This is a genomic window from Pseudomonas campi (assembly GCF_013200955.2).
Lineage (GTDB): Bacteria > Pseudomonadota > Gammaproteobacteria > Pseudomonadales > Pseudomonadaceae > Aquipseudomonas > Aquipseudomonas campi.
This window is the reverse complement of the sequence record NZ_CP053697.2, coordinates 569,943-625,047: the sequence shown is the minus strand read 5'-3', so window position 1 is coordinate 625,047 and position 55,105 is coordinate 569,943. Positions and strand designations below refer to the sequence as shown.

Here is a 55,105-nt window from a genome sequence, read left to right as displayed (position 1 = left end):
TAGAAAGGGAGTGCGGATGAAATACGACTATCTAATTGTTTCATAAGGATTTTCCCCAAAAAATAGCTATTTCTGTAAAGGAGCCGAAACCAAGGATTTCTTAATCCACAGAGCCTCGCTCTTAGATTTCGTCCACCCTTAAACCGGTGCGCACCATATCTTATCTTTGCAGACGAATCAGCTCACGGAAAACGTAGCTAAGGGCAAGCCTGGCACTTTAGCGCACGCCCCACTACTTGGGGAGTGTCGAGCACCAGTATCAGATTCGCCACCTGGGGTTAGGCTGGAGGCTTTCCCTCTATGTCAAATCTGCCATACCCCAGCTCTAGAAGCTCCTCTCTAACTTGCAGTAACAGCTCTTGCGGGGCGGCGCTGGGGGCAGCGCTCAGGTAGCAGACAGCCAATAGCGTCACCGGGTGCACCCCTAAGACCGAAGCAATAGCATCAAGCTTATCGATTGTAGGGCTATAGACACCGCGCTCCAGAGCGCTCATATACGTCCTGCCGCTGACCTCCGAGAAATCCTCCTGGCTCAGCTCCTTCTGCTTTCGAATTGCTCGTAGGGCCGTACCAAACCCCCATTTAAGATCCATAGCTCATTTTCAATTGGTGAAAATTGAGCTTTATCCACTTTTGAACCGTATACGGCTACACAGTATACTGTTCATTTTAAGTGAGATGAGGTGACACAATGGGATCCCAGAAGGGCAAGGCTGACTTCGCATTCAGTTCCGACGCTCCAGGCACATGGTGCCTCAGCAAGAAAGGAAGTGAGCCCTGGATTCATATCACTCTCGCGTGCTCAACCGAGAAAACGGTAGTGAGCACCATTTCAACCAACGACTGCGAGCTCGTTAAGCGGGCACTCTCCGCTCCAGGTGAAGGGCTTTATGTGAGGAGTCTTCAGGCGGTGTTCTCTTGCACCTTTCCTGACAACGTAGGTGTCGGTGTCGCGGACGTTTACCAGCTCAACGAAGGCCAAACAAAGCGCGGAGAAGCATTCCATAGCTTTTATACAAAGTTCGGCACTTTCAGAATCGGCGGCCCTACCGAGCTAATGGCAAGCCAAGTGAAATTCGGGTCTGACGTGGTTCTCTACACCGCCAAACGCCCTCAACAACGCTACTTCGGGAACTGACGGAATGGACGAGCTAAAAGAAGTAGCCGACCTTCTTTACAGCGCTGGCATCCCTATGCCGGGCTCGGAGATCAACCAAGAGGAAGCAGTCAGGATCGTCCGCGAACGCTTTCCGTACTCGGAATACTGCCTCGTCCGGGATTGGATTTGGATTGACCTACATTTGACGCCTGCACAGCACGCTGAGCTAGTAAGGACTCAGCGTCAGCCCGTACTCGCTTACGCACACACTGTGATTTACGACAGCTCGCGAAGGTGGGACGTAGGCGACTTCGTGCGCACGTCTCCCCTGCATGCTTTCCACGAAGGTTTTATCTTCCAGACCTTGAACAGCATCTACATCTTGCTGGGAGATGGCGTGCGCAAGCGAGCGACGCTTGAAACCGTTGGCCGCCTTTTTTGACCACAAGCTGGGCCCCGTGCGCTCCACTGCCAACGTCAAAATAACGAGGTAGTCACGATGGAAGATCAAAGCCGAACAGCCGATAACATCCGCTGCTCTGTATGTTGCGATCCATGCTTTCAAGGGCATGGCGGCACATTGCATGGGGATTGTCCGAATGATGCCGGAGGAAGTGCCCGCTACCTGGCTCACCTATGCCAAGGCTGCTTTTGTGGAGCGCTGTCTTACTTGCGGCAGGAGCGTCAGATCTTGAGCCTCTTCGATGACCAGCTGCCGGCCCCTGATGATTCATTGGGTTTGATCATCGATGCCGACCATGAGGTGAAGCCCTGATGCGCCAGTCGATCCACGATGAAGTGATGAAGCTGACATCTAGGCTCGCACAGAGATGTCATCCGCGCGTGGCAGAGCAGTACGCAGCGGAGTTGGCACGCTACGCACGTCTTGATACTGCGTGCGATGCGTTCAACGCCTTTACAGGTTGCCGACCAGCCGATGATGCAGACCTCTTCGATTCGCTGGCCCAGCGCCGAAGGTGCATCGCAGATTTACTCGCGGGCGCCAACCTTGATGCTTTCGAGCAGGAAAAAACTGATGGGGTGTTCCTGGCAATCCCATTCTTTGGCTGGTGCTCGGATAAACAGCCCGTGTTCCTGGTGAATCGAACGAGCCAGGCAGTCACCTACATGCGTCGGCGCTTGTATGCTTTTGCGAGTGCAGACGACGGCATCGATGAGTACCGAACTGCCGGCAGCGCTTTCGCTGACGGCATCGCTGCCGGAGCCGTCATCCAGCCTGGCGAGCGACTACAGATCGATGACTACTCGATGAGCTACGACGGTGACTTCGTGAGCATTAGACGTGTTGTGCTCATCATTGAAGGAGAGCGCGCAGAGTGGTTCGTCAGCGTTTCGAAGCTGGCAGGCTTTTTGTGGGACGAAGACCTGCATGGCTTCCACGAACTCAAAAGGATTCAGGACACCTGAGCCTCTAGGTGCTGTTGCAGCGTTTTCCGACTGAGGTGCACGCTGTGACGCGAAAGCTGCTTTGATAGGCCTGCCTACGAAAGCGCCTTTTAACGCCGTGCTCATCGAGAGTGCGAAGCTATCGTTCAAGGCATGACGCAGCTTGCTGGAGAAGAGTATATGACCCTGGTTGAAGAGGCACTTGCGGCAGAATTGCCGAAGGCGGCCATTGATTTCTTCGTCGTCTTTTCGAGATTCGAGTGCGCGCTGAAGCGCTCGGGCACTTACGCAATCGGCAACGAAGACAGGGTTGATCCTGACTGGGATGGTTTTGCCCGAGACCTTGGCCCGGCCTTCCTAAAACAAGTTATCGAGCAAGGAATTGCCTCTGTAATGGTTAACCGTCCTCCTAAGAAGCAGGTGAAGCTAGCGGACGGAGCGCTGGGGTGGAAAGACATAGGGCCTGTTCAGAACACGGCGGAACTCTTTCTGGCGATCCGTCGAGCTCGCAATAACCTGGCTCATGGTGCGAAGTATCGCGACGGAGGCACTGGCCATATAGATCTCGTCGAGGGATCCGAACGAGACGATGAGCTTCTCAATCAGTCAATGGCGGTGCTGGAGTTGGCTCTGATGGAGCGCCCAGAAATCCACGGCTTCTTTCGACGCTACTGAGGAGTGGTTATGAACGAGCCCGAAGAGAACAAAATCATGTACGCATACTTTCAGATGTGGGAGCCATTTCGTCAGTCGCTGATTGAGCAGCACCGGTTCTACATCGAGCAGGGAAAAATGAAGCTGCTCTCCCAATTTGAGAACATGGAGCAGGAAGCGGACGAGGCCGGGACGCGCTGGCTAGAAGACCACGCGCACCGCTTTGACCCTGACCGGCACGATCCAGGGGGCTTCGAAGAGGACGCCTACCATGTGGGCATTGAGTACCACCAGCTACTGACCGAGCTGCGAGACCAAACCCGTCTCAGTCTTGTCGCAGGAATGTTCCACGCCTGGGACAAGCAGCTCCGTGGCTGGTTGTTGAAGGAGATACGGCATTGGCATATCGGCCAACATGTCACTAACAAAATCTGGTCAGCCAGTTTTGAGGACATCGAAGAGTTCCTGGACGGCCTTGGTTTAGCGAAGAAGGACTCCACCTATCTCAAAAAGCTGAGTGTGTGCCGCTATGTCGTGAATGTTTACAAGCACGGAGACGGAAAATCTCTGGAAAAGCTTAAAGAAAAGCATCCCGAATACCTGCGAACCCTCTTCCCCGGAGCCGATCCCACCGATGCAATTTGGCTAGATCACACCCATCTTGCTGTTTCCAATGAGCAGCTGGATGAATTTTCCAGTTCCATTGTCGAGTTCTGGCAGTCCCTGCCAGACAGCATCTATGGGAACGCTGGTGAAACGACGCCCAGGTGGTTCGATACTGCTTTGGAGCGAGATATTGAGGAGCGTCCCTGAAGCGCCCCAGGCGCTTTTTTAGCAAGAGGGCTTCGCTAGACATCAACACAATCTGACCGGGACGAGGCGGAACTACGTGAACACACGCTGGCGGGTGACCGTTAACTGGGTGGGGAGTCGGACAGGCCTGGAGCATTTTCTGGAGCAGGTTGAGTCTCGGCTTTGTCTGGCGGGCGATACTCTGGAGGTCGATCCGGCTGAGCTCAAGAACTGTAAAGAAGCTGGTGACGCGCACGATCATGCGGAAGGGATCGTTCAAGCAGCTAGCGCAGCAGCATCATTGGCAGCTCCTGGGCTGAAATTTAATATTGGTACGGTAATCGGGGAGAAAGCAGGGATGCCTCCATCCCAGTATGTCTTTGCCAAGATGATGGCTGGGTTGCAGATCAGCAGTTCGTGCCATCTCGACGTCTATGACACCTCTGGCAATAGGATTCTGCCAGTGCGTTGGCCAAGGCATGTACTCGATCAGCCTGTCGTTAAGCACGCTTTGGAGATTCTTGCCTCTCTTGAGGACGGCGACTGGGGCGGGCTCTTCAAGCTCATTGAGCTGCTGCAAAGCGACAGGGCATCCTTAGCCAAATGGGAACTGAAGGCCAGGTTGGATAGGATTAGCCGCCACGCAAATAGCCCAGCGGCGGTAGGACTCAATGCTCGGCATGCAATTGAGAGGAGTGCCCCACCCAATTCATCTTTGTCGTTCCCAGAGGCAGTTTGCGACGTCAGGGAGGCTGTCACTCGGTGGATCGAGTCGAAGTCAGTTTGAGTAACTGTGCACGCAGCTTTTCAGCCGAACGGCTCGATTGTTGTGCCAACGGTACTCAACGCCAACGCCGTCCCTTCTAGCCATGCGGGCCGCTCACTACTGGCCGATCTGCGTCTAGGCGTTCTGGAGCGACTCAGCTCTCGGCCACATGGCATCTAAGGGGCGAAGACGAGTTTCTCACCAGGAACCAGGTTGAAGTTGCAGTCTTCGGCAGGCAGGCCGTTCCTCTTGAGAGCATTTATGGCCTCACCTTTTTCGGTCAGGTCTAGCAGCATTTCGCGCTCAAGGTCTTCTAGGTGGGACAGCATATGCAGGAAGCCCTCCAGCACTTCTTGACTGTCTTGCATGAGCTGCAATTTGGACTCCTCAACCGACCTGATATTGAGCGGTTGAATTCCCGAGTGGGCTGCTTCTGAATTCCTCAGCCGGTTCACCAAGGCCATGTGATCCATAGCGCAATGCTCAAACTCAAGGCACAAATGGAATGGGTGTGCCAGCGTGCCAACGAGCGATACCGAGTGGGGCTTCTTACCATCATGACGCTTGCAGTCTGGGCACGGGGACTCTAATAGAGCCCCCAAGGCCATTCGTCCGTACCGGGGCTCTGGAATCTGGGTGCAGTACAGGAGCTGCTTGATTGCGACCTCACAGAGCCGTGCCGAGTACATGAGCACTTCGTTGTAGAGGCGGACTCGCTCCACCTCTGCATCTACTTCGTTGTGGCCTAGCGTGTCGGTAGTTGCGTACTCATGAGCGGCGTTAATGGCCCGCGCCATGAGCAGTTGCAACGTCACACCGCTGGTGGTGTAGGGATTCGTGAAACCACCCCACGAAGGGGATCTCGGTGCTGGCATTAGGGCTAGCTGTCCCCGCTGCTGCATCCACGCCCGCATATCGCCTGCTAGTGGCAGGATGTTCAGCCCAGCGATTCTCTCTCCCAGCCACCGAAACGCCTGCGGACTATAGCTCCACGAGTGGTGGCTACCGTGCCACTCACGTTTTGATGGTGTTGCAGTGGTGTTCGCCATCATTGAAGTACCGAAGCCGCTGAAGAGGCTGCCTTGGATTCTAGCGCTGAGCTTGCCGGCCAGACTGGATCGCGCGTCCTAGAGCCAGCATGGACTCATATTTACGCCTTGGAGGAAATGGAGGAAAGCTCCTGGGTGGAAGAAAGCCCCCAGTGGTAGGCAGCAACCGGCCAGAAGCAGACCTCTTTTCTGCACTTCGCCAATATTTACTAGTCATAAAAGGCTATGGTCATGAGAAGCTGCTGGACATGAGATTACACTAGCGTTAGTTATGCCTCTGCTCCTGGGTGCCTCGCTCTACACTCTGATGACACAAGAGAATAACTAGATAACAAGGATTAGTTATGGAAAAGCATTACCTAATAATTGATGAATCAGGCGCCAAGGGCTATTCGAGAAACCCTGAGCAAAGCGATGGCGAACTTGGAGTTATGACAGGACTCATGATACCTGGCTATACCTATGCAAGGGTTAAAAAGCTATTCGAATCATCAGCGGGAGATCATAACCTCCCAGAAAAACGCCATATAACCGACATCCCTACGGAAGCTCAGCAGGCCAGCCGGGATAAGATATTCAATATTTTTAAAATGTGCGGGATTCCCTGGCTTTATGATGCGATATTCACGCATGGCCTCTACGAGTCAGAATTTTTAGAAAATCGCGGCGGCAATAATAATGAAAGAGAGCTATTACACGCAAAACTCTTTATAAACGTAATGATCAAGGCTTTTGCTTGCCTGCATAAATTTCGAGATCAAGAGATAGAATTAATAGTAATCTCTGATCAACTTGATAGCGGAACCATCAAGACCTTCAAAAGAGAGCTATCTCCTTACCTGGACTTTCTACACAGAAAACCTATAAATAAAGACATCACCTCGTTTAACCGAGAAACCAAAAAAATCATCAAATCCACACATACATCTTCATTGTCACCCGAGAGCAACACCCCAAGATTTAAAAAGCTAGATGTGAGCATAATTTGCGAAGACTCGGCAATTACATTCGCTGCTGATATTCTCGCCAATTGCACACATTTCTATATCAAAAAGAACTATATCGAACGCAACATCACGAAGCTAAACTCTATACAGGCAATAGCGGGCCATCCTCTAGAAGATTTAGTAATGCATACATACGATGGTGATGACCCCTTAGCTTGGCAGCCTAGCGACGTTGTGTATCGCAGAAACAAAGACAAGCCGACTTGAAATGACAGTGCAAGCCCAGCAGGAAGCTGCTGACAACCTGAGGGCCTGGCTCATCTAAGCCACCAGACACTCAGTCAGAATAAAAACAGACAACTTACAACCAGGATTTTTCATGTTAGCTCGTGAACACGCGCTCAAACGCATAGTGGCGCATCTAGCCAATATCAGCACCCAGGCTGAGCTGTTAGGGAAGCTTCATTTCTTTGACCTCAATATTGTCGCAGAGGACTTCTACCAAAGGCTTCTTAATGAGGTATACGGGTACAACCTTGCAAACCTCAATCAAAAGCAACTAAATACACCCTCTATCGACCTAGCCGACTCAGCATTGAAGCTGGCAGTTCAAGTCACAACACAGCGCAACTCAACCAAAGTCCAAAGCACGTTAAATAAGTTTACTAAGCACGGACTGGGAACAACCTACAAAACCCTTAAGATCGTTATCATTGGCACGCGAACCGGAAATTACAAAAATCTGTCCATTCCAAACGGCGTCTCGTTTGATACAAAAGCAGACATAATGGATAACGTATCCCTAATCAAAGATATAGAGAAAAAATCTACGCCTGACATCCAAGCCATTTTGGATATTATGGATAGTGAAATCACGCACAACACTGGCGCTTTATCGATACTAGACACACCAGACAAAGACGCCCTTCTAAATCTTCGAAACCTACTGGATCGCCCTGCCTTACAAGACCCATGGGGTCAAGAGGATAGCTATGCTAATTTCGGGAGCTCAATCTCAGGACTTATTGAGCTAATCAACACAGGCAAAATTTCCGGAACGCTCGCCACAAAGCCCAGGTTCGCCTACGAAGACAAAAAAATAGCTGAGCAACTTAACACCACCTATGATCAACTTCGCTTACTGCGCCGACTGTTCCAGGCCCATGTCAGAAGCGGAGAAATCGACTTAGCCAACAACAAATGCAACTTCCACACATCTCAAGCAGAAGAAGCATTTGATGCGCAACGCAATGCAATAAACGCTCACTTCAACTCGATAATAGCTCCATTTGGCTATCAACCGCTCCCGAAAGTAAACTAGTTCAGATAATCACAGGATCTAAAATGCTGCCCGAATTACCGCGCCGGCTTATTTCCCAGTCTAATTGGATTGCGTTCTTAGCGGGGACTGATGACCCCAACCAGGTTTACTATGGGGGTGCCGAATACCCGATGTATTCCGATGCGTGGGTAGTGGGTGAGCTTGATGACGAACTAGGCCCCTATGCCCTACTAAATGCAGTGCCTTTTAATCGTGAAAATAGGGCTGCAATCGCAATCATACTGAGGGTTTTTTTCTACGAGCCCCACACGATAATCTCTAACCACAATCTCCCACTTAAAACTGTTGACGATGGGTATCATGGCGCCTGGTTTTCTGAGGAGCTGGCCGCTCTAACCTCGCTCGCGCTTGGAATTAGACTTAAGTGTGGTGATGAAATCCGGCGCTTTGATGATAGAGATCCATATGGCCGGTTCGTCTCACCTTGGACTAAGCACGCTCCCACACTCGCCTATCGACATAACCAAGCCATCATTCCCGCCCCTCCGCAAGTATCATTGAACGACATCAGAGCCCGCTTGCAGACCATTCCGCATTTAGATCCTTATCTATATAAAGAACTAGTGCGTGCAGCTCGTTCCTATCAGGACGCATTGTGGATAGCTGAATCAGAGCCACACCTTGCCTGGCTGCTGATGGTATCTGCGCTAGAAATTGCAGCGAGCGCTCACGTCACATTGAGGGGCACGCCTGCCGATAATTTGGAGGAGTTACAACCTACGCTGGCGGAAATTGTTCATAACTCCGGAGGAGATGAACTTCTTGACGGAGTAGCTGATCAGCTCAAGAATCTTTTTAGTGCGACAAAAAAATTCCTTCTTTTCTGTGAGGAGTTCTATCCTCCAGAGCCAGCTGTAAGGCCTGATCATGGCTATCAAAGAATCGAGTGGAATTGGCCTTCGTTGAAGAAGATCTTGAAGAAGGTTTATGAGTTACGATCCCGTGCGCTGCATGCGGGAGTTCCTTTTCCAGCCCCAATGTGCACCCATCCAGATCGCCGAGAGTCTGGTGCTCCTGCTGAAAGAGCGATAACTGCTCTTGCATCTCAAACGCTTGGCGCCCAATGGATACCAGAGGATGCCCCTATCACACTCCATACCTTCCAATACATTGTTAGAAGCGCATTGTTGGCCTGGTGGGATCATTTGGCGGAATCAGCTAAGCAGGCCGACAAATAACGCCTGAGCTCTTTGGCGAAAGAGGGGAGTTTATAGTTGGCCGTCTTTTTAAACTCTGGCCAAATCATGGCCGATTTTCTATCGGCCCTTGACGAAATCTGGACTCGCCCCCCCCCTACATCTCACCCACGCACTCCGATTAGCTCATCCCAGCGCGTGGTGTATCGCTGGCTCAGCATCTCCCGGCGCATCGCCCATTTCGGCTTCGCCGGGATTCTCCCAATGCGCACCGCGCCTCTACCTTCACGCTGATTGATCTGGTCGACAACCTTCATCAGTTGCTCTGAGCCAGAGCGCGGTTTGAGCGCAAAAAGATCTGGCGTCAGCTCGCCGCGCTGGCTCAGATTCATCAGCAAGATGGAGCACTTCGAGAACGGATATCCAGGGCGGTAGATCTGACTCAGGCCTCGCTGGGCGAGCGCTAGAATCTCACGCGTGTCATCGGTAGGCGCAGGCAAAGCCAAGGTCACCGCGTTGGCGTAACGCGGCCCATTGAGATCGGCCAGCTGCGTCTGAAGGCCTACCTGAATGGAGCTGCACAACGAGTTCTGAGCGCGGAGCTTCTCGGCGGCGCGTGCCACATAAGCAGCCAGTGCCTCGCGAATAGGCGGCAGCTCCGTCTGGCGCACCCCAAACATTTTGCTTGAGGAGATCGCCTCTTTAGGGGGCGGGCCTTCGTTGAGACCGATGCAGCTGATACCGCGCAGCTCCCTCGCAGTGCGCTCCATTGTCACCCCGAACGTTTTGCGCAGCGTACCGATATCGAACGCAGCTAGATCCCATGCTGTCGCGATGTTCAGAGCCGCAAGCCTGGCCGCCGAGCGATGGCCCACGCCCCATACCTCGGACACGGGGGCCAGGCGAAGGAGCTTCTCCTGCCGGACAGGGTCAGTCAGGTCGAGCACACCACCAGTACCCTTCCACTTTTTCGCTGCCCAGTTCGCAAGCTTTGCCAAGGTCTTGGTTGTGCTGATGCCAACGCCAACAGGCATACCGATCTCGCGCGCCAGGCGCTCGCGAATGCTGCGACCCAGTGCTGCTGGATCAGCCACACCGGTCATGTTCCCCCATGCTTCATCGATGGAGTACACCTCAATGCTTGGTAGCATCTCAGCCATCAAGCGCATCACTCGATTGCTAATGTCTGCATACAGCGGGTAGTTGCTGGAGCGTGCCACCACGCACTGGCGGCGTAACTCATGGCGCACCTTGTGGTAAGCGGCACCCATGCCGATGCCCAGCGCCTTGGCCTCAGCTGAACGGGCGATGATGCAGCCGTCATTGTTCGACAGAACCACAACTGGCCGGCGCTTGAGTTCTGGTTGGCAGATGCGCTCGCAGCTGCAATAGAACGAATTGCAGTCGATGAGCGCGAACACTCGACGCATTGCGCTCATGACGACACACAGCTGACCACCCAGCTGACTACGCCCCAAACCTCGATGATCTCTTCACCGTCCAGTTGGACATCCGGAACGATAGGGTCAGCGGCTTTAAGCCAGCGGCCTCCGAAAAGATCACGCTGAACCAGCCGCACCCTGTAGCCATCGTCCAGGTCGACCACCACCAACTTGTTGTCCAAGTGACTGGCCGCTCGATTAACGATTAGCCGATCACCCCGGAAGATACCGAAGCCGATCAAACTATCGTCTAGCACCTGCACACCCCATACGTGCGGAGCACCCAACCCGGTCAGTCGATCCAGGGAAAGCCCTTCTTCCCTTTCGTCTTCGGCTGGCGACTGGAAGCCAGTAATACGCAGGTCTGTGGCCACGTCGGTCAGCAGGCGTTCGCGTAGCCTCTCACCACGGGCCAGAATCGAAAGAGATGACATCGGAGCATCCTAAAATACTGTATATGCAAACAGTATTTGCGAAGCTTTGAGATAGGTCAATCAGGGAGGACAGGCGGTCGGTGCTAAAGCGGATCACCGCCTAACACAGCGCCCCCAGTATCACCCTCACAGCCGGCTTCCGGGCCTGGACTCCATTCCAGGCGCGCCTGTTGGGTAGTCAGATCAACGAGCAGGCGTCGGTCTAAGCAACCCATCGCTTGGTCGGCCACTGCCTGCATCTTGGTCTCTGTCCATGTTTGCACGACGTAGCTGAAGACCTGGGCTTCAATATCCTCGCCCTCGGTGTGATGCAAAATCGAGGCATACGCTTCAGTGCAGCGGGCGCTAGCTAAATCGCAGCGAATCTCGACGGCATTGGTGCCGGGAGCGACGTAACCCTTGTTGGTTTCCCAGCTCCCCCAAATCAGTAGCTGCCCGTCTTGTTGCTCTACTTTCAACGGGGGGCGTATGACGGTGTGAGGGGATTCGACAGTGGTCGGAGCCACAAACCATAGCACCGTATATGCCGAGAGCAGCGACGAGGCGAGAGCAACGGCGAGGTATCTGAGGTAACGCATGTTCGAACTCCATTTCAAAGGGGAATGCCATCCTGGCGATCAGAGTCTAGAACATGAACCAGCGTTTGCAGTGCGAGGTAAAAAGCATGTGCGGAGGTGTAGAGGCCAGAGAGGCCGACAAGGTCTGGAAGATCTACTTCCCGAATCCTAAGGCAGCGCTCCCTGTGTTGTTGGAGGACAGTGGGCAGCTAGACTGGATCAGGTGGGGCAGGCGCAGAGAGCAGCCCGGCTCCGGCCCTGAGGGCGGATGGGCAAGGCTCTGTACAGTGCAGGCTGGCGGCTGGACTAAATACCGCCCGCACCGAGCGTTCGGCCTGGTTCAGCGCTTTATGGAGAAAGAAGGTCGAGCAGGTGAGAAGAATCGGATATCACACTGGTTCGATGTGCCAGAGGGCTATGCCCTGGAGTGCCTGGTCATTGGGGAGGGCGAGCAGCGGAAGGTCTATGTAATCACCACCGAACCACCAGCAGAGTACGCTTGGATTCATGATCGATGGCCACTACTCACAGCGCTTAAAGTCGAGTAAGCGAAACGGCATAATCAAGCCTGGTCAGGAATCAGGGAATCGCTTCCGATGTCGACTAGAACGCCCATCACCCGCGCCTATTGTCTCCAGCTAGGCGAGGTACTCTCCATCGCCGAAGCCCGGCGAGCCTTCCTCTCTCTCCCCGAACCCCGCAGTCGCTTCGATTTCCTGTGCTCGAACGAAACGTGCCGTAACCTCGCCACGAAAGCCAAGATCACTGCCGTCAACTACGACAAGCAGCCGAGCGACACCTATCGGGCAGCGCACTTTCGCGAGAACACAAATTACACCCACGCCCCCGATTGTGAGTGGATGATTGACGAGGATGCTGAGGAGGTCGACGGCAAACTGCCAGGTGAAACCGAGAGCGATGCCTTCCTACGTCGAGCTCGACGCAAGCTGCATGACTACATCGATGTCTTTGAACCATCCCCTGAAAAAGAGACTGGAGGCGGTTCGGCGGGCAGTACTCCGGAGGGCGGAGCAGTCGAAGGCCGGGGTCGAAGCGTAGGAACAGGCAGGGGTGAAAAGCAATCCAGGAGCCACCGTACCAGTAGCTTAGAGCGACTAGTGGAGTGCTACCAGCAAGCACGCCAGGAACTCTCTTCAGATGAGTTCAAGGCGATGAAGCTGCGAGTGGTGGGCGAAGGCGAGATGCCTCTGTCCTGGTTCTTCAAGAGCATCCCCTACGCCAAGCTGGGAGCCTCCAATCGCGTTCTCCATGGCGGAGCAAGCCTAGTCGGACGCTATGGCGCTGGCTTCAAGCTGAGGTTTTACGACCGCCTCGATGGCAAGCTCGTTTTCCTCTACGTGTCCAAAGAGCAGATGGGCGAGTACCGCTTCCAGCGCTATCTCGACGGGCTCCTGCGACAAGAGGATGCAGACTATTTTCGCGTCTTCGCCCTAGGGGAACTGGCCCTCTCACCCACGGGGAAAAGCATCGACTTGCAGATCAGTGATCTGAAGCAGTTGGTGGTAATTCCGGGTCAGAAAAAGTCCTCCGACCCAGCTCCCGAGAAATAGAGCACTAGGGGCGACTGAGTCTGGCTGCGCACGAAGACTCAGTTCGAAATGTCCTCGCGGGCACCTGCTCCGGGCCGTTAATCAAGCAGCTCGATCAGTTCGAAGGCGCGCTTTCAAAATCAGCTTTATTGCCTTGAGCGCCACTTCGTAAGCGTTCCCCAGGGCCAGGTCGTCTACGGCTCCCTTGTGGATCAAAGCCCCTCGCAGGTCATAGGCATGCACCACGTCGCGCGTAAACTCCTGCAATTCGGAATCGGGCAATGGTGCAACATCCAGGATGAGCTGACGGACTCGGCGCCGAATTGAGGTTTCCTTGCGAAAGCCGATCTCCCTGCTCAAGGCTTGCAAGGCATCGCGAGCATCCGCGTCGGGCTCGTCATCGAACTTGGCTTGCACCCTATCTGCAAAGTCATTCAGTAGCGCAACGGCAGCTGGGTGCTTCTCTGTCACTGGCGATAGAACCTCAAGCGCCATTATGAGAGTTAAGAAGCGGGCCCTGATGGACGTCTCCGAAAGGTGCGCCAAGTACAGATCGAGCGCTGTGGCGAGATCCGAAGATAGCAGCCCACAGGTGGCACCAAGCTGAATGCCTTCGCCTAGCGCTTGTTCTACCAGGGCCCACGGAGTGGAGCTATATCCCGTGCCGCTCATTGAGGCGAAACGGATGTGCTCATCACTCCTGTACACCGTGATGCCAGCTTCTTCAGTCAGTCCATGCACCGGCCCAGTGTAAGGAAGGTCGAACTGACTATTGAGATTCCTTCCCGCCTGTTCAGGATCCGCTGCTCGTGTAATTCGGCGTTGCTCAAAGTACGGGACGAAGGAGATGTGTCTATCGATAGCAAGATTCCACAGCCCGACCGTCAACTGTGGGGCGTAAGCCAGCGCGGCAGCTTCGGAGTCGAAGTCGTGAGCCTCCAGTACGAAGTGGCCAGACCTTAGCTTCGCTGTGATTTCCACCGGCCCGGCTTTAAAGGTGGGTTCGGCTTCCAAGCCAAGCACCGATTTTTCTTCAAGCAGCAGTACGGAGAGACGCAACGTCCATTTTTCAGCGGGCAGCATGAAATCCCCTTTATTCAGCGAGCAGCACGTAGTGTTCTATCGGTGCCCCGTCGACATGGCTGCTCGGTTCTGAGCAGCTAGAAGCCCGCAAAGTAGCGCCGACGCTTCGACTTGTAACTGTACTGATTGAAATGGCTGTCCAGCCAAGCAGAGGTCTGCGCCTTTAGATAGCCCGCGTCAGGGTCGTTCTTATCGCTGTTGGCTAGCTTCCGGACGATGTAGCGGGCGTAGTGGTGGTCGAAAATGCGCATGTACTCACCGAAATAAATATCGGCGACTCGGGTATCCCCACAGATCACGAGCATGTTCTCGTCGTTGGTAGTTTGGGAGGGTTGGCTGAAATTCGCAGACCCCGTCACCACCAATGGATCGTCCTTGAGGGGATCAACCAACATGAACTTGTTGTGGATGTAGTCGTTGGTGTTCAACGGGTTGCCACGTTCCGCCAGGAAGTCCCCAAATACGCCGTCTTCGAAGTACCCGCCAGACGCGAAAATGACATCGTGATCTTGGCCTATGGTCTCGCTGTCCCTGAGATCATCGTCCTTCACGATGTAGCGCAGCACGTCGTTGTTTCTTGCGATGACCTCGCTGAAGACCTTGTCCAGATGGAATGCCAGTGTGATGCAGGCGATCTCCTGTGCATCCGCCATCCTGTCTGCGTACCACTGAAGGGCATCGCTACTGACCTTGGCGGGATCGCGCGGACTGAACACTGGGAGGGTGACGCCAGTGCTGGGCCGACCCTGCGGTAGTGCACTGAGCTTGCGCAATTCGGGTCGCAGCTTCGATGGCGTGAGGTTGTCAGCCAAGAGCGCCCAGTAATCCAGGTAGGCCTGCGCGACGGTCGGGCTCCAGACGATATGCCCTACGTTCGATTGCCCAAAAATCCCACCCACGGAGATGTTGGTTGAGCCTGTCCATACCGCCACCGGCTTCTCGTTCTGCAAGAGCACGATGAATTTGTTGTGCCGAATACCCTCGGTGACCGTACGCGGGATTACAGATTTCATCTCGTCGAGGCGCGCGTTCCGAATCGTTTCTCGATTGTGTTCCTTGTAGTTGCTCTCATCGTCGTAAACGATCTGAACATCAGCGCCCGCTTCCACGGCTTTGGCAAAGGCGTTGGCAACTGGCTGGTACTGGAATTCGTAGAACGCTGCGCGCAGGCCATATTGGCCGTCTTCAGCAAGGCCTATGAAGCTCGTGAGTGCTTCAAACAAGCCCCGAGAGAGCCAGACCATCTCTTCGGATTCAGGGTTGTTTCGGTCAGGCTCTAGATTCCCAAATCTGCGTGCATACGCTTGTGACCCGATGACGCCACGATTGAAGTAGACGTCGTGGGCAGCTTCATCGTTGCGCTTGTCCGGATGCAGGAGGTACTCGATCTCCGTAGAGATTTCGACTGTTACAGAAGAGAACTCATCGAGCTTCAGCAGTTTGATCTTCCCGTAGACGGGAACAATCCTGTAGCGGTAGGTACGGTTGGTTTGGGCTGTGTAATCAGCCCATTGAAAGCTCTGAATGGGATGGCGGGCGGTGCTGACCGGGGTGCCAGGCGGAAGGCCCTTGTCGACGTCCTTGAAGCGCTTGATACCGGTCAACCAGTACCGCTCAACAGTCTCTCCCTCCTCTAGCTCCTCCCGTTCAATTGCAAAGCCCATGAGGTCTTCTTTCTTGTGCTCGCTCCCTGGTGTGAAATCCCAGGCCAACACCACCACGTAGGTTCCTGCAATTGCTCGCACACTCAGGACTTCACCGCTCACAGATTTACGCATCGCCGCATCCTCCATGGGTGACCGCTGACGCCTTCCTAGCGGGGAAATGAACGGTTAAAGGGTAGATGCGTTCGCCGTAATTGCTGCACTTGCCGTGTGAAATTTCAGAGATTACCAATACGGCCCTGACCTACACCGGGGAGAGGGCAGTCGCGAGTGGAAATCTGAGTTCGAGGTAGGGCGATTCCTAGAGCTCGAAATCGTCGGTCGAAGATCGGTCAGCGCAGAACACTGATTTGAGTCGAGGGATAGGGTGCACGGTAATAGCGCCGTGGCACTCGGCTGAATAGGTCAGGTTGTAGGCCCCGCTCTTCAGCCCAAAGTGAGGATGCTTGTCCTGTTCGATGTCCACCCAAAGGCTGGCCGTGCGGGAGTGTCCACGAAAGGCGTGGGAGAAGAAGAAAATCCAGCTGTTGTCCGACCGTCTGGGGTGCTTCAGGCGATAGTCCTCGAACTGAAAGCGCTCAAAGGCTTTGGCCTGGAAGATCACCATGGGCCTGAGGCCGCGCTGAAGTGACGCCTCGACAAAGGACTTGAGCGCTATCAGATCCACCTTGTGAGCCAGCATCAGGGCGAGACGCTTCTGCGAATGGACGCCGTCGAAGTCGACGCCATCGACGTGTGTCTCCACGTCCCACTCGCCGGAGGCGTGGTAATGGCGGATCCAACTGTACTGCCAGAAGGTCGATGTCTTCCGATAACTGCACGCCTGGCCGGGCTTATGGCTCCAGTGCCACTCGTAGATATCACCCAGCTTGGCGGCGAGCTCCTCATTGCAGCAGGGGCAATGGCCGCTCTCATCTCGCGTCGCGGGAATGCGCCTGCCGTCATTGGTGCGTGCAAGATACATCGGATCGATCTGTCCTTGAGCCGAGTCACCCCTCCAATCTACCACCTGAAAGCCAGCAGTCATCCCGGTTCTTCCACCGCTGATTCCGAACCGGAAAATATTTTGAAACTGCCTGGTGACACGCTAAAAGGTGTGCATAGCCCCAATCTCAGTTCCTAATTTGGGAGCCGAGGAAATTTTTGCAGGTGGTACTGGCACGCGGAAAGTGGCCATTAAATGGGTGTCCCTTAAATCAAGCGGGACACCCCAAATGAACAAGCAGTTGGTCAGCATCCTCCACCTGGTAGCAGTTGGCGTACTAGCAGTTTCCAAGATCCTCGCCTGGGTGGGAGATGAGCACCCTCCAGTCGCCCCCACTTCCAACTACTACCTCATCATCGTTCCTGTACAACCTTACGCCACTACCCAGCGGTTCGGTGAGGAGCGACTGCCCGTCCAGTTTTGGTCGATGTGATTCACGAGCGGTGTGTAGGGATTAGTCGGCAGGTGCTGCTGGCTTCGCCAGGGCGGAGTCCTCCAGCAACTTCCATAGACGCTGGCTGCCTCGCGACCGCGTCCGGCCAGCAGCTGCCTATCGTCGTTGATAGTTAGCCGCACCATCGCAGGCTCTTCAGCCCTTCAAGGACAGTCACCGACCGGTTTTTTGTTAGCATCGTACCCATCAAAATATGGAGGAGTGACGATGGCAGAGAGAGCTGACTTTGAGGTGATGCTGGATGGTGAGGCTCAGGACTTGCGGGCACTCAGTGGGCGAGGGGTATCCACAGAGTATTTTCATATCTGGGGAGGTGTCGATCACTATCTCGATTGCCAGAATGATTATTTCAGCTTTAATTCGATCTACTTCGAAGGGGAAGACGACGAAAACCTGATCTGGCAGATTTCTTACGAGTTGGTGAGTCTATTCAATGGCGCTACAAACCTGTTTTATAGAGATGCTAGGCCGCTGAGCATTCACAGGATACTTCTAAATGGGCAGCAACTGAACTGGCGTGAGCCCATGTTGCCGTTGAGCCTACTTCAGAGGCCTGCAATTTATCAGTATAAATGGAATGAAGAGATGAAAAAGGCTCTTCAGGTTTCCGCCAGATTTGGATTAATGATCCTGGCAACTGAGAATGAAGACGTCTACATGCTCTTGAAGCAGTTTGAGCTGGATAATAGCTGGGTGGGATACTACCGCCTCATGGAGACAATCGACTCTCATGCCAGGATAAAGGGGATCACCATTGGAGAGGATAGGAAAGAACGGGAAAGCTTCACGTTTACTGCGAACAACTACTCCCTGACAGGCTTCGACTCCCGGCATGGCTTCAAAGACAAGGTCAAGTCAAGCAAGCAGCCGATAATGCAGGTTGATCAGGCGCATTCTTTCATATCAAATATGTGCAAGTCATATCTTCAAAAAGCATATCCGAATTATTTAAGATTCGCATAAAAGCCGGCCCGCGTGGCCGGTTTTCTTTTTCTGATTATCAGTAGTTGTGCTTGAGACAAACTTGGTGCTATGCGAGAGCGCATCATGAGCTTTGGTGTAATTCAATTGCTCATTTGTCTCAATCAAAATTCAATAGGGATTTAGAATCATTTATGGCTGGATTGGCCACTGAAGAGACTCCGTAAACCAACCTAGGCAAGTGAGGTGAAGTTTGTGACGAACAAGGATGAAGATAAAAAGAAGTCGTTGATGGATCTGGCGACTCTGGAAGACTTCGCGCATATCAATCCAGCCTCAATCATGGCGATGAGTAACTCGTTGCACTTTCACACGCTGGAGCATGCGTTTAGAGAGGCTGCTCAGGCCGCAGAAAATGCAGGCGATGCCGCTGCTTTTAGGGCCTACAACATCTTGGCAGTTGTCTGTAGCTATCACTTCAATCCCAGCAGGCCAGACACCTTCTCTCCTCAGATCATTTTTAAGGGTAAGAGGACGCTCATCCCGAGTGATTACCTGGGCGAGCAGCAGGGAGTTCTTGTCCAGATAGCCGAGCAGATTGACCACCCATTGCTTCGGGCTCGGATCGCTGACAGCTGTTGGTATGTCAACCGAAGGCTTCATGCTGTCGCCGCGCTTGCCGCCAGTTCGTATTTGAATGCGGTAGAGCTCTTTTTCAAAAGAGAGCTGCTCGATCAATACGAGTCGGATTTTGCGGTTCCCTTCAAGGTGGTTGATCTCATTGATCGGGCGTTCGCTATCTATGCCTCTGCTGGCAAGCGGAATGAAATCCCAGACAGTGCCAAGGAGGTGCTGAAACGGGCCTATGAAACGGCCAAGGACAATGAGTGTCTGGTCGCCTTCGTGAGGGTATCGTCCATTGCGCAGTCCAGTGGGCTGCTTGAATGGCAGGAAATTGCGGCTGTGGCCGAGGCACTGGCACAAGCTACGAAAGATAAACAATATGCTGAGGCAGTGAAGAAAGTCTGGCTCCATGCGGCTCGTGCTTATCTCAAGGTGGACAATAAGGAATCTGCTGTCAGATGCAGGGTGAATGCAGTCGAGCAGACGCTACGGATGCGGGACTCAGTTAGCACCGCCATGGCAAAAGCTTCATGGACACGCAGTGCTATTGGTGAACTCCGTGCAATTGGCGGTATGGCGCAGAGAATCGAGCTCCTCAAGAAGGAGCTCCAGCAGCACGAAGAGGATTCGCTTTCCGAGTTTGGCTCGTTCAGTGTGCCGATGGATTTAACGGATGAGCGTCGGGCAACGATAGAGGAATTCGAGCCGCTTGATGCTCACGAAATGCTGCTGCGGCTGGCATTCACAAGTCGCGCCCCAGACAAAATTGCCCTTCATAAAAACTGCCTGGAGAAGAGAGACAAATACTTCTTCTCGTCGATGTCCGGCAAGTCCTATGCCGATGAACGAGGAAAGGTGATCGCGACAGCGGAGCATGTGCCGCATGGCAGTGAACCATCAGGGGAGTGGTTTGATCACGAAAGCCTTAGTGAGGCGGGACTTCACTACCATATAGCGACAGAGGCTTTTATTCGGCCAGCGTGCATCACGATGAGCCGCTGTCAGCTCATTGATGATCGGCATTTTGAGCCCATTGTTTGTAGCAGTGAATTCGTGCCACCAGGGTTCGAGGCAATTTTCTCCCAGGGCTTTTCTAAGCTTGTACAGGGGGACATGGTCTCGGCAGCTCACCTGTTGATCCCGCAGCTTGAGAGCGCCCTCAGGCATGTGCTGAACAGCCGCAGATCGAATACAGCCAAGCTGAATGTGGATCTCACGCAAGAAGATCAGTCACTCAAGCAGTTGCTCTCGAACTACTGGGGGGAAATAGAGCAGGTGTTCGGGGTGGATAACACGTACCTATTCCACATTCTGTTCAACCTCAAAGGTGGCCCAATGCTAAGGCACGAAGTGGCGCACGGTAAGCTTTCAACGGCGCAATGCTTTGAGCCTTCATGCATTTATGCGTGCTGGTTTATTTTCCACCTTACGTGTGTCCCTCTAGCCCCGCACTGGAACTCAGTAATAGCAGGAGCGATTCAAGAAATTGCGAGCTAAAAGGCGGTGCTTAGGAGTTGGCTTAATCTGGAGTTTGTAATGAGCTCCACATGCGGCATGCAGCAGAATCTGGGAAGGTGGCGCTTTGCATACAAAGGTTTGCGAGGGATGAAATGGATAACTCTGAATATAGGCCTCCGACTAAGCACGCTAGGGTCAATTTCGCAATAATCCGTTGCCTGAGAGATACAGGTGATGGGGATTACGTTGCCGCTCGCCTAGCAGCTAGACATCGACTCGTTCCTCAGTTTTTGTGGTCAGCGGAGCAAGCCATAGAGAAATACCTGAAAGGCATCCTCACCCTTCACCGTGTCAGTGCTCTAAATATCGGGCACGACATATCAAAAGCTTTGACGCTGATAGAGGAAGAACTTGGGTTTGAGGTTCCTCTTACTCTGCCGCAGCAGGAGGTATTTAAACTGATCGCAGAGTGGGATTCGGATAGATATTTTCTGAATCACGTTGGCGTGAAGGGCAATGAACTGCACTACTTGGATCAGATGGTCTGGCGGATTCGGCAGTACTGCCAGCCACTAGATGTTGTGCACTATGCAGATGAGCCTTCCCGCGCCGTGCTGGAGCAGAACGTTAAAGCGATACAGGGGCGGGAACTAACTGCTCTCCGAGAAGGTGCCCTAGCTGGAGGGCGTCTGGAAAAGATGCTGGTGGACAAGAACGATCCTGCCAGATCGGCTCTGGTCTGGAAAAATCTGATGTTCAGCACTAGCACTCGCAAGAAGGTAAACCGTAGAAATCATATGCACGTAAGCAATGCGCCTCTGTGGCTTGAGCCTGATCTGATCGATGACGTCGCCAAGCTCTTAAAGGTGCCCAAACCCATCCAAGAGGAGTACCGGCAACTGGCGAGAAGAAGAGCACTGGAGGAAGAGTGATTCAGTACCAGCCAGAAACTGAATCGCCCCGTTTATAAACACACGATGACCGCTCCAGGCCGGTAGCGGCCTGTCACGGACAGTAGCTAGTGGCCAAGCATCCTCACGACCTAGGTTCTCTCTTACACGAGCACTTAGCAACTGACTCTCTAATACTTGCCATCTCCAAGACTAATACATCGTGAAGCTGAAGAATTGCTTGATTTAAAACACGCTGAGCAGACTCTCCGCTGAGATAAGCCTCGTCGGCCAAGTCATCAAGCTGATCGAGTATATCCATCAGCACCAAGTGGTTATTACGAGTTTGCTCCAAGAGGTAGCCCTTGTTACTTCTCATGCCTGCATTCTCCAATGCGCTATGATGTAAAAAACTCCTCAAACCTTATATGCATTGACATCGAACACTTTTACTAACAACTCGCGATCTAAGAGGAACAGATCATGGCTTCTTTTATGAGCTCACTGGCGGAATAGGCTCATTCCAGTCATCAAGAATCTTCTGGATCTCTTGCTGTTTCATAGCTTCCCCAGTGAAAGGCACAACACGATCAATACGCTCCATTTGCAGACCATGCTGCCGTACATTGTAAGCAATGGTATACCAGCGAACCCTCCAGAAACTGTCACGCTTCTCCAGCTCCGCAATCCGCGCCTGAAGGGCGACATTCTCATTTATAAGATCCTGACAACCCTTATTGCTAGACCGCTTGCGAAGTCGCGAATTAGAGCGAGCAACAAATGCTTGCTTTGCCAAATGATAGGCCTTCTTAATTTCGGCGTTAGCTTGCAGCGACTGCCGAGACAACCCGGCATACTCAGCAATCATGGCCCAAGTCACTTTGAAAATCTTTCGATTATCGGGCAAGGCAGCCAGGAACTTAACGACTCTCTGGACATCACGATTTGAAATACGTTTACCGCCCCCATGAGCACATTCATTAACCATGAACCACCTCGACCAGCGACAAGTACCGTCCATGGTGAGTCAAGTAGTATTTATACGCCTTATCAATTTTGATCCGATCTAACTTATGCGCCCCCGGCACAATACTTTCCCAGTAACTGCCATATTGATCGAAATCTGCCTCACGCTCATCTGTTTCATGAAGAAGCTGTTTTAAATTTTTAATTTTAGTAAAAAGGTGTGACACCCATGGCTCGACGCCTCCCACCTCCCCCACACGGTCATCAAAGGCATTGCATAACACAAGCAAGTTTGAGCAGATCTGTCGCTTCGCCTCAGCAACCTGCTCGGCTTGAGACTCACCTTCAAGCCCCCTGAGCCAAGAAAACTTTCCACAGCCACTCGCACACTCTAGGTGTCTTGGGCACGGCCCATGCGACCAGACATGAAGGCAGATCCCTAGACCAAGATCATGTACAGCGCGAACTTCGGAATTTAAATAAATTTCACGCTTGTCTACCGGCAAATTCATAGCCCGATCTGGTATTGCACCGCCGACCTCGCCCAGTTTTATTTTTTTTCGCAACTGGAGCGCGCGGTACTGCGGCGAACTGTGCTGATAGACCTTGGTGTCTGCGGCATATTTCCTACCAAAATACTCTGTCTGCATTAAGTCTGACAGACCACCTCTGTCCAGCGCGTCGTTGAGAGTGTGCCTAAAATCATGCGACGTAAAATCTTGATCAAAACAACTCGAACAAAATTCGGTCGTTATCTCATCTAAATAGCGCAGAGTAGTTGTCAGCATCGAATGCGAGATAGGCTGAACGATCCAGTGCGCGTAAAAACCACTACTAACACCATACTGCCGAAGAAATAATAAATCCGTTAGACCATACCCACGACCATCAACAACAAACAATGGCGCTAATAGCCAAGAATGGTAATGGCGCTGGCAATACTCGACGACATCCTGCTTTAACACATAATTGTGCGGGCGACCGCCCCGTTTCGACGCACACAGCTTGATTCTGTCATTTTTGGCAAACCACCCAGTGCTAGACAAGCATTGCCCTGGAAGACCAATCCGCAACAGATCTTTCTGTAATAATGGTTTAGTTGCTGCAACCCCCTCCAAAAATCTCAAATCGGGGCCATGCCTTTTTAGCATTTCCTTGGCGACGGCATAATTCGACCTAGAAGACCACTTTATTTCTGCAATTATATCGCGCAACAAATTACAAGTTAAAGATGGAATCGGAACTAGCAAAAAATCACGCGACTCATGAACCCCTGCATCCTTTGTCTGTATATAGCGCAAGTAGTTACCATCCGCCCGTCTGACAATACATCTCCTGGGTAAATAAGCGACTTCAGAGAACCGCCTGCCAACGCAAAACAAGACAATCAATAGCAGGATATAGATCCGATAGACATGATCCTTGGGGAGTTTTTGATATAGCTCACCGAGTAAAGCCAAGGATCGTTCGCTGAGTACCCGACTGGATTCTGTTTCCAGCGCAGCCAAACTATCCAAACGGAAATTACTGGGCCCGCCATAGTTGTCTGGCCGTTCCACATTACAGAATCTGTAACCCGAAAGATCTACATGACAGAGCCCATAGCGCGCACACCATTGGCGAGCAAACTCAGCAACCATACAACAGAGCTTGTACTGTTGAGCCTCAGAGTCAGTAGACTCTTTGATAAGCTCGCACGCAGCATCTAGCACCTCCGGCGTAACGGCAGACAGTGCTCGACCATTGGCGCAACGAGCGACAAACCTCACGGCAGACATGAACGTCCGGTGTGATGTAATGGCCCGAGAATTTTGATGTTGGCGCAGCACAAAGATGGCCTTTGCTGCCTCCTCCCACTGCTGCCCCACTGCACCTGGCGGGATATCTTCCCCCAGAAAGCTCATGGACGCTGTCGCTACGTGTCGACCAGTCAACTTAAACACTGACTCCGAAACACGCCACGTTGGAGCAGACCACTGCTCCAGTTCAACGCCAACGGTTGCGAGGCACAGCTTGGCTTTCTCGACCATGGCCTCAAGCCCCATAGGGGATGGCTTTTTTGATCTAGCCGCGTTGATCCGAGCGCGTCGGCTACGATGAGACTTGCGGGCCATCTGCGGCGCCCTCATTGCACATGGACACCACTTGGGCGACGGCCATGATCACATCTGCCAACCCCACCCCTAACCCATTCGGGCTGCGAATTGCCTTTTGCAGGCGTAGTAGCTGTTCCAGCACGCGCTCATGAACCGAGGATCTGAACGGCTGAAACTTGGGACAGAGATAGCAACTCCATGGGGGAAAGCGTCCACACTCAGCCTCCCGCCCGCAGCCGCCCATCGCTTCGACCTCACCCGAGTCTTCAAAAGAGGCGAGAACCCGGCGATCCGAGCCGATCAGGTTTTCATCGACCGGATTTGCACCAAGAAATGCGTTGACCTTGGAAGCGAAATGAATCGCGGCAGCTTTATCCAATGATGTCCGCATGTTAGTTAGCAGCGTGAAGTACACCTCAACATTTTGTACATCCGAATGATCAAGTCGCACCGCCAGTTCCTTGCGCGATACGCCCATTGCGGCGTAGACACAGCCGACCGTGTAGCGGAAACGCCTTGGCGTGAGATGCATGATCTCGCCGGTCAACGGCGAGACTAATTCGACCCGCTCAGCAAAATCTGAAAGCAATCGGGCAAAATGACAGCTGTACATCCGGTACACAGGAGCATACATACCGACCCGCAGAAACACGCTATTAGCCCGTGCACGACGGAAGAGCGGTCGATCAGTACTGATCAGTTCCCCATTGACCTCTACTTGGTCACTCAATGCCTGATTCTGCTCAATCAACGCTTGGATATGACGTAGCGTATTTGACTCAACAGATTCAGAAACAAAATCTGAGCGGTGGCTGATGTAACGTTTTTTGATTCGAGGGATATTCAGAGTCCACAGCGGATTGTCCGGCATATCCAGCGCATCATATAAATCCTCTTCATTCAACGCCGTGTAGTTAGCTGAGTTTCGACCATAACTTAGCGACAGCGCGACCGCTGCCCGTTGCTGGTAATGTGCATATTCATTCCCTGAGTCATTTTCTAGCGCTCGCAAAATTAGCGGTGTTTCTAAGTCAGGGTGCAAAGCTCCGCCCTGTGAGAACTCCTCACGAACCGCCTCACCTTTGGGGTTACCAGGTATGGTCATCTCCTGCAACTCATCGGCATACGCGACACTAAAACCTAGCTCTGGATAATTCTCAGCAGCCCAAATATAAAACTGTACAAACCGATAAATATTCCAGAGCGAACCAGCTTGTGCGTAATAGCCTATAACCCATTCGACTTGCGAGATCAGCGCTTGCTCTAAAATTTCGGGATATTCGCACTTTGAGGATTTCGACAAAAATTCTCGAAATTTTAGAATACGAACAATATCCTTCCACGCATTCAGCCCAGCTATTGAGGAAACACATCTAGCCTGATACACAACAAACTTAACAACAACCCAACTCAGAATTGGACACAATATTTGTGTGAGATTAATAACCCCCCTCGCAGACTCTATCGGCAAGTACAGTCGCCTTTCACGCTCATCCATGAGCGCGTTACGCCCTTCACGCGTGATAAACGACGACGGAATCGCTTCCCAGCCATTGTCGAGAATCAAGTCTTGAACATGTGGCGAGTTAAACGGGGACATCGTCAGCCCCCCTTGATCCTGCCACTTTTAACCAATACGCCTTCTGGGCCTCTGCACTTTGGCCTTGGTAGTCGATATAGGTATCCTGAGACTCACGCCCCGTGTCGCCGCGCAGGTACATCAAAATAGCCCGAATTTCATCGTCGCTATAGCCTTGGAGCTTTAGCTCACGGCGCAGACCATCCGTGAAGCTATGCCGCAGTGATTTAGCACTGAGATTGCCTGGCAGTTTCCCCGGATAGGCTCTTCTGACTCTCTTGAAGATGGCCTGCACACTGGACTCGGAAAGTGGCTTTCCATCCCGACTTAGAAAGAAGAAATTACTCCTCTTGCCGTTTGCTCTTCGGACGGCAATCTCCCTGTCCTTCATGGCATAGCTGTTCAGGAGTTTTTCGAGCCGGGGATAATCGAGCACCAATATCCGGCCAGCGCGTTTCACCGATGCGGGGCAAGAGCGGGTGTCCTCTGCGCTAATTCTACGGCGCCGCACGCGCACATTAGTCAAAGCGCCAAATTCAACATCTTCCAGACGAAGGCTCAACACTTCGCCTGGTCGCAGACCTAGCAGCAGCATTAAAGCAACGATTAAATAGTTCCGCAGCTTCGTCTGCGGACTCGAAACCAACATTGCACTCTCTGGGTCTAGCACATCTTGCAGAAAGCGCGCCTGCATGGCGGTGAGTCCCTTTTTCACTTCGCTATTCGAAGGCTCTTTACTGTGATACCCATCCTTAAGAGCATGATTCACCTTATCCTGCACTTCACTGATTACTTCCCTTCGCGCCCCCAACTCCTGATCACTTAGCACTACATAAAAGCACCAATTAAGGAACCGCAGCACCGTTGAAAGACGCTTGTTGAATGTATCCGGCCTAACTGCCAACTTAGCAAGCTTCTTGCCTTTACGCTGACCGCGACGCAGGCACTCTATCAGAGCACTCGTGAAGGTCTCTGGCCAAAATCGGCCTGACCGAATCAAGCTAAATAAATCCTCCCCCCGACTCTCCAGCCAAACATATAGCGGGGTCAGCTCTTGCAAATTATTACTCAGGGTATTTAAAGATCTATTCCTCCTGGACATAATCCACTCATTAACTGCCACGACAGGCAAACCTTGACTGTCCAACAGCATTGGCAATCGCTCACCATTGTGAAGTTGAACCTTTACGATATTCATCGTGGCTACCTCATCATTAACATTCAATGATTCAAGGTGTAGTCATCCGCAAGAACATCGTCAACACAAAAGAGCAACTTTTTTGCACTTTTTTCAACTTGTCAATATATATTAATTAATATTAAACCCTCACCCACGAAAAGTTACGCACAAAAGAAAACCCCAGAAAGCTTTACACTTTCTGGGGTTCTTTTTTTGAAATCTCTTTTAGCCTCAGAGCATTACGCTCATTAAGCTAACAGAACTCAAATATATCTGCCCTAGAACGGGATGTCGTCGTCGTCGAAGCTGTCGTAGTCCGGAGCCGGTTGCTGCTGAGCGGCGGGCTGTGGCGCTGGGCGTTGCTGCGGCGCGGACTGCTGCGGGGCCGGACGCGACTGCTGCTGACGCGGGGCGTATTCACCGCCGCCTTCGCTGTTGCCACCACGGCCGCCGAGCAGCTGCAGGGTGCCGTTCATGTCGACCACGATCTCGGTGGTGTAGCGCTTGACGCCGTCCTTCTCCCACTCGCGGGTTTGCAGACGACCTTCGATGTAGCACTGGCCGCCCTTGCGCAGGTATTCACCGGCGATCTCGGCGAGCTTGCCGAAGAACACGATGCGGTGCCATTCGGTGCGGTCCTGCTGCTGACCGGTCTGCTTGTCTTTCCAGCTGTCGGTGGTGGCCAGGGTGATGTTGGTCACCGCGTTGCCATTGGGCAGATAACGGGTTTCCGGATCGCCGCCGACGTTACCGATCAGAATGACTTTGTTTACCCCACGGGCCATTTTCGTTCTCCTAAGCTGAATGCGTAACCGGCGCCTCTTCGAGCTCCCGCTCGAACAACGCACGATCCAATTGTTGGGTGTCCACTTTGATGTACAGGGCCGCTTCCTCGGCGACAACCACGGCGTCACTCACGCCGGGGATGGCCAGCAGGCGCCCCACCAGTCCGGTATCGGCCAGGGCCGCGGTACTCAGCGGCCGGCGCAGACTGGTCACGTAAGGCGGCTCGCGCATAGTAGCAGCTATAAAAACCCAGAAAAGAGCCAGCAGCGCACATCCGACGAACACAGCCCCGAGGCCGCCAATCTGGTACAGCCAGCCACCGAGGATGCCGCCCAGCGCCGCGCCGAGGAACTGGCTGGTGGAATACACGCCCATCGCCGTGCCCTTGCCACCCGCCGGCGAAACCTTGCTGATCAGCGACGGCAGCGAAGCCTCCAGCAGGTTGAACGCGGTGAAGAACAGGATGATGCCCAGCACCAGCAGGCGCAGGCTGTTGCCGCACAGCCAGAAGAACAGTTCGCAGAGCAGCAGCACCAGCACCGCGCCGGTCAGCACGCGCTTCATCTGGCGTTTCTTCTCGGCATAGATGATGAACGGCACCATGCCGAAGAAGCCGATCAGCAGCGCGCTGAGGTAGACCCACCAGTGTTCTTCCTTGGCCAGCCCGCCCTGCTCCACCAGTGCCAGCGGCAGGGCGATGAAGCTGGCCATGAGGATGGCGTGCAGGACGAAGATGCCCAGGTCCAGACGCAGCAGGTCGGGGTTGCGCAGGGTCGGCCACAGCGCCTGCTTGGCCACCCCGGACTCGCGGTGCTGCAGGGTGCTGGAGGCACGCGGGACCATACCGGCGACGATCACAATGCCCAGCAGGGCCATGCCGGAGGTGACCCAGAACAGCCCGGACAGCCCATAGGCGCGGGTCAGCAGCGGGCCGGTGACCATGGCCACGGCGAACGACAGGCCGATGCTCATGCCGATCATGGCCATGGCCTTGGTGCGGTGTTGTTCGCGGGTCAGGTCGGAGAGCAGCGCCATCACCGCCGCCGAGATCGCCCCCGCGCCCTGCAGCACGCGGCCGGCAATTACTCCCCAGATGGAGTCGGCGGTGGCCGCCAGGGCCGCGCCGGCGGCGAAGATCAGCAGGCCGACGTAGATCACCGGCAGGCGGCCGATGCGGTCGGAGAGGATGCCGAAGGGAATCTGCAGCAGTGCCTGGGTCAGGCCGTAGGCACCGATGGCCAGGCCGATCAGCAGCGGCGTGGCGCCTTCCAGGTCCATGCCATAGGTGGCCAGCACCGGCAGGACCATGAACATACCCAGCATGCGGAAGGCGAACACCAGGGCCAGGCCGCTAGCCGCGCGGGTCTCGCCGGCGCTCATGCGCTCGCTGTGCGGATCGTGCATCGATAAACCCCATGAAAACGAGGCGGCGATTCTATCAGCCGCAAGCCGTGCGGCACAGGCGTGACGCTTTGCCGCTAGGTGCTACGGAGCCGTATACTTGGCGGTTTCCAGGCGCCAAACGAGGCTGCTGTTCGTGGATAAGATTCTGATTCGTGGGGCGCGTACCCATAACCTGAAAAACATCGACCTGACCCTGCCGCGCGACAAACTGATCGTGATCACCGGTCTGTCCGGTTCCGGCAAGTCGTCGCTGGCCTTCGACACGCTCTACGCCGAGGGTCAGCGCCGCTACGTCGAATCGCTGTCGGCCTACGCCCGGCAGTTCCTGTCGATGATGGAAAAGCCCGACGTCGACACCATCGAAGGCCTGTCGCCAGCGATCTCCATCGAACAGAAATCCACTTCGCACAACCCGCGCTCCACTGTCGGCACCATCACCGAGATCTACGACTACCTGCGCCTGCTCTACGCCCGCGTCGGTATTCCCCGCTGCCCGGACCACGACCTGCCGCTGGAGGCACAGACCGTCAGCCAGATGGTCGACCAGGTGCTGGCCCTGCCGGAAGGCAGCAAGCTGATGCTGCTGGCCCCGGTGATCCGCGAGCGCAAGGGCGAGCACTTGTCGGTGTTCGAGGAACTGCGCGCCCAGGGCTTCGTCCGTGCACGGGTCAACGGCAAGCTGTATGAGCTGGACGAACTGCCCAAGCTGGACAAGCAGAAGAAGCACTCCATCGACGTGGTGGTCGACCGCTTCAAGGTGCGCGAAGACTTGCAGCAGCGCCTGGCCGAGTCCTTTGAGACCGCACTGAAACTGGCCGACGGCCTGGCCCTGGTGGCACCCATGGATGAGGAGCCGGGCGAGGAAATCATCTTCTCCGCGCGCTTCGCCTGCCCGGTCTGCGGCCACTCGATCAGCGAACTGGAACCCAAGCTGTTCTCCTTCAACAATCCGGCCGGCGCCTGCCCGACCTGCGACGGTCTCGGTGTGAAGCAGTTCTTCGACACCCGCCGCCTGGTCAACGCCGAGCTGACCCTGGCCGAGGGCGCGATCCGCGGCTGGGACCGGCGCAACGTCTACTACTTCCAGATGCTCGGCTCGCTGGCCGCGCACTATGGCTTCAGCCTGGAAGTGCCGTTCGAGGAACTCAGCCAGGAAGACCGCCAGGCCATCCTGCATGGCAGCGGCAAGGACAACGTCGAGTTCCGCTACCTCAACGACCGTGGCGACATCGTCAAGCGCGCGCACCCCTTCGAAGGCATCGTGCCGAATCTGGAGCGCCGCTACCGCGAGACCGAATCGACCACCGTGCGCGAGGAGCTGGCCAAGTTCCTCAGCACCCAGGCCTGCCAGGACTGCCGCGGCACACGCCTGCGCCGCGAGGCCCGCCACGTGTGGGTCGGCGAGCGCACCCTGCCCGCCGTCACCGGCCTGCCGATCGGCGATGCCGCCGACTACTTCGGCAGCCTGGCGCTGACCGGCCGGCGCGGCGAGATCGCCGACAAGATCCTCAAGGAAATCCGCGAGCGCCTGCAGTTCCTGGTCAACGTCGGCCTCGACTACCTGACCCTGGACCGTAGCGCCGACACCCTGTCCGGCGGCGAAGCCCAGCGCATCCGCCTGGCCAGCCAGATCGGCGCCGGCCTGGTCGGCGTCATGTACATCCTCGACGAGCCTTCCATCGGCCTGCACCAGCGCGACAACGAGCGCCTGCTCGGCACCCTGCGTCACCTGCGCGACATCGGCAACACGGTGATCGTGGTCGAGCACGACGAGGACGCCATCCGCATGGCCGACTACGTGGTCGACATCGGCCCGGGTGCCGGCGTGCATGGCGGGCGTATCGTCGCCGAAGGTACGGCGGCCGAAGTCATGGCCCACCCGGACTCGCTGACCGGCAAGTACCTGTCGGGACGGGTGAAGATCCGCTATCCGGCGCAGCGCACCCCGCGCAACAAGAAGCTGGCGCTGAAGATCAAGGGCGCGCGCGGCAATAACCTGCGCAACGTCGACCTGGAAATCCCGATCGGCCTGCTCACCTGCGTCACCGGCGTGTCCGGCTCGGGCAAGTCGACGCTGATCAATAACACCCTGTTCCCGCTGGCAGCCACCGCGCTGAATGGCGCGACTACCCTGGAAGCCGCGGCCCACGACAGCATCGACGGCCTGCAGCACCTGGACAAGGTGGTCGACATCGACCAGAGCCCGATCGGCCGCACGCCGCGCTCGAACCCGGCGACCTACACCGGCCTGTTCACCCCGATCCGCGAGCTGTTCGCCGGCGTGCCGGAATCGCGCTCGCGCGGCTACGGCGCCGGGCGCTTCTCCTTCAACGTCAAGGGCGGACGCTGCGAAGCCTGCCAGGGCGACGGCCTGATCAAGGTGGAAATGCACTTCCTGCCGGACATCTACGTGCCGTGCGACGTGTGCAAGAGCAAGCGCTACAACCGCGAAACCCTGGAGATCAAGTACAAGGGCAAGAGCATCCACGAGGTACTGGAGATGACCATCGAGGAGGCCCGCGAGTTCTTCGACGCGGTGCCGGCGCTGGCGCGCAAGCTGCAGACCCTGATGGATGTCGGCCTGTCCTACATCAAGCTCGGCCAGTCAGCGACCACCCTGTCCGGCGGCGAGGCGCAGCGGGTCAAGCTGAGCCGCGAGCTGAGCAAGCGCGACACCGGCAAGACCCTGTACATCCTCGATGAGCCGACCACCGGCCTGCACTTCGCCGATATCCAGCAACTGCTCGACGTGCTGCACCGCCTGCGCGACCACGGCAACACCGTGGTGGTGATCGAGCACAACCTGGACGTGATCAAGACCGCCGACTGGCTGATCGACCTCGGTCCCGAGGGTGGCTCCAAGGGCGGCATGATCATCGCCACCGGCACCCCGGAAGAAGTCGCCGAAATGCCGCAGTCGCATACCGGGCACTTCCTCAAGCCGCTGCTGGAGCGTGATCGGGCGTAAACCCGCCGACAGCAAAAGGCCGGGCAATGCCCGGCCTTTTTTATGCGTGCTATCCGCTGCTTAGTGCAGACGCTCGCAAGAACAGCTGCCAGCGAATCGACACCTGCACATGCTTTTCCTGCAGACACAAAAAACCGGGCACTGGGCCCGGTTCTTCGCAGACCGTTAGGTCTTACTCGGCGTCTACTGCTGCACCAGCGACCGGACGGTCAACCAGTTCAACATAAGCCATCGGAGCATTGTCGCCAGCGCGGAAACCGCACTTGAGGATACGCAGGTAGCCGCCCTGACGGGTGGCGTAGCGCTTGCCCAGATCGTTGAACAGTTTGCCAACGATAGCTTTCGAACGAGTACGGTCGAAGGCCAGACGACGGTTAGCAACGCTGTCTTCTTTAGCCAGAGTGATCAGCGGCTCGGCAACGCGGCGCAGTTCTTTGGCTTTCGGCAGAGTAGTTTTGATCAGCTCGTGCTCGAACAGCGAAACCGCCATGTTCTGGAACATGGCCTTGCGGTGGGCGCTGGTGCGGCTGAGGTGACGGCCACTTTTACGATGACGCATGGTTCAATTCCTTACCAAACTTCAAGTTCGGTGATCGTGACGATCAGGCAGTCGCCTTATCGTCTTTTTTCAGGCTTGCCGGCGGCCAGTTGTCGAGACGCATGCCGAGGGACAGGCCACGGGAGGCCAGTACGTCCTTAATCTCGGTGAGCGACTTCTTGCCCAGGTTCGGAGTTTTCAACAGTTCCACTTCGGTACGCTGGATCAGGTCGCCGATGTAGTAAATGTTCTCCGCCTTGAGGCAGTTGGCCGAACGAACGGTCAGTTCAAGGTCGTCAACCGGACGCAGCAGGATCGGATCGATCTCGTCTTCCTGCTCAACCACGACCGGCTCGCTGTCACCTTTGAGGTCGACGAACGCGGCCAGCTGCTGTTGCAGGATGGTCGCAGCACGACGGATAGCCTCTTCCGGATCCAGAGTACCGTTGGTTTCCAGGTCAATGACCAGTTTATCCAGGTTGGTACGCTGCTCGACGCGGGCGTTTTCAACCACGTAAGCCACACGACGGACCGGGCTGAACGAGGAGTCCAGCTGCAGACGGCCGATGCTACGGCTTTCGTCTTCATCGCTCTGACGCGAATCAGCCGGCTCGTAGCCACGGCCACGACGCACGGTGAGACGCATGTTCAGAGCACCGTTGTCCGCCAGGTTGGCGATAACGTGATCGCCGTTGACGATCTCGACATCGTGATCCAGCTGAATATCGGCAGCAGTGACCACACCCGAGCCCTTCTTGGCCAGAGTCAGGGTGACTTCGTCACGACCGTGCAGCTTGATAGCCAGGCCTTTCAGGTTCAGGAGGATCTCAATGACATCTTCCTGAACACCTTCGATGGCGCTGTACTCGTGGAGTACACCGTCAATCTCGGCCTCGACTACTGCACAGCCAGGCATGGAGGACAACAGGATGCGACGCAGCGCGTTGCCCAGGGTGTGGCCAAAGCCACGCTCGAGAGGCTCGAGAGTGATCTTGGCGCGGGTCGAACTGACCACCTGAACGTCGATATGACGGGGGGTCAGGAACTCATTTACCGAAATCTGCATGGATGCACCTATTTTCTAGCCCTTACTTGGAGTAGAGCTCGACAATCAGGCTTTCGTTGATGTCGGCGGACAGATCACTGCGAGCCGGAACGCTTTTGAACACGCCCGATTTCTTCTCAGTGTCTACGTCTACCCACTCAACGCGACCGCGCTGGGCGCAAAGCTCGAGAGCTTGCACGATGCGCAGCTGGTTCTTCGCCTTTTCGCGAACTGCCACGACGTCACCAGCTTTAACCTGGTAGGACGGGACGTTCACGGTCGAACCGTTCACGGTGATCGCTTTGTGCGATACCAGCTGACGGGATTCGGCACGGGTAGCACCAAAGCCCATACGGTAAATCACGTTATCCAGACGGCACTCAAGCAGTTGCAGGAGGTTTTCGCCGGTAGCGCCTTTACGGCTGGCAGCCAGTTTGTAGTAGCTGCTGAACTGACGTTCCAGAACACCGTAGATACGGCGAACTTTTTGCTTCTCACGCAGCTGGGTACCGTAGTCGGACTGACGACCACGGCGAGCGCCGTGCTGGCCAGGAGCCGATTCGATGTTGCATTTCGATTCAAGCGCGCGCACACCACTCTTCAGGAAGAGATCAGTGCCTTCACGACGAGACAGTTTGCATTTGGGACCAATGTAACGAGCCATTCTTCACTGTCTCCTATTACACGCGACGCTTCTTCGGCGGACGGCACCCGTTATGCGGGATTGGCGTCACGTCGGTGATGCTGGCGATTTTGTAGCCGCAGCCGTTCAATGCACGGACAGCGGATTCGCGACCTGGACCTGGACCCTTGACGTTGACGTCGAGGTTTTTCAGGCCGTATTCCAGGGCTGCTTGACCAGCACGCTCGGCAGCCACCTGGGCAGCGAACGGGGTGGATTTACGGGAGCCGCGGAAACCGGAACCACCGGAGGTAGCCCAGGACAGGGCGTTACCTTGACGGTCGGTAATGGTCACGATGGTGTTGTTGAAAGACGCGTGAATGTGGGCGATCCCATCAACCACTGTCTTTTTGACTTTCTTACGAGTACGAGCAGCAGGCTTAGCCATGACTTATTTCCTGTCGATTCGCGGGCGCAATTACTTGCGGATCGGCTTACGCGGGCCCTTACGGGTACGCGCGTTGGTCTTGGTGCGCTGACCGCGGACCGGAAGGCCACGGCGATGACGCAGACCGCGGTAGCAGCCCAGGTCCATCAGACGCTTGATTTTCATGTTGATTTCGCGGCGCAGGTCACCTTCAGTGGTGAACTTAGCGACTTCGCCACGCAGCTGCTCGATCTGCTCGTCAGAGAGATCTTTGATCTTTACCGCCGGGTTGACACCGGTCACTGCACAGATTTTCTGAGCAGTAGTCCGACCAACACCGTAGATGTAGGTCAGCGAGATAACAGTGTGCTTGTTATCCGGAATGTTGACGCCTGCAATACGGGCCATTCAGTGGAACTCCAATTGACAGCTACCCACGCCCTGGAAGCCAAGAAATAGGGCGCGCGATATTAGCGCTGTAGTAACAAAGAATCAACCCGGCAGCGCACTAGCTGCCGGGCTCATTACGCGTAAATCACACTCAGCCTTGGCGCTGCTTGTGACGCGGCTCCGCGCTGCAGATCACGCGAACAACACCTTCGCGGCGGATGATCTTGCAGTTACGGCAAAGCTTCTTGACCGATGCACGAACTTTCATCAGTAACTCCTAGAACCTTACGGACGCGATGTCAGCGGAGCATTCCGCCGCCATAACCCTTCAGGTTGGCTTTCTTCATCAGGGATTCGTACTGGTGCGAAACGAGGTGAGATTGCACTTGAGACATAAAGTCCATCACAACCACGACCACGATCAGCAACGAGGTCCCGCCAAGGTAGAACGGTACGTTGGCTGCAACCACCAGGAACTGGGGCAGCAGGCAAACAGCCGTCATGTACAGAGCACCGAACATGGTCAAGCGGGTCAGCACACCATCGATATAGCGTGCAGATTGCTCACCCGGACGGATACCCGGAATAAAGGCACCGGACTTCTTCAGGTTTTCCGCTACGTCTTTCGGGTTGAACATCAGCGCCGTATAGAAGAAGCAGAAGAAAACGATCCCTGCACTAAACAGCAGAATGTTCAACGGCTGACCGGGAGCGATCGCCTGCGAAATATCCTGCAGCCAGCCCAGACCTTCGGACTGACCAAACCAGGAACCCAGCGAGGCCGGGAACAGCAGGATACTGCTGGCAAAAATGGCCGGGATAACACCCGCCATGTTCACCTTCAGCGGCAGGTGGCTGGTCTGCGCAGCGAAGACCTTACGGCCCTGCTGACGCTTGGCGTAGTGCACCGCAATGCGACGCTGGCCACGCTCAATGAACACCACGAAACCGATGATCGCTACCGCCAACAGACCGATGGCAATCAGGGCGAAGATATTGATATCGCCCTGACGAGCAGACTCGAAAGACTGCCCGATTGCCGACGGCAAACCGGCCACGATGCCAGCAAAAATCAGCATCGAGATACCGTTGCCGACACCGCGCTCGGTGATTTGCTCGCCCAGCCACATCATGAACATGGCGCCCGACACAAAGGTCGTCACCGCCACGAAGTGGAAGCCGAAATCAGTCGAAAACGCTACGCCCTGACTCGCCAGACCGACGGCCATGCCGACAGCCTGAACGATAGCCAGGATCAAAGTGCCGTAGCGGGTGTACTGGCTGATCTTGCGACGGCCAGCTTCCCCTTCCTTCTTCAACTGCTCCAGCTGCGGGCTGACAACGGTCATGAGCTGCATGATGATCGATGCCGAAATGTACGGCATGATCCCCAGTGCAAAGATGCTCATCCGCTCCAGCGCGCCGCCGGAAAACATGTTGAACAGGCTAAGAATGGTCCCCTCATTCTGTCGAAACAGTTCGGCCAGCCGGTCAGGGTTTATTCCGGGCACCGGAATGTGCGCACCGATCCGATAGACGATGATCGCCAGGAACAGAAAACGCAGCCGAGCCCACAGCTCGGACAACCCGCCATTGCTGAGCGCTGAGAGAGCACCTTGCTTAGCCATTTAGTCCTCGAACTTGCCGCCAGCTGCTTCGATAGCCGCACGCGCACCTTTGGTGGCAGCGATACCTTTCAGGGTAACCGCACGAGTAACCTCGCCGGACAGCATGACTTTCACACGCCGTACGTTTTGGTTAATCAGGTTGGCATCCTTGAGCGACTGCACAGTAACGACGTCGCCTTCCACCTTGGCCAGCTCGGAGGTACGCACTTCGGCGCGATCCATGGCTTTCAGGGAAACGAAGCCGAACTTCGGCAGACGGCGGTGCAACGGCTGTTGACCACCCTCGAAGCCCGGAGCGATGGTGCCACCGGAGCGGGAGGTCTGACCTTTGTGGCCGCGGCCACCGGTCTTGCCCAAACCACTACCGATACCACGACCCGGACGATGCTTCTCGCGACGGGAACCCGGCGCAGGACTCAGATCATTGAGTTTCATCGATTAACCCTCGACGCGCAGCATGTAGTAAGCCTTGTTGATCATCCCGCGATTCTCGGGAGTATCCAGGACTTCTACAGTGTGACCGATGCGACGCAGACCCAGACCCTTAACGCACAGTTTGTGGTTAGGGATACGGCCGGTCATGCTCTTGATCAGCGTAACTTTGACGGTAGCCATTAGCGGATCTCCTCAACGCTCTTGCCGCGCTTGGCAGCAATGGACTGAGGGGACTGCATGGCCTTCAGACCCTTGAAGGTGGCATGAACCACGTTCACCGGGTTAGTCGAGCCGTAGCACTTGGCCAGAACGTTCTGCACGCCGGCCACTTCCAGCACAGCACGCATGGCGCCGCCAGCGATGATGCCGGTACCTTCAGAAGCAGGCTTCATGAACACGTGGGACGCGCCATGAACTGCTTTCATCTCGTACTGCAGAGTGTTGCCACGCAGGTCTACCTGAATCATGTTGCGGCGTGCAGCTTCCATCGCTTTCTGGATGGCAGCAGGCACTTCGCGGGACTTGCCACGACCGAAACCGACGCGACCATTGCCATCACCCACCACGGTCAACGCGGTGAAAGTGAAGATACGGCCGCCTTTGACGGTCTTGGCAACGCGGTTAACCTGCACCAATTTCTCGGTGTAGCCATCGCTCTGGGCATCGTCACGGTTACCGCGATCGCGCTTTTGCTCGTTATTTGCCATAACTTAGAACTCCAGCCCGCCTTCACGAGCAGCATCAGCCAGCGCTTTGACGCGGCCGTGGTACTTGAAGCCAGAACGATCGAACGCAACCTGGGTAACGCCAGCGGCTTTCGCACGCTCAGCGACCAGTTGGCCAACCTTTTTGGCCGCGTCAACGTTGCCAGTGGCGCCGTCACGCAGTTCTTTGTCCAGAGTCGAGGCGGTAGCCAGGACCTTGGCGCCGTCGGCCGAAATGACCTGGGCGTAGATATGCTGGGAAGAGCGATACACGCAGAGGCGTACGGTTTCCAGCTCGCGCATTTTCAGGCGTGCCTTGCGAGCACGGCGCAGACGAGTTTCTTTCTTTACGCTCATTTGCTATGCCCTACTTCTTCTTAGCTTCTTTACGACGGACGACTTCGTCGGCGTAACGCACACCTTTGCCTTTGTACGGCTCTGGCGGACGGAAGTCGCGAATCTCGGCAGCCACCTGACCAACCATTTGCTTGTCGATACCCTTGATCAGGATATCGGTCTGGCTCGGGGTTTCAGCGGTGATGCCTTCCGGCAGTTGGTAATCCACCGGGTGCGAGAAGCCCAGAGCAAGGTTCAGCACCTGGCCTTTAGCCTGAGCTTTGTAGCCCACACCAACCAGTTGCAGCTTGCGCTCAAAGCCTTGGCTGACGCCAATGACCATGTTGTTGACCAACGCACGGGTGGTACCGGCCATGGCACGGTTCTGCTGATCGCCATTACGCGCAGCAAAACGCAGCTCACCAGATTCCTGGGTCACTTCCACGGACGAATGTACATTCAGCTCCAGAGTACCCTTGGCACCCTTAACCGAAAGCTTCTGGCCAGCGAGATTAATCTCGACACCTGCCGGTAGCTTGACGGGGTTCTTAGCAACGCGAGACATGCTTATCCCCCCTTAGAACACAGTGCAAAGCACTTCGCCGCCGACACCGGCAGCGCGCGCAGCGCGATCCGTCATCACACCCTTGTTGGTGGAGACGATGGATACACCGAGACCGCCGCGAACTTTCGGCAGCTGGTCGACGGGCTTGTACTGACGCAGACCAGGGCGGCTGACGCGTTTTACTTCTTCAATGACCGGACGGCCTTCGAAGTACTTCAGCTCGATGGACAGCTGCGGTTTTACGTCGCTGCTGATCTGATAACCCGCAATATAACCTTCGTTCTTCAGAACCTGGGCTACAGCCACCTTCAGCTTGGAAGACGGCATGCTTACGACGGACTTTTCAGCCATCTGGGCATTACGGATACGAGTTAGCATGTCCGCTAACGGGTCCTGCATACTCATGGGCTAGATGCTCCTAAACAAAAAGAACAGCCTTACGGCTGGAACCATCCTGAACCGGCGCACAGAATGCAGGCTCAGGAGAGCCGGACATTCTAGAGACCGATCAAAAATGAATCAAGCCCCAAAAGGGGCTTGATTCATAGAAAGACAAAGCCGGCACTAGGCCGGCTTCGCTTTTATTACCAGCTGGCCTTGACCAGACCCGGTACATCACCACGCATGGCAGCTTCACGCAGCTTGATACGGCCGAGGCCGAACTTGCGGTAAACGCCGTGCGGACGGCCGGTGATGCGGCAACGGTTACGCAGGCGGCTGGCGCTGGCGTCACGCGGTTGCTTTTGCAGGGCTACCTGGGCTTCCCAACGCTGCTCCGCAGTGGAGTTCGGGTTGGCGATGACAGCTTTCAGCTCGGCACGCTTCTTGGCGTACTTGGCTACCGTTTGCTGACGCTTCAGCTCACGGTTTTTCATGCTCATTTTGGCCATGATCCAACTCCAATCAGTTGCGGAACGGGAACTTGAATGCACGCAGCAGAGCGCGGCCTTCGTCGTCCGTACGGGCAGTGGTGGTCAGGGTAATGTCCAGACCACGCAGCGCATCGATCTTGTCGTAATCGATTTCCGGGAAAATGATCTGCTCTTTGACGCCCATGCTGTAGTTGCCACGACCGTCGAAGGACTTGGCATTCAGGCCGCGGAAGTCACGCACGCGCGGCAGGGAGATCGCGAGCAGGCGATCCAGGAATTCGTACATACGATCGCGACGCAGGGTCACCTTGACACCAATCGGCCAGCCCTCGCGAACCTTGAAGCCTGCAATCGATTTGCGGGCATAGGTCACGACGGCTTTTTGACCGGTGATTTTTTCCAGGTCAGCTACAGCGTGCTCGATGACTTTCTTGTCACCGATCGCTTCGCCGATACCCATGTTCAGGGTGATCTTGGTAACGCGCGGAACTTCCATCACGTTGCCCAGCTTCAGTTCTTCCTTCAGCTTGGGAGCGATTTCCTTCCGGTAAATCTCTTTCAGTCGTGCCATGGTGTTCTACCTATGATTCTCAAGCGCCAACCGGCTTTTGGGTGGACTTGAAGACACGAATTTTCTTACCGTCTTCAACTTTGAAGCCAACGCGGTCAGCCTTGTTGGTTTCATTGTTGAAAATGGCGACGTTAGAGACGTGCAGAGGCGCCTCTTTCTCGACGATACCGCCTTGAGCACCCAGCATCGGGTTCGGCTTGGTATGGCGCTTCACCAGGTTGATCCCACCAACGACCAGACGGTCGTCAGCGAGAACCTTGAGCACCTTGCCACGCTTACCTTTGTCTTTGCCGGCGATCACGATGATCTCGTCATCACGACGAATCTTTTGCATGACGGCTTCTCCTTACAGCACTTCGGGGGCGAGCGAGACGATCTTCATGAACTTCTCAGTACGAAGTTCACGAGTCACTGGCCCGAAGATACGGGTGCCGATCGGCTCTTGCTTGTTGTTCAGCAGAACAGCAGCGTTGCCATCAAAGCGGATGATCGAGCCATCAGGACGACGAACGCCGTGACGGGTGCGGACCACAACAGCGGTCATCACCTGGCCTTTCTTCACTTTACCGCGCGGAATTGCTTCCTTCACGGTGACCTTGATGATGTCGCCGATACCGGCGTAACGACGGTGCGAACCACCAAGGACCTTGATGCACATAACGCGACGAGCACCGCTGTTGTCAGCGACGTCGAGCATGGATTGAGTCTGAATCATATAATTTCTCCGACCCCTAGTCCTTAGACTTCCACGGCACGTTCGACGACTTCGACCAGTGCCCAAGACTTGGTCTTGGCCAGCGGACGGGTCTCACGAATGGTGACCTTGTCGCCGATGCGGCACTGATTGGTTTCGTCGTGGGCGTGCAGTTTGGTCGAACGCTTCACGTATTTACCGTAGATCGGGTGCTTAACGCGGCGCTCGATCAGAACGGTGATGGTCTTGTCCATTTTGTCGCTGACGACGCGGCCAGTCAGCGTGCGGACGGTTTTCTCAGCTTCAGCCATGATTACTTACCTGCCTGCTGGGTGAGCACAGTCTTCACGCGAGCAATGTCGCGCTTCACTTGCGAGAGCAGGTGAGACTGCCCCAACTGACCAGTTGCTTTCTGCATACGCAGATTGAACTGATCGCGCAGCAGACCGAGCAGTTGCTCGTTCAGCTGCTGAACCGATTTTTCACGAAGTTCATTCGCTTTCATCACATCACCGTCCGCTTAACAAAGGAGGTGGCGAGGGGCAGCTTTGCAGCAGCCAGGGCGAATGCCTCACGCGCCAGCTCTTCTGGAACACCTTCGATCTCGTACAGAACCTTGCCCGGCTGAATCTGGGCTACCCAGTACTCGACGCCGCCCTTCCCTTTACCCATACGAACTTCGAGGGGCTTTTTGGTAACAGGCTTGTCCGGGAAAACACGGATCCAGATTTTACCGCCACGCTTAACGTGACGAGTCAGGGCACGACGAGCCGACTCGATCTGACGAGCAGTCAGGCGACCACGTGCGACAGCTTTCAGGGCGAATTCGCCGAAGCTGACCTTGCTACCGCGCTGAGCCAGACCACGGTTGTGGCCAGTCATCTGCTTGCGGAATTTTGTACGCTTGGGTTGCAGCATTTTGCGTACTCCTTACTTGGCAGCTTTTTTACGAGGAGCGGGCGCTTGTGGTTTCAGCTCTTCTTTGAGGCCACCGATGACCTCACCTTTGAAGATCCAAACCTTCACACCGATCACACCGTAAGTGGTGTGCGCTTCGTAAGTGGCGTAATCGATATCGGCACGCAGGGTGTGCAGAGGCACACGACCTTCGCGATACCATTCGGTACGGGCGATTTCTGCACCGCCAAGACGACCGCTCACCTGGATCTTGATGCCCTTGGCACCAATACGCATGGCGTTTTGTACGGCACGTTTCATGGCGCGGCGGAACATCACACGACGCTCCAGCTGCTGAGCAACGCTCTGTGCTACCAACAGACCGTCGAGTTCCGGCTTGCGGATCTCTTCGATGTTGATGTGCACCGGCACACCCATTTGCTTGGTCAGGTCCTGACGCAGCTTCTCAACATCTTCACCTTTCTTGCCGATCACGATGCCGGGACGAGCGGTGTGGATGGTGATGCGTGCAGTCTGAGCCGGACGAGCAATGTCGATACGGCTTACGGACGCGCTTTTTAGTTTGTCTTGGAGATACTCACGAACCTTGAGGTCGGCAAACAGATAATCAGCGTATTGACGCTTGTCTGCGTACCAAACGGAGGTGTGCTCCTTGACGATTCCCAGGCGAATGCCAGTGGGATGTACTTTCTGACCCATCTGATCGACTCCGTTACTTGTCCGCAACCTTGACAGTGATATGGCAAGACCGCTTGACGATGCGATCAGCGCGGCCTTTGGCACGCGGCATGATGCGCTTCAGCGAACGCCCCTCGTTGACGAAAACGGTGCTGACCTTCAGGTCATCAACGTCTGCGCCTTCGTTGTGCTCGGCGTTGGCTACGGCCGACTCCAGCACTTTCTTCATGATCTCGGCGGCTTTCTTACTGCTGAAAGCCAGGAGGTTGAGCGCTTCGCCCACCTTCTTCCCGCGGATCTGGTCGGCGACCAAGCGGGCTTTCTGGGCGGAGATGCGAGCGCCCGACAACTTAGCGGCTACTTCCATTTCCTAACCCCTTAACGCTTGGCTTTCTTGTCCGCCACGTGCCCACGATAAGTGCGGGTACCAGCGAACTCGCCGAGTTTATGGCCGACCATGTCTTCGTTCACGAGAACGGGGACGTGTTGACGACCGTTATGTACAGCGATGGTCAGACCGACCATTTGCGGCAGGATCATGGAACGGCGCGACCAGGTTTTAACCGGCTTGCGATCATTCTTTTCCATCGCCACTTCGACCTTCTTCAGTAGGTGAAGATCGATAAAAGGACCTTTTTTCAGAGAACGCGGCACTGTCGTATCCCTCTAGTTACTTGCGACGACGGACGATCATGTTGTCGGTGCGTTTGTTACCACGAGTCTTCGCGCCCTTAGTCGGGAAGCCCCATGGAGACACCGGATGACGGCCACCAGAGGTACGACCTTCACCACCACCATGTGGGTGGTCTACCGGGTTCATCGCCACGCCGCGGACGGTCGGGCGAACACCGCGCCAGCGCTTGGCACCAGCTTTACCCAGCGAACGCAGGCTGTGCTCGGAGTTCGAGACTTCGCCCAGGGTCGCACGGCATTCAGCCAGTACTTTACGCATCTCGCCGGAGCGCAGACGCAGCGTGACGTAAGCACCTTCACGAGCAACCAGCTGAGCCGAAGCACCAGCGGAACGCGCGATCTGAGCACCTTTACCTGGCTTCAGCTCGATACCGTGAACGGTCGAACCCACCGGGATGCTGCGCAGCGACATGCTGTTGCCAGCCTTGATCGGAGCAGCGGAACCAGCGATCAGCTGATCACCAGCGCTCACGCCCTTCGGCGCGATGATGTAGCGACGCTCACCGTCGGCGTACTTCAGCAGAGCGATGTGCGCGGTACGGTTCGGATCGTATTCGATACGCTCGACAGTGGCTGGAATGCCATCTTTGTCGTTGCGACGGAAATCGACCAGACGATAGTGCTGCTTGTGACCACCACCGATGTGACGAGTGGTGATACGACCGTTGTTGTTACGGCCGCCAGTCTTCGACTTCTTCTCGAGCAGCGGAGCATGAGGAGCGCCTTTGTGCAGCTCCTGATTGACCACCTTGACCACGAAACGGCGGCCAGCGGAAGTCGGTTTGCATTTAACGATTGCCATGATGCACCCCTACCTTACTCAGCACTGCTGGCGAAATCGATGTCCTGGCCCGGCTGAAGAGCGATATACGCCTTCTTCCAGTCGTTACGCTTGCCAACGCCGCGAGCGGTGCGCTTGCTTTTACCGAGAACATTCACGGTATTAACAGCGGCCACTTTCACGTTGAACAGGCTTTCGACGGCCTTCTTGATTTCCAGCTTGGTTGCATCAGTGGCAACCTTGAAAACGAATTGGCTCTTGCCGTCCGCCAGCACAGTGGCTTTCTCGGAGACATGCGGGCCAACCAGCACTTTAAATACGCGTTCCTGGTTCATCCCAGCAGCTCCTCGAATTTCTTCACGGCAGACACGGTGACCAGCACCTTGTCGTAGGCGATCAGGCTGACAGGATCGGAACCTTGAACGTCGCGTACGTCGACGTGCGGCAGGTTGCGCGCAGCCAGGTACAGGTTCTGGTCGACAGCATCGGACACGATCAGAACGTCGTTCAGACCCATGCCATTCAGCTTGTCCAGGAGAACCTTGGTTTTCGGTGCATCAACAGCGAAGTCTTCCACGACAACCAGACGATCAGCACGCACCAACTCGGAGAGGATCGAGCGCAGAGCGGCGCGATACATCTTCTTGTTGAGCTTCTGGTCATGGTTCTGCGGACGAGCTGCGAAGGTCACACCACCGCCACGCCAGATCGGACCACGAGTGGTACCAGCACGAGCACGACCAGTGCCCTTCTGACGCCACGGACGCTTGCCACCACCGGACACGTCGGAACGAGTCTTCTGCTGCTTGCTGCCCTGACGACCGCCAGCCATGTAGGCGACAACGGCCTGGTGAACCAGGGTCTCGTTGTATTCGCTGCCGAAAGTCGCGTCGGAGACTTCGATCGCCTGAGCGTTAGTTACATTCAATTGCATCTCAGCATCTCCCCTTAACCGCGAGCCTTGGTAGCCGGACGCACAACCAGATTGCCGCCAGTAGCGCCAGGAACGGCACCCTTGACCAGCAGCAGATTGCGTTCAGCGTCGACGCGCACAACTTCCAGGGACTGCACGGTCACGCGCTCAGCGCCCATATGACCGGACATTTTTTTGCCCTTGAACACACGACCAGGAGTCTGGCACTGGCCGATGGAGCCCGGGACGCGGTGAGAGAGGGAGTTACCGTGGGTATTGTCCTGACCACGGAAGTTCCAGCGCTTGATGGTACCGGCAAAGCCTTTACCCTTGGATTCACCGGTGACATCCACCAGTTGACCAGCTTGGAACAACTCAGCGGTGATCTGATCGCCAGCCTGGTACTCGCCTTCTTCAAGACGGAATTCCCAGACACCGCGACCAGCAGCAACATTTGCCTTGGCAAAGTGGCCAGCCTGAGCCTTGGTTACGCGGGAAGCACGACGCTCACCAACGGTAACCTGCACGGCGCGATAGCCATCGCTTTCTTCAGTTTTGAACTGGGTGACGCGATTCGGCTCGATCTCAATGACCGTAACCGGAATGGAGACACCTTCTTCGGTGAAAATGCGGGTCATGCCGCACTTACGACCGACTACACCAATAGTCATGTTGTAAACCTCATGAGTGTACGGGGCTTTCACCCGCTATGGCCGCCCATTTCAGAGCGTTACACGACTAAAACCCCAAGGTTTTAGCCGAGGCTGATCTGCACTTCCACGCCAGCTGCAAGGTCAAGCTTCATCAGCGCGTCAACGGTTTTATCCGTCGGCTGGACGATGTCCAGAACACGCTTATGAGTGCGAATCTCGTACTGATCACGCGCGTCTTTGTTGACGTGCGGAGAAGTCAGTACGGTGAAACGCTCCTTGCGAGTAGGCAGAGGAATAGGACCACGCACCTGAGCACCAGTACGTTTCGCGGTTTCCACGATTTCCTGGGTGGATTGATCGATCAGGCGATGGTCAAAAGCCTTCAACCGAATACGGATTTGTTGGTTTTGCATTTTGACCTCAGACTCTATCTCTGCTATCCCCAACGGACGGACTACGCCCGTTAAAAGGAGGCGTGATTGTACGGATGCGCCCAGGGGGTGTCAACTTTTGTCCAGAAAACAGAAAAGGCCCCGAAGGGCCTTTTCCTTTACCGCGACAATCGATTACTCGACGATCTTGGCAACCACGCCAGCACCAACGGTACGGCCGCCTTCGCGAATCGCGAAACGCAGACCATCTTCCATGGCGATCGGCTTGATCAGGGTGACAACCATTTTCACGTTGTCGCCCGGCATGACCATCTCAACGCCTTCCGGCAGTTCGCACGAACCGGTTACGTCGGTGGTACGGAAGTAGAACTGCGGACGGTAGCCCTTGAAGAACGGAGTGTGACGACCGCCTTCTTCTTTGGACAGCACGTACACTTCAGCTTCGAACTTGGTGTGCGGCTTGATGGTGCCCGGCTTGGCCAGAACCTGACCACGCTCTACGTCGTCACGCTTGGTGCCGCGCAGCAGGACGCCGCAGTTCTCGCCAGCACGACCTTCGTCGAGCAGCTTGCGGAACATTTCAACGCCGGTGCAGGTGGTCTTGGTGGTGTCACGCAGACCAACGATCTCGATTTCTTCCTGGATCTTGACGATACCGCGCTCTACACGACCGGTAACCACAGTACCGCGGCCGGAGATCGAGAATACGTCTTCGATCGGCATCAGGAACGGCTTGTCGATAGCACGAACCGGCTCTGGGATGTAGCTGTCCAGAGTTTCAACCAGCTTCTTAACAGCGCTGGTGCCCATTTCGTTGTCATCTTGGCCGTTCAGAGCCATCAGTGCAGAACCGATGATGATCGGAGTGTCGTCGCCCGGGAAGTCGTAGGTCGACAGCAGGTCACGAACTTCCATCTCAACCAGTTCCAGCAGCTCGGCGTCGTCAACCATGTCAGCCTTGTTCAGGAAGACCACGATGTACGGAACACCTACCTGGCGGGACAGCAGGATGTGCTCGCGGGTCTGCGGCATCGGGCCGTCAGCAGCGGAGCAAACCAGGATCGCGCCGTCCATCTGGGCAGCACCGGTGATCATGTTTTTTACGTAGTCGGCGTGGCCCGGGCAGTCAACGTGCGCGTAGTGGCGAACAGCCGAATCGTACTCAACGTGAGCGGTGTTGATGGTGATACCGCGAGCTTTTTCTTCCGGGGCGCTGTCGATCTTGTCGAAGTCAACGCGAGCCGAACCGAATACTTCGGAGCAAACGCGGGTCAGAGCTGCGGTCAGGGTGGTTTTACCGTGGTCAACGTGACCGATGGTGCCTACGTTGACGTGCGGTTTGTTACGTTCAAACTTTTCTTTAGCCACGACAGTGAACTCCTTGCCTAAAGGGCTGAATCAGCCTTGTTTTTTGGTTACAGACTCGACGATGTGCGACGGAGCCGTATTGTATTTTTTGAATTCCATAGAGTAGCTAGCGCGACCCTGAGACATGGAACGGACGTCGGTCGCATAACCGAACATCTCACCCAGCGGAACTTCGGCGCGAATTACTTTGCCGGAGATCGTGTCTTCCATACCCAAGATCATGCCGCGACGGCGGTTAAGGTCGCCCATCACGTCACCCATATAGTCTTCAGGGGTAACAACCTCTACCGCCATGATCGGCTCAAGCAACTCACCACCGCCCTTCTGGGCCAGCTGCTTGGTTGCCATGGAGGCAGCCACCTTGAACGCCATCTCGTTCGAGTCGACGTCGTGGTAGGAACCATCAAACACGGTAGCCTTCAGGCCGATCAGCGGATAGCCGGCAACAACGCCGTTCTTCATCTGCTCTTCGATACCCTTCTGGATAGCCGGGATGTATTCCTTAGGAACCACACCACCCACTACTTCGTTCACGAACTGCAGACCTTCCTGACCTTCGTCAGCAGGAGCAAAACGGATCCAGCAATGGCCGAACTGACCACGACCGCCGGACTGACGAACGAACTTGCCTTCGATTTCGCAGTTCTTCGTGATGCGCTCACGATAGGAAACCTGAGGCTTACCGATGTTGGCTTCGACGTTGAACTCACGGCGCATCCGGTCAACCAGGATGTCCAGGTGCAATTCGCCCATGCCGGAGATGATGGTCTGACCAGTCTCCTCATCGGTCTTGACGCGGAAAGACGGGTCTTCCTGAGCAAGCTTGCCCAGAGCGATACCCATTTTTTCCTGGTCATCTTTGGTCTTCGGCTCAACGGCAACCGAAATAACCGGCTCCGGGAAGTCCATGCGAACCAGGATGATCGGCTTATCAGCGTTGCACAAAGTTTCGCCAGTGGTGACGTCCTTCATGCCGATCAAGGCCGCGATGTCACCAGCGCGCACTTCCTTGATTTCTTCGCGGGCGTTTGCGTGCATTTGCACCATACGACCCACACGCTCTTTCTTGCCTTTAACCGAGTTGATCACGCCGTCGCCCGAGGCCAATACGCCCGAGTAAACGCGAACGAAGGTCAAGGTACCCACGAATGGGTCGGTAGCGATCTTGAACGCCAGCGCCGCGAACGGCTCGTCGTCACTTGCATGACGCTCCATTTCCTCTTCCTCGTTATCCGGGTTGGAACCCTTGATAGCAGGAATGTCGGTAGGAGCAGGCAGGAAGTCGATAACGGCGTCGAGAACCAGGGGGACACCCTTGTTCTTGAAGGAAGAACCGCAAACAGCCAGAACGATTTCACCAGCGATAGTACGCTGACGCAGAGCGCCCTTGATTTCCTCGATAGTGAGTTCTTCACCCTCGAGGTACTTGTTCATCAGCTCTTCGTTGGCTTCGGCCGCAGCCTCAACCATGTTGCTGCGCCACTTCTCGGCTTCTTCCAGCAGTTCAGCCGGAATGTCCTTGCGAACCGGGACCATGCCCTTGTCAGCATCGTTCCAGTAGACAGCTTGCATGTTGATCAGATCGATCTGACCCTGGAAGTTGTCTTCGGAACCGATAGCCAGCTGGATCGGCACCGGAGTGTGGCCCAGACGCTGCTTGATCTGACCGATCACGCGCAGGAAGTCAGCACCGGCACGGTCCATCTTGTTGACGTAAACAAGACGCGGAACGCCGTATTTGTTGGCCTGACGCCATACGGTTTCCGACTGCGGCTCAACGCCCGAGGTACCACAGAACACAACGACCGCGCCGTCGAGTACACGCAGCGAACGCTCAACTTCAATGGTGAAGTCAACGTGCCCGGGGGTGTCGATGACGTTGAAGCGGTGCTCGTCCTTGTACTGCTTCTCGGAGCCCTTCCAGAAAGCGGTAATGGCAGCAGAAGTAATGGTAATACCACGCTCCTGCTCCTGCACCATCCAGTCGGTGGTCGCGGCGCCGTCATGCACCTCGCCCATCTTGTGGCTTTTCCCGGTGTAGAAAAGCACACGCTCGGTGGTCGTGGTTTTACCCGCGTCCACGTGAGCCACGATACCGATGTTACGGTACCGGTTAATCGGTGTAGTACGAGCCATAAAGCCCTCGCAAATTTAGAAGCGCGAAAATTAGAAGCGGTAGTGCGAGAAGGCCTTGTTGGCTTCAGCCATACGGTGCACGTCTTCACGCTTCTTCACTGCAGCGCCTTTGCCTTCCGCAGCATCCAGCAGCTCGCCAGCAAGGCGCAGAGCCATGGACTTCTCGCCACGCTTGCGGGCGTAATCCACCAGCCAACGCATGGCCAGGGCATTACGACGGGACGGACGAACTTCGACCGGAACCTGGTAAGTCGCACCGCCAACACGGCGGGACTTCACTTCGACCAGCGGAGCGATGGCGTCGAGAGCTTTCTCGAAGATCTCCAGGGGATCGCTGTTCTTGCGCGCTTTAACAGTTTCCAGGGCACCGTAAACGATGCGCTCGGCGACTGCTTTTTTGCCGCTTTCCATCACGTGGTTCATGAATTTGGCGAGAATCAGGCTTCCGTATTTCGGATCGTCCAGAATCTCACGCTTAGCTGCTACACGACGTCTTGGCATGATAAGCCCTCAAACGGTCTTCAGGTTAGCCCGGGACCATAACCATTCGGTTACGCCCGACCTTACTCTTATCGACTCAATAAAAAGAAAAATGGCGAACCGAATTACTTCGGACGCTTGGTACCGTACTTCGAGCGACCCTGCTTACGGTCTTTAACGCCGGTGGTATCCAGCGAACCGCGAACAGTGTGGTAGCGCACACCCGGAAGGTCTTTTACACGACCGCCACGGATCAGCACGACGCTGTGCTCTTGCAGGTTGTGACCTTCACCACCGATGTAGGAGGTGACTTCAAAACCGTTGGTCAGACGAACACGGCACACTTTACGCAGTGCGGAGTTCGGTTTCTTCGGCGTGGTGGTGTACACGCGGGTGCACACGCCACGACGCTGCGGGCAGTTCTGCAGCGCAGGAACGTCGGATTTCTCGACGATACGCTTGCGCGGCTGACGTACCAGCTGGTTGATAGTTGCCATCTACTAGCTCCACTGTTGTCTTTCGACGCTATTTATTACAACAAAAGCAAAATGGCAGAGCACAGCGCCCTGCCAAATTTAGGGGTGCATGAGTCTAAAGAGACTGACGCCCCCAGTCAAGGAAACGCCCCGGACGATTGCTCGCCCGGGGCATCACACTCAATTGCCGGAGTTCAGCGCTTCAGTCAGCGCTGCTTCCACTTCACTGGCGCTGACGCGCACCGGCTTGTCGGCTTCACGGCGACGCTTGCGCTCGCTGTGGTAAGCCAGACCGGTACCGGCCGGGATCAGACGACCCACCACCACGTTTTCCTTCAGGCCGCGCAGGTAGTCGCGCTTGCCGGTAACCGCCGCCTCGGTCAATACGCGAGTGGTCTCCTGGAAGGAGGCCGCCGAGATGAACGATTCGGTGGACAGCGAGGCCTTGGTGATACCCAGCAGAACGCGGTCGAACCTGGAGACGAATTTCTCATCTGCAGACAGACGCTCGTTCTCGCCGAGAACGTGGGTCAGTTCCATCTGGTCGCCCTTGATGAAGCTGGAGTCGCCGGATTCGGTGATCTCAACTTTACGCAGCATCTGACGCAGGATGGTCTCGATGTGCTTGTCGTTGATCTTCACGCCCTGCAGGCGGTAAACGTCCTGGATCTCGTTGACGATGTACTTGGCCAGCGCACTGACGCCCAGCAGACGCAGGATGTCGTGCGGATCGCTCGGACCGTCGGAGATCACTTCGCCGCGGTTCACTTGTTCGCCTTCGAAGACGTTCAGGTGACGCCACTTCGGAATCAGCTCCTCGTACGGATCGCTGCCATCGGTCGGAGTGATGACCAGACGGCGCTTGCCCTTGGTCTCTTTACCGAAGGCGATGGTGCCGCTGATTTCCGCCAGGATCGAAGCTTCTTTCGGACGACGCGCTTCGAACAGGTCGGCAACACGCGGCAGACCACCGGTGATGTCGCGGGTCTTCGAAGTTTCCTGCGGGATACGGGCGATAACGTCACCGACCGCAATCTGCGCACCGTCAGCCACGCCGACCAGGGCGTTGGCCGGCAGGAAGTACTGAGCCGGTACGTCGGTACCTGGCAGCAGCAGTTCCTTGCCATTGGCATCGACCATCTTGATCGCCGGACGAATGTCCTTGCCAGCGGCCGGACGGTCTTTCGGATCCAGCACTTCGATGTTGGTCAGACCGGTCAGTTCGTCGGTCTGGCGCTTGATGGTGATGCCTTCTTCCATGCCGACGAAGGTAACCACACCCTTCATCTCGGTCACGATCGGGTGGGTGTGCGGGTCCCACTTGGCGACGATGGCGCCAGCTTCGACCTTGTCACCTTCCTTCACGGAAATGACCGCACCGTACGGCAGCTTGTAGCGCTCGCGCTCGCGACCGAACTCGTCGGCCACGGCCAGCTCGCCGGAGCGGGAAACCGCCACCAGGTTGCCGTCCACGCGCTCAACGTGCTTCAGGTTGTGCAGACGGATCGCGCCGCCGTTCTTCACCTGAACGCTGTCGGCAGCGGAAGTACGGCTGGCCGCACCACCGATGTGGAACGTACGCATGGTCAGCTGGGTACCCGGCTCACCGATGGACTGGGCAGCGATAACGCCGACCGCTTCACCGATGTTGACCTGATGACCACGGGCCAGATCGCGGCCGTAGCACTTGGCGCAGATGCCGTAGCGGGTTTCGCAGCTGATCGGCGAACGCACGATCACTTCGTCGATGCTGGCGCGCTCGATGAACTCGACCCACTGCTCGTCGACCAGGGTACCGGCCGGCACGATGACTTCGTCGCTGCCCGGCTTGAACACGTCCTTGGCGATCACTCGACCCAGTACGCGCTCACCCAGCGGTTCGACCACGTCACCGCCTTCGATGTGCGGAGTCATCAGCAGACCGTGCTCGGTGCCGCAATCGACTTCGGTCACTACCAGATCCTGCGCCACGTCGACCAGGCGACGAGTCAGGTAACCGGAGTTAGCGGTCTTCAGTGCGGTATCCGCCAGACCCTTACGCGCACCGTGAGTGGAGATGAAGTACTGCAGTACGTTCAGACCTTCACGGAAGTTGGCGGTGATCGGCGTCTCGATGATGGAGCCGTCCGGCTTGGCCATCAGACCACGCATACCGGCCAGCTGGCGGATCTGCGCGGCGCTACCACGAGCACCGGAGTCGGCCATCATGTACATGGAGTTGAAGGACTCCTGCTCGACGGTCTTGCCATCGCGATCGACAACCGGCTCTTTCGACAGGTTGGCCATCATCGCCTTCGACACTTCGTCGTTGGCCTTGGACCAGAGGTCGATCACCTTGTTGTACTTCTCGCCCTGGGTGACCAGGCCGGAGGCGTACTGCGATTCGATTTCCTTCACTTCCTCGGTGGCGGCGTCGATGATGCGCGCCTTCTCATCCGGGATAACGAAGTCGTTCACGCCGATCGACACACCGGAGATGGTCGAGTAGGCGAAACCGGTGTACATCAGCTGGTCGGCGAAGATCACGGTCTCTTTCAGACCCACCACGCGGTAGCACTGGTTGATCAGCTTGGAGATCGCCTTCTTCTTCATCGACTGGTTGACCACGTCGAAGGGCAGGCCCGCCGGCACGATCTGGAACAGCAGGGCACGACCGACAGTCGTATCGACGATGCGGGTACGGCGGGTAACCGAGCCGTCCTTCTCGTTGACCACTTCGTTGACGCGTACCTTGACCCGGGCGTGCAGGGAGGCTTCGCCGCCACGGAACACGCGGTCGACTTCCTGCAGGTCGGCGAATACGCGACCTTCACCCTTGGCGTTCACCGCTTCACGGGTCATGTAGTACAGACCCAGAACCACGTCCTGCGACGGTACGATGATCGGCTCGCCGTTGGCAGGCGAGAGGATGTTGTTGGTCGACATCATCAGCGCACGCGCTTCCAGCTGGGCTTCCAGCGTCAGCGGCACGTGGACGGCCATCTGGTCACCGTCGAAGTCGGCGTTGTACGCGGCGCAGACCAGCGGGTGCAGCTGGATGGCTTTACCTTCGATCAGAACCGGCTCGAACGCCTGGATACCCAGACGGTGCAGGGTCGGTGCGCGGTTGAGCAGTACGGGGTGTTCGCGGATGACTTCGGCGAGAACGTCCCAAACCTCGGGCAGCTCACGCTCGACCATCTTCTTGGCGGCCTTGATGGTGGTCGCCATACCGCGCATTTCCAGCTTGCCGAAAATGAACGGCTTGAACAGCTCGAGCGCCATCTTCTTCGGCAGACCGCACTGGTGCAGGCGCAGGGTCGGGCCCACGGTAATCACGGAACGACCGGAGTAGTCCACACGCTTACCGAGCAGGTTCTGACGGAAGCGACCTTGCTTACCTTTGATCATGTCGGCCAGCGACTTCAGCGGACGCTTGTTCGAGCCAGTGATGGCACGACCGCGACGGCCGTTGTCGAGCAGGGCGTCGACCGCTTCCTGCAGCATGCGCTTTTCGTTGCGCACGATGATGTCCGGCGCCGACAGATCGAGCAGGCGCTTCAGACGGTTGTTACGGTTGATCACGCGGCGATACAGATCATTCAGATCGGAAGTCGCGAAGCGGCCACCATCCAGCGGAACCAGCGGACGCAGGTCCGGCGGCAGTACCGGCAGAACGGTCAGGACCATCCACTCCGGATGGTTGCCGGAGTCCTTGAAGGCTTCCATCAGCTTCAGGCGCTTGGACAGCTTCTTGATCTTGGTTTCCGAGTTGGTCTGCGGAATCTCTTCGCGCAGGCGGCCGATCTCGTGATCCAGGTCGATCGCGTTGAGCAGCTCGCGAACAGCTTCGGCGCCCATGCGCGCGTCGAAGTCGTCACCGAACTCTTCGAGGGCTTCGAAGTACTGCTCGTCGTTCAGCAGCTGGCCCTTCTCCAGGGTGGTCATGCCCGGATCGATCACCACGTAGCTCTCGAAATAGAGCACGCGTTCGATGTCACGCAGGGTCATGTCCAGCAGCAGGCCGATACGGCTCGGCAGGGACTTCAGGAACCAGATGTGAGCAACCGGCGAGGCCAGTTCGATGTGCGCCATGCGCTCACGACGGACCTTGGCCAGGGCGACTTCAACGCCGCACTTCTCACAGATCACGCCACGATGCTTGAGGCGCTTGTACTTACCGCACAGGCACTCGTAGTCCTTTACCGGGCCAAAGATCTTGGCGCAGAACAGACCATCGCGCTCAGGCTTGAAGGTACGGTAGTTGATGGTTTCCGGCTTTTTCACTTCACCGAAAGACCAGGAACGGATCATCTCAGGCGAAGCCAGACCGATACGGATCGCATCGAACTCTTCCACCTGACCCTGGTTTTTCAACAGATTCAGCAAGTCTTTCAAGGCCTTTCCTCCTCACGGACCAGCGGCAACCCGGCCTTGGCCGGGCGCCGCATAGGCGGTGCGTGTTATTCGGTTTCCAGTTCGATGTCGATACCGAGCGAGCGGATCTCTTTGATCAACACGTTGAAGGACTCGGGCATGCCGGCCTCCATGCGGTGATCGCCGTCCACGATGTTCTTG

64 protein-coding genes (1 of these 64 running past the window's edge) are annotated in these 55,105 nt (G+C 55.8%); 16 read left to right on the top strand and 48 right to left on the bottom strand.

The genetic code is table 11. From position 1 onward, the window contains the following. Positions 1-278: 278 nt before the first annotated feature. Positions 279-593, bottom strand: coding sequence for a helix-turn-helix domain-containing protein (locus tag HNE05_RS02800; protein ID WP_173203110.1), 315 nt, complete (start codon positions 591-593; stop codon positions 279-281). Between the two features lie 227 nt (positions 594-820). Between HNE05_RS02800 and HNE05_RS02795 the strand changes: the two genes are divergently transcribed. The 6 genes from HNE05_RS02795 to HNE05_RS02770 all read left to right on the top strand — a co-directional run bounded on the left by HNE05_RS02795 (position 821) and on the right by HNE05_RS02770 (position 4,739). After that, a complete protein-coding gene (locus HNE05_RS02795) occupies positions 821-1,138 on the top strand; it encodes a hypothetical protein (RefSeq protein WP_173203108.1) in 318 nt (105 codons plus the stop codon). A 4-nt stretch (positions 1,139-1,142) separates the two neighbouring features. Then, positions 1,143-1,541 (top strand): DUF6957 family protein, encoded by a 399-nt coding sequence (locus HNE05_RS02790; RefSeq protein ID WP_173203106.1) that lies wholly within the window; start codon positions 1,143-1,145, stop codon positions 1,539-1,541. A gap of 332 nt (positions 1,542-1,873) precedes the next feature. Then, positions 1,874-2,527, top strand: a complete 654-nt coding sequence (locus tag HNE05_RS02785; RefSeq protein WP_240008806.1) for a hypothetical protein — start codon at positions 1,874-1,876, stop codon at positions 2,525-2,527. A 159-nt stretch (positions 2,528-2,686) separates the two neighbouring features. Next, the gene (locus HNE05_RS02780) at positions 2,687-3,181 is read left to right on the top strand and encodes a hypothetical protein (RefSeq protein ID WP_173203104.1); all 495 of its coding nucleotides are present in this window, start codon (positions 2,687-2,689) and stop codon (positions 3,179-3,181) included. Positions 3,182-3,190: 9 nt separating this feature from the next. Further along, complete coding sequence (locus HNE05_RS02775) at positions 3,191-3,973, top strand: hypothetical protein (protein WP_219637213.1); 783 nt, start codon at positions 3,191-3,193, stop codon at positions 3,971-3,973. Between the two features lie 76 nt (positions 3,974-4,049). Next, the gene (locus HNE05_RS02770) at positions 4,050-4,739 is read left to right on the top strand and encodes a hypothetical protein (RefSeq protein ID WP_173203102.1); all 690 of its coding nucleotides are present in this window, start codon (positions 4,050-4,052) and stop codon (positions 4,737-4,739) included. A gap of 155 nt (positions 4,740-4,894) precedes the next feature. On the opposite strand, the gene HNE05_RS02765 is transcribed toward HNE05_RS02770, so the two are convergent. Next, positions 4,895-5,191: a hypothetical protein gene (locus HNE05_RS02765; RefSeq protein WP_173203100.1), complete on the bottom strand. Its 297-nt coding sequence runs from the start codon at positions 5,189-5,191 to the stop codon at positions 4,895-4,897. A 920-nt stretch (positions 5,192-6,111) separates the two neighbouring features. Between HNE05_RS02765 and HNE05_RS02760 the strand changes: the two genes are divergently transcribed. The 3 genes from HNE05_RS02760 to HNE05_RS02750 all read left to right on the top strand — a co-directional run bounded on the left by HNE05_RS02760 (position 6,112) and on the right by HNE05_RS02750 (position 9,234). Continuing rightward, the gene (locus HNE05_RS02760) at positions 6,112-6,981 is read left to right on the top strand and encodes a hypothetical protein (RefSeq protein WP_173203098.1); all 870 of its coding nucleotides are present in this window, start codon (positions 6,112-6,114) and stop codon (positions 6,979-6,981) included. Between the two features lie 112 nt (positions 6,982-7,093). After that, the gene (locus tag HNE05_RS02755) at positions 7,094-8,035 is read left to right on the top strand and encodes an SMEK domain-containing protein (protein ID WP_173203096.1); all 942 of its coding nucleotides are present in this window, start codon (positions 7,094-7,096) and stop codon (positions 8,033-8,035) included. Between the two features lie 23 nt (positions 8,036-8,058). Then, on the top strand, positions 8,059-9,234 hold the full coding sequence (locus tag HNE05_RS02750) for a hypothetical protein (protein ID WP_173203094.1): 1,176 nt from the start codon (positions 8,059-8,061) through the stop codon (positions 9,232-9,234). A gap of 122 nt (positions 9,235-9,356) precedes the next feature. On the opposite strand, the gene umuC is transcribed toward HNE05_RS02750, so the two are convergent. The 3 genes from umuC to HNE05_RS02735 all read right to left on the bottom strand — a co-directional run bounded on the left by umuC (position 9,357) and on the right by HNE05_RS02735 (position 11,646). Beyond that, the gene (umuC, locus tag HNE05_RS02745; protein WP_173203093.1) at positions 9,357-10,631 is read right to left on the bottom strand and encodes a translesion error-prone DNA polymerase V subunit UmuC; all 1,275 of its coding nucleotides are present in this window, start codon (positions 10,629-10,631) and stop codon (positions 9,357-9,359) included. Further along, positions 10,628-11,068 (bottom strand): S24 family peptidase, encoded by a 441-nt coding sequence (locus HNE05_RS02740; RefSeq protein ID WP_173203091.1) that lies wholly within the window; start codon positions 11,066-11,068, stop codon positions 10,628-10,630. The genes umuC and HNE05_RS02740 overlap by 4 nt, the downstream gene beginning before the upstream one ends. A gap of 83 nt (positions 11,069-11,151) precedes the next feature. Next, positions 11,152-11,646, bottom strand: a complete 495-nt coding sequence (locus HNE05_RS02735) for a hypothetical protein (RefSeq protein ID WP_240008805.1) — start codon at positions 11,644-11,646, stop codon at positions 11,152-11,154. A gap of 53 nt (positions 11,647-11,699) precedes the next feature. On the opposite strand from HNE05_RS02735, the gene HNE05_RS02730 reads away from it, so the two are divergent. Then, positions 11,700-12,173, top strand: coding sequence for a hypothetical protein (locus HNE05_RS02730; RefSeq protein WP_173203089.1), 474 nt, complete (start codon positions 11,700-11,702; stop codon positions 12,171-12,173). 48 nt (positions 12,174-12,221) lie between these two features. Beyond that, positions 12,222-13,196, top strand: coding sequence for an ATPase (locus tag HNE05_RS02725; RefSeq protein WP_173203087.1), 975 nt, complete (start codon positions 12,222-12,224; stop codon positions 13,194-13,196). 81 nt (positions 13,197-13,277) lie between these two features. On the opposite strand, the gene HNE05_RS02720 is transcribed toward HNE05_RS02725, so the two are convergent. The 3 genes from HNE05_RS02720 to HNE05_RS02710 form a co-directional block, all read right to left on the bottom strand. Next, complete coding sequence (locus HNE05_RS02720) at positions 13,278-14,258, bottom strand: hypothetical protein (protein ID WP_173203085.1); 981 nt, start codon at positions 14,256-14,258, stop codon at positions 13,278-13,280. Between the two features lie 77 nt (positions 14,259-14,335). Next, positions 14,336-16,036: a phospholipase D-like domain-containing protein gene (locus HNE05_RS02715; RefSeq protein WP_173203083.1), complete on the bottom strand. Its 1,701-nt coding sequence runs from the start codon at positions 16,034-16,036 to the stop codon at positions 14,336-14,338. A gap of 187 nt (positions 16,037-16,223) precedes the next feature. Beyond that, positions 16,224-16,949 (bottom strand): competence protein CoiA family protein, encoded by a 726-nt coding sequence (locus HNE05_RS02710; RefSeq protein WP_173203081.1) that lies wholly within the window; start codon positions 16,947-16,949, stop codon positions 16,224-16,226. A 187-nt stretch (positions 16,950-17,136) separates the two neighbouring features. Between HNE05_RS02710 and HNE05_RS02705 the strand changes: the two genes are divergently transcribed. The 4 genes from HNE05_RS02705 to HNE05_RS02690 all read left to right on the top strand — a co-directional run bounded on the left by HNE05_RS02705 (position 17,137) and on the right by HNE05_RS02690 (position 21,296). Then, entirely contained in the window at positions 17,137-17,340 is a 204-nt protein-coding gene (locus tag HNE05_RS02705; protein ID WP_173203079.1) for a hypothetical protein, read from the top strand. Positions 17,341-17,568: 228 nt separating this feature from the next. Next, on the top strand, positions 17,569-18,324 hold the full coding sequence (locus HNE05_RS02700; RefSeq protein ID WP_173203077.1) for a hypothetical protein: 756 nt from the start codon (positions 17,569-17,571) through the stop codon (positions 18,322-18,324). 213 nt (positions 18,325-18,537) lie between these two features. After that, positions 18,538-20,403 carry a DUF7380 domain-containing protein gene (locus tag HNE05_RS02695; RefSeq protein WP_240008804.1) on the top strand — a complete coding sequence of 622 codons (1,866 nt, stop codon included), beginning with the start codon at positions 18,538-18,540 and terminating at the stop codon, positions 20,401-20,403. Positions 20,404-20,453: 50 nt separating this feature from the next. Further along, positions 20,454-21,296, top strand: a complete 843-nt coding sequence (locus tag HNE05_RS02690; protein ID WP_173203075.1) for a HEPN domain-containing protein — start codon at positions 20,454-20,456, stop codon at positions 21,294-21,296. 451 nt (positions 21,297-21,747) lie between these two features. Here the strand turns inward: HNE05_RS02690 and HNE05_RS02685 are convergent, their stop codons facing one another. The 6 genes from HNE05_RS02685 to HNE05_RS02660 form a co-directional block, all read right to left on the bottom strand. After that, on the bottom strand, positions 21,748-22,242 hold the full coding sequence (locus tag HNE05_RS02685; protein WP_173203073.1) for a hypothetical protein: 495 nt from the start codon (positions 22,240-22,242) through the stop codon (positions 21,748-21,750). Beyond that, complete coding sequence (locus tag HNE05_RS02680) at positions 22,235-24,124, bottom strand: hypothetical protein (RefSeq protein WP_180889171.1); 1,890 nt, start codon at positions 24,122-24,124, stop codon at positions 22,235-22,237. Before HNE05_RS02680 ends, HNE05_RS02685 begins: the two co-directional genes overlap by 8 nt. A gap of 187 nt (positions 24,125-24,311) precedes the next feature. Then, the gene (locus HNE05_RS02675) at positions 24,312-25,916 is read right to left on the bottom strand and encodes a site-specific integrase (protein ID WP_173203070.1); all 1,605 of its coding nucleotides are present in this window, start codon (positions 25,914-25,916) and stop codon (positions 24,312-24,314) included. Continuing rightward, complete coding sequence (locus HNE05_RS02670) at positions 25,903-27,093, bottom strand: tyrosine-type recombinase/integrase (RefSeq protein ID WP_173203068.1); 1,191 nt, start codon at positions 27,091-27,093, stop codon at positions 25,903-25,905. Before HNE05_RS02670 ends, HNE05_RS02675 begins: the two co-directional genes overlap by 14 nt. Before the next feature lie 260 nt (positions 27,094-27,353). Beyond that, a complete protein-coding gene (gene ssb / locus HNE05_RS02665) occupies positions 27,354-27,860 on the bottom strand; it encodes a single-stranded DNA-binding protein (protein WP_180889170.1) in 507 nt (168 codons plus the stop codon). 10 nt (positions 27,861-27,870) lie between these two features. Next, positions 27,871-29,265 (bottom strand): MFS transporter, encoded by a 1,395-nt coding sequence (locus HNE05_RS02660; RefSeq protein ID WP_173203064.1) that lies wholly within the window; start codon positions 29,263-29,265, stop codon positions 27,871-27,873. 133 nt (positions 29,266-29,398) lie between these two features. Here HNE05_RS02660 and uvrA point away from each other — a divergent pair, with 133 nt between their 5' ends. After that, positions 29,399-32,233 carry an excinuclease ABC subunit UvrA gene (gene uvrA, locus HNE05_RS02655; RefSeq protein WP_173203062.1) on the top strand — a complete coding sequence of 945 codons (2,835 nt, stop codon included), beginning with the start codon at positions 29,399-29,401 and terminating at the stop codon, positions 32,231-32,233. A 172-nt stretch (positions 32,234-32,405) separates the two neighbouring features. Here the strand turns inward: uvrA and rplQ are convergent, their stop codons facing one another. The 34 genes from rplQ to rpoB all read right to left on the bottom strand — a co-directional run. Next, positions 32,406-32,792, bottom strand: a complete 387-nt coding sequence (rplQ, locus tag HNE05_RS02650) for a 50S ribosomal protein L17 (protein ID WP_160347644.1) — start codon at positions 32,790-32,792, stop codon at positions 32,406-32,408. Positions 32,793-32,835: 43 nt separating this feature from the next. After that, positions 32,836-33,837 carry a DNA-directed RNA polymerase subunit alpha gene (locus HNE05_RS02645; RefSeq protein ID WP_173203060.1) on the bottom strand — a complete coding sequence of 334 codons (1,002 nt, stop codon included), beginning with the start codon at positions 33,835-33,837 and terminating at the stop codon, positions 32,836-32,838. Between the two features lie 22 nt (positions 33,838-33,859). Beyond that, positions 33,860-34,480, bottom strand: coding sequence for a 30S ribosomal protein S4 (rpsD, locus tag HNE05_RS02640; RefSeq protein ID WP_173203058.1), 621 nt, complete (start codon positions 34,478-34,480; stop codon positions 33,860-33,862). Positions 34,481-34,496: 16 nt separating this feature from the next. Continuing rightward, a complete protein-coding gene (gene rpsK, locus HNE05_RS02635) occupies positions 34,497-34,886 on the bottom strand; it encodes a 30S ribosomal protein S11 (RefSeq protein ID WP_068829030.1) in 390 nt (129 codons plus the stop codon). A 30-nt stretch (positions 34,887-34,916) separates the two neighbouring features. Next, the gene (gene rpsM, locus HNE05_RS02630; RefSeq protein WP_068829029.1) at positions 34,917-35,273 is read right to left on the bottom strand and encodes a 30S ribosomal protein S13; all 357 of its coding nucleotides are present in this window, start codon (positions 35,271-35,273) and stop codon (positions 34,917-34,919) included. 133 nt (positions 35,274-35,406) lie between these two features. Further along, the gene (gene rpmJ, locus HNE05_RS02625; RefSeq protein WP_002555468.1) at positions 35,407-35,523 is read right to left on the bottom strand and encodes a 50S ribosomal protein L36; all 117 of its coding nucleotides are present in this window, start codon (positions 35,521-35,523) and stop codon (positions 35,407-35,409) included. 31 nt (positions 35,524-35,554) lie between these two features. Beyond that, entirely contained in the window at positions 35,555-36,883 is a 1,329-nt protein-coding gene (gene secY, locus HNE05_RS02620) for a preprotein translocase subunit SecY (RefSeq protein ID WP_173203051.1), read from the bottom strand. Continuing rightward, positions 36,884-37,318, bottom strand: coding sequence for a 50S ribosomal protein L15 (rplO, locus tag HNE05_RS02615; RefSeq protein ID WP_160082916.1), 435 nt, complete (start codon positions 37,316-37,318; stop codon positions 36,884-36,886). Positions 37,319-37,321: 3 nt separating this feature from the next. Beyond that, positions 37,322-37,498: a 50S ribosomal protein L30 gene (rpmD, locus tag HNE05_RS02610; protein ID WP_003186033.1), complete on the bottom strand. Its 177-nt coding sequence runs from the start codon at positions 37,496-37,498 to the stop codon at positions 37,322-37,324. Then, the gene (gene rpsE / locus HNE05_RS02605; RefSeq protein WP_173203049.1) at positions 37,498-38,025 is read right to left on the bottom strand and encodes a 30S ribosomal protein S5; all 528 of its coding nucleotides are present in this window, start codon (positions 38,023-38,025) and stop codon (positions 37,498-37,500) included. Before rpsE ends, rpmD begins: the two co-directional genes overlap by 1 nt. Positions 38,026-38,028: 3 nt before the next feature. Beyond that, on the bottom strand, positions 38,029-38,379 hold the full coding sequence (rplR, locus tag HNE05_RS02600) for a 50S ribosomal protein L18 (RefSeq protein WP_021219603.1): 351 nt from the start codon (positions 38,377-38,379) through the stop codon (positions 38,029-38,031). 10 nt (positions 38,380-38,389) lie between these two features. Then, entirely contained in the window at positions 38,390-38,923 is a 534-nt protein-coding gene (rplF, locus tag HNE05_RS02595; protein ID WP_173203048.1) for a 50S ribosomal protein L6, read from the bottom strand. A gap of 12 nt (positions 38,924-38,935) precedes the next feature. Next, positions 38,936-39,328 carry a 30S ribosomal protein S8 gene (gene rpsH, locus HNE05_RS02590; RefSeq protein WP_160489004.1) on the bottom strand — a complete coding sequence of 131 codons (393 nt, stop codon included), beginning with the start codon at positions 39,326-39,328 and terminating at the stop codon, positions 38,936-38,938. 179 nt (positions 39,329-39,507) lie between these two features. After that, positions 39,508-39,813 carry a 30S ribosomal protein S14 gene (gene rpsN / locus HNE05_RS02585; protein WP_173203046.1) on the bottom strand — a complete coding sequence of 102 codons (306 nt, stop codon included), beginning with the start codon at positions 39,811-39,813 and terminating at the stop codon, positions 39,508-39,510. 13 nt (positions 39,814-39,826) lie between these two features. After that, positions 39,827-40,366 (bottom strand): 50S ribosomal protein L5, encoded by a 540-nt coding sequence (gene rplE, locus HNE05_RS02580; protein WP_173203044.1) that lies wholly within the window; start codon positions 40,364-40,366, stop codon positions 39,827-39,829. Between the two features lie 19 nt (positions 40,367-40,385). Continuing rightward, the gene (gene rplX, locus HNE05_RS02575; RefSeq protein ID WP_173203042.1) at positions 40,386-40,700 is read right to left on the bottom strand and encodes a 50S ribosomal protein L24; all 315 of its coding nucleotides are present in this window, start codon (positions 40,698-40,700) and stop codon (positions 40,386-40,388) included. Between the two features lie 12 nt (positions 40,701-40,712). Further along, positions 40,713-41,081, bottom strand: a complete 369-nt coding sequence (rplN, locus tag HNE05_RS02570; RefSeq protein WP_003281831.1) for a 50S ribosomal protein L14 — start codon at positions 41,079-41,081, stop codon at positions 40,713-40,715. Between the two features lie 23 nt (positions 41,082-41,104). Beyond that, positions 41,105-41,371 carry a 30S ribosomal protein S17 gene (gene rpsQ, locus HNE05_RS02565; protein WP_173203040.1) on the bottom strand — a complete coding sequence of 89 codons (267 nt, stop codon included), beginning with the start codon at positions 41,369-41,371 and terminating at the stop codon, positions 41,105-41,107. A 2-nt stretch (positions 41,372-41,373) separates the two neighbouring features. Further along, positions 41,374-41,565: a 50S ribosomal protein L29 gene (rpmC, locus tag HNE05_RS02560; protein ID WP_160082934.1), complete on the bottom strand. Its 192-nt coding sequence runs from the start codon at positions 41,563-41,565 to the stop codon at positions 41,374-41,376. Further along, positions 41,565-41,978, bottom strand: a complete 414-nt coding sequence (rplP, locus tag HNE05_RS02555) for a 50S ribosomal protein L16 (protein ID WP_160082936.1) — start codon at positions 41,976-41,978, stop codon at positions 41,565-41,567. Before rplP ends, rpmC begins: the two co-directional genes overlap by 1 nt. A gap of 12 nt (positions 41,979-41,990) precedes the next feature. Further along, complete coding sequence (gene rpsC / locus HNE05_RS02550; RefSeq protein WP_160082938.1) at positions 41,991-42,677, bottom strand: 30S ribosomal protein S3; 687 nt, start codon at positions 42,675-42,677, stop codon at positions 41,991-41,993. 13 nt (positions 42,678-42,690) lie between these two features. Further along, a complete protein-coding gene (gene rplV, locus HNE05_RS02545) occupies positions 42,691-43,023 on the bottom strand; it encodes a 50S ribosomal protein L22 (RefSeq protein ID WP_003103908.1) in 333 nt (110 codons plus the stop codon). 11 nt (positions 43,024-43,034) lie between these two features. After that, positions 43,035-43,310 carry a 30S ribosomal protein S19 gene (rpsS, locus tag HNE05_RS02540; protein WP_173203038.1) on the bottom strand — a complete coding sequence of 92 codons (276 nt, stop codon included), beginning with the start codon at positions 43,308-43,310 and terminating at the stop codon, positions 43,035-43,037. Between the two features lie 16 nt (positions 43,311-43,326). Continuing rightward, positions 43,327-44,151, bottom strand: a complete 825-nt coding sequence (gene rplB, locus HNE05_RS02535) for a 50S ribosomal protein L2 (protein WP_173203036.1) — start codon at positions 44,149-44,151, stop codon at positions 43,327-43,329. A gap of 14 nt (positions 44,152-44,165) precedes the next feature. Then, the gene (gene rplW, locus HNE05_RS02530) at positions 44,166-44,465 is read right to left on the bottom strand and encodes a 50S ribosomal protein L23 (RefSeq protein WP_160082942.1); all 300 of its coding nucleotides are present in this window, start codon (positions 44,463-44,465) and stop codon (positions 44,166-44,168) included. Then, positions 44,462-45,064, bottom strand: a complete 603-nt coding sequence (gene rplD / locus HNE05_RS02525) for a 50S ribosomal protein L4 (RefSeq protein ID WP_173203034.1) — start codon at positions 45,062-45,064, stop codon at positions 44,462-44,464. The genes rplW and rplD overlap by 4 nt, the downstream gene beginning before the upstream one ends. A gap of 14 nt (positions 45,065-45,078) precedes the next feature. After that, positions 45,079-45,714, bottom strand: a complete 636-nt coding sequence (gene rplC / locus HNE05_RS02520; protein ID WP_173203032.1) for a 50S ribosomal protein L3 — start codon at positions 45,712-45,714, stop codon at positions 45,079-45,081. A gap of 83 nt (positions 45,715-45,797) precedes the next feature. Beyond that, positions 45,798-46,109: a 30S ribosomal protein S10 gene (rpsJ, locus tag HNE05_RS02515; protein WP_013789756.1), complete on the bottom strand. Its 312-nt coding sequence runs from the start codon at positions 46,107-46,109 to the stop codon at positions 45,798-45,800. A gap of 153 nt (positions 46,110-46,262) precedes the next feature. Then, positions 46,263-47,456 (bottom strand): elongation factor Tu, encoded by a 1,194-nt coding sequence (gene tuf / locus HNE05_RS02510; RefSeq protein WP_173203010.1) that lies wholly within the window; start codon positions 47,454-47,456, stop codon positions 46,263-46,265. A 30-nt stretch (positions 47,457-47,486) separates the two neighbouring features. Further along, positions 47,487-49,592, bottom strand: a complete 2,106-nt coding sequence (fusA, locus tag HNE05_RS02505; RefSeq protein WP_173203030.1) for an elongation factor G — start codon at positions 49,590-49,592, stop codon at positions 47,487-47,489. 30 nt (positions 49,593-49,622) lie between these two features. Beyond that, positions 49,623-50,093 (bottom strand): 30S ribosomal protein S7, encoded by a 471-nt coding sequence (gene rpsG, locus HNE05_RS02500; protein ID WP_173203028.1) that lies wholly within the window; start codon positions 50,091-50,093, stop codon positions 49,623-49,625. Positions 50,094-50,197: 104 nt separating this feature from the next. After that, positions 50,198-50,569 (bottom strand): 30S ribosomal protein S12, encoded by a 372-nt coding sequence (gene rpsL, locus HNE05_RS02495; protein ID WP_021217014.1) that lies wholly within the window; start codon positions 50,567-50,569, stop codon positions 50,198-50,200. A 159-nt stretch (positions 50,570-50,728) separates the two neighbouring features. Then, complete coding sequence (gene rpoC / locus HNE05_RS02490; protein WP_173203026.1) at positions 50,729-54,925, bottom strand: DNA-directed RNA polymerase subunit beta'; 4,197 nt, start codon at positions 54,923-54,925, stop codon at positions 50,729-50,731. Between the two features lie 65 nt (positions 54,926-54,990). Beyond that, positions 54,991-55,105: the final stretch of a DNA-directed RNA polymerase subunit beta gene (rpoB, locus tag HNE05_RS02485; RefSeq protein WP_173203024.1), read on the bottom strand. 3,959 nt of this gene lie beyond the right edge of the window; 115 of the gene's 4,074 nt are visible here — the last part of the coding sequence; its start codon lies off the right edge, out of view — the gene reads right to left on this strand; its stop codon occupies positions 54,991-54,993.

Excerpts from the sequence above, each read along its gene's own strand:
- HNE05_RS02680 (WP_180889171.1), bottom strand. The coding sequence starts at position 24,124 with ATGAGCTTTCTGGGGGAAGATATCCCGCCAGGTGCAGTGGGGCAGCAG.
- rplX (WP_173203042.1), bottom strand. The coding sequence starts at position 40,700 with ATGCAAAAGATTCGTCGTGATGACGAGATCATCGTGATCGCCGGCAAA.
- HNE05_RS02755 (WP_173203096.1), top strand. The coding sequence starts at position 7,094 with ATGTTAGCTCGTGAACACGCGCTCAAACGCATAGTGGCGCATCTAGCC.
- rpsK (WP_068829030.1), bottom strand. The coding sequence starts at position 34,886 with ATGGCTAAGCCTGCTGCTCGTACTCGTAAGAAAGTCAAAAAGACAGTG.
- HNE05_RS02730 (WP_173203089.1), top strand. The coding sequence starts at position 11,700 with ATGAACCAGCGTTTGCAGTGCGAGGTAAAAAGCATGTGCGGAGGTGTA.
- rpsH (WP_160489004.1), bottom strand. The coding sequence starts at position 39,328 with ATGAGTATGCAGGACCCGTTAGCGGACATGCTAACTCGTATCCGTAAT.
- HNE05_RS02710 (WP_173203081.1), bottom strand. The coding sequence starts at position 16,949 with ATGACTGCTGGCTTTCAGGTGGTAGATTGGAGGGGTGACTCGGCTCAA.
- rplN (WP_003281831.1), bottom strand. The coding sequence starts at position 41,081 with ATGATTCAGACTCAATCCATGCTCGACGTCGCTGACAACAGCGGTGCT.
- rpmD (WP_003186033.1), bottom strand. The coding sequence starts at position 37,498 with ATGGCTACCGTCAAAGTTACGCTGATCAAGAGCATGACCGGCCGTATC.
- rplV (WP_003103908.1), bottom strand. The coding sequence starts at position 43,023 with ATGGAAGTAGCCGCTAAGTTGTCGGGCGCTCGCATCTCCGCCCAGAAA.
- HNE05_RS02765 (WP_173203100.1), bottom strand. The coding sequence starts at position 5,191 with ATGGATCACATGGCCTTGGTGAACCGGCTGAGGAATTCAGAAGCAGCC.
- HNE05_RS02660 (WP_173203064.1), bottom strand. The coding sequence starts at position 29,265 with ATGCACGATCCGCACAGCGAGCGCATGAGCGCCGGCGAGACCCGCGCG.
- rpsN (WP_173203046.1), bottom strand. The coding sequence starts at position 39,813 with ATGGCCAAAATGAGCATGAAAAACCGTGAGCTGAAGCGTCAGCAAACG.
- rpmC (WP_160082934.1), bottom strand. The coding sequence starts at position 41,565 with ATGAAAGCGAATGAACTTCGTGAAAAATCGGTTCAGCAGCTGAACGAG.
- rplO (WP_160082916.1), bottom strand. The coding sequence starts at position 37,318 with ATGAAACTCAATGATCTGAGTCCTGCGCCGGGTTCCCGTCGCGAGAAG.
- rplF (WP_173203048.1), bottom strand. The coding sequence starts at position 38,923 with ATGTCTCGCGTTGCTAAGAACCCCGTCAAGCTACCGGCAGGTGTCGAG.
- HNE05_RS02645 (WP_173203060.1), bottom strand. The coding sequence starts at position 33,837 with ATGCAGATTTCGGTAAATGAGTTCCTGACCCCCCGTCATATCGACGTT.
- fusA (WP_173203030.1), bottom strand. The coding sequence starts at position 49,592 with ATGGCTCGTACTACACCGATTAACCGGTACCGTAACATCGGTATCGTG.
- rplQ (WP_160347644.1), bottom strand. The coding sequence starts at position 32,792 with ATGCGTCATCGTAAAAGTGGCCGTCACCTCAGCCGCACCAGCGCCCAC.
- rpmJ (WP_002555468.1), bottom strand. The coding sequence starts at position 35,523 with ATGAAAGTTCGTGCATCGGTCAAGAAGCTTTGCCGTAACTGCAAGATC.
- HNE05_RS02690 (WP_173203075.1), top strand. The coding sequence starts at position 20,454 with ATGCGGCATGCAGCAGAATCTGGGAAGGTGGCGCTTTGCATACAAAGG.
- rpsC (WP_160082938.1), bottom strand. The coding sequence starts at position 42,677 with ATGGGTCAGAAAGTACATCCCACTGGCATTCGCCTGGGAATCGTCAAG.
- HNE05_RS02685 (WP_173203073.1), bottom strand. The coding sequence starts at position 22,242 with ATGGTTAATGAATGTGCTCATGGGGGCGGTAAACGTATTTCAAATCGT.
- rplD (WP_173203034.1), bottom strand. The coding sequence starts at position 45,064 with ATGCAATTGAATGTAACTAACGCTCAGGCGATCGAAGTCTCCGACGCG.
- HNE05_RS02775 (WP_219637213.1), top strand. The coding sequence starts at position 3,191 with ATGAACGAGCCCGAAGAGAACAAAATCATGTACGCATACTTTCAGATG.
- rplC (WP_173203032.1), bottom strand. The coding sequence starts at position 45,714 with ATGACTATTGGTGTAGTCGGTCGTAAGTGCGGCATGACCCGCATTTTC.
- umuC (WP_173203093.1), bottom strand. The coding sequence starts at position 10,631 with ATGAGCGCAATGCGTCGAGTGTTCGCGCTCATCGACTGCAATTCGTTC.
- HNE05_RS02715 (WP_173203083.1), bottom strand. The coding sequence starts at position 16,036 with ATGCGTAAATCTGTGAGCGGTGAAGTCCTGAGTGTGCGAGCAATTGCA.
- ssb (WP_180889170.1), bottom strand. The coding sequence starts at position 27,860 with ATGGCCCGTGGGGTAAACAAAGTCATTCTGATCGGTAACGTCGGCGGC.
- HNE05_RS02700 (WP_173203077.1), top strand. The coding sequence starts at position 17,569 with ATGGCAGAGAGAGCTGACTTTGAGGTGATGCTGGATGGTGAGGCTCAG.
- HNE05_RS02720 (WP_173203085.1), bottom strand. The coding sequence starts at position 14,258 with ATGCTGCCCGCTGAAAAATGGACGTTGCGTCTCTCCGTACTGCTGCTT.
- HNE05_RS02735 (WP_240008805.1), bottom strand. The coding sequence starts at position 11,646 with ATGCGTTACCTCAGATACCTCGCCGTTGCTCTCGCCTCGTCGCTGCTC.
- HNE05_RS02780 (WP_173203104.1), top strand. The coding sequence starts at position 2,687 with ATGACCCTGGTTGAAGAGGCACTTGCGGCAGAATTGCCGAAGGCGGCC.
- HNE05_RS02785 (WP_240008806.1), top strand. The coding sequence starts at position 1,874 with ATGCGCCAGTCGATCCACGATGAAGTGATGAAGCTGACATCTAGGCTC.
- rplB (WP_173203036.1), bottom strand. The coding sequence starts at position 44,151 with ATGGCAATCGTTAAATGCAAACCGACTTCCGCTGGCCGCCGTTTCGTG.
- rpsJ (WP_013789756.1), bottom strand. The coding sequence starts at position 46,109 with ATGCAAAACCAACAAATCCGTATTCGGTTGAAGGCTTTTGACCATCGC.
- rpsM (WP_068829029.1), bottom strand. The coding sequence starts at position 35,273 with ATGGCCCGTATTGCAGGCGTCAACATTCCGGATAACAAGCACACTGTT.
- rpsD (WP_173203058.1), bottom strand. The coding sequence starts at position 34,480 with ATGGCTCGTTACATTGGTCCCAAATGCAAACTGTCTCGTCGTGAAGGC.
- HNE05_RS02800 (WP_173203110.1), bottom strand. The coding sequence starts at position 593 with ATGGATCTTAAATGGGGGTTTGGTACGGCCCTACGAGCAATTCGAAAG.
- rplR (WP_021219603.1), bottom strand. The coding sequence starts at position 38,379 with ATGAGCGTAAAGAAAGAAACTCGTCTGCGCCGTGCTCGCAAGGCACGC.
- HNE05_RS02790 (WP_173203106.1), top strand. The coding sequence starts at position 1,143 with ATGGACGAGCTAAAAGAAGTAGCCGACCTTCTTTACAGCGCTGGCATC.
- HNE05_RS02670 (WP_173203068.1), bottom strand. The coding sequence starts at position 27,093 with ATGAATATCGTAAAGGTTCAACTTCACAATGGTGAGCGATTGCCAATG.
- HNE05_RS02760 (WP_173203098.1), top strand. The coding sequence starts at position 6,112 with ATGGAAAAGCATTACCTAATAATTGATGAATCAGGCGCCAAGGGCTAT.
- rplE (WP_173203044.1), bottom strand. The coding sequence starts at position 40,366 with ATGGCACGACTGAAAGAGATTTACCGGAAGGAAATCGCTCCCAAGCTG.
- HNE05_RS02740 (WP_173203091.1), bottom strand. The coding sequence starts at position 11,068 with ATGTCATCTCTTTCGATTCTGGCCCGTGGTGAGAGGCTACGCGAACGC.
- rpsQ (WP_173203040.1), bottom strand. The coding sequence starts at position 41,371 with ATGGCTGAAGCTGAGAAAACCGTCCGCACGCTGACTGGCCGCGTCGTC.
- secY (WP_173203051.1), bottom strand. The coding sequence starts at position 36,883 with ATGGCTAAGCAAGGTGCTCTCTCAGCGCTCAGCAATGGCGGGTTGTCC.
- rpsG (WP_173203028.1), bottom strand. The coding sequence starts at position 50,093 with ATGCCAAGACGTCGTGTAGCAGCTAAGCGTGAGATTCTGGACGATCCG.
- HNE05_RS02725 (WP_173203087.1), top strand. The coding sequence starts at position 12,222 with ATGTCGACTAGAACGCCCATCACCCGCGCCTATTGTCTCCAGCTAGGC.
- HNE05_RS02750 (WP_173203094.1), top strand. The coding sequence starts at position 8,059 with ATGCTGCCCGAATTACCGCGCCGGCTTATTTCCCAGTCTAATTGGATT.
- rpsE (WP_173203049.1), bottom strand. The coding sequence starts at position 38,025 with ATGGCAAATAACGAGCAAAAGCGCGATCGCGGTAACCGTGACGATGCC.
- rplP (WP_160082936.1), bottom strand. The coding sequence starts at position 41,978 with ATGCTGCAACCCAAGCGTACAAAATTCCGCAAGCAGATGACTGGCCAC.
- HNE05_RS02705 (WP_173203079.1), top strand. The coding sequence starts at position 17,137 with ATGAACAAGCAGTTGGTCAGCATCCTCCACCTGGTAGCAGTTGGCGTA.
- HNE05_RS02675 (WP_173203070.1), bottom strand. The coding sequence starts at position 25,916 with ATGTCCCCGTTTAACTCGCCACATGTTCAAGACTTGATTCTCGACAAT.
- rpsL (WP_021217014.1), bottom strand. The coding sequence starts at position 50,569 with ATGGCAACTATCAACCAGCTGGTACGTCAGCCGCGCAAGCGTATCGTC.
- rplW (WP_160082942.1), bottom strand. The coding sequence starts at position 44,465 with ATGAACCAGGAACGCGTATTTAAAGTGCTGGTTGGCCCGCATGTCTCC.